Here is a 57,671-nt window from a genome sequence, read left to right as displayed (position 1 = left end):
GGAATGTTTTGGGTGTACTTTACCGGAGTTCTGGAAATTGCAGCAGGAATCGGACTGATGATTCCGTCAATTCGTGAGATGACAGCTATTTTACTCATTATTTTCTATGTATTGGTTTTTATAGCCAATATCAATTCTTCCAGGAAAAAGATTAATATTTTTAAAGCTGATTACACTGGTCCGGGAATGAAATACCTTTACACTCAAAGAATTCCCATGCAGATTATTCTGATCGTCTGGACATGGTATTTCGGAATTTATTTACATTAGATAAAAAGATAGTCATTAAGGCTGTCTTTTCTTATAATTGAAATTTTTTTAATCAAATCGTGTAACATTTTGTGGTAGTAATGTGTCTTATTGTATAAATGAATTTGTTTTTATTACCTTAAAAATTAAATACTTAAGTAAATTTAACCTTTAAAAACATAAGTTATGAATTTAAATCACAACATTTTCGGTACAGCCCTTATTGTACTATCTACCATTATGACCAACGCACAGAGCTCTACTGCTAAACTGCCGGGAGATCCTACTTTGCCATCTTCCAAGGCTAATCTTGAGAAACTGATTTCTTACGACAAAGGAAACTTTAAATATAAAGTCGAAGACTATTTTGCAAGACCAAAAGCTTCAGCCTTTAAGATCTCTCCTGACGGGAAATACCTTTCCTATAAAGAAAAAGACGAGGAGAAAAAAAATCATGTTTATGTAAAAGACCTGAGTACAGGAAAAATTACCAAAGCTATTGTGGAAAAAGATGATCTGGTAAGAGGATATGGATGGTTGAACAAAAAACGTCTTTTCTATACTCAGGATAGAGGCGGAAATGAAAATATTCATTTGTATGCGACAGACACTGATGGGGGAAATCAGAAAGATTTGACACCATTTGACGGGGTGAAAGTACAGTCCATTATTCCTATAAAAGATACTGATTTTGTAGTGGTAACGATGAATAAGAATAATAAACAAATCTTTGAACCGTTTAAAATCAATTTCGTTACAGGGGAAATGACCCAACTGTATGAAAATAAAGATGTCAACAACCCTATTGACGATTACCTTTTTGATAAAGATGGAAATCTGAGAGGTTATAGTGTTCTTGAAAACGGATTAACTACAAAAACCTATTATAAAGATCTGCAGACAGGAAAATTCAATCTGATCAAATCTACAGACTGGTCTGATACCTTCAGTATTATAGCATTTAACGATAACTCTAAAAATAAAGATGAAGCTTACGTTGTAACGAATCTGGATAGTGATAAAGCGAGGATCGTCCTGTATGATCTGAAAAAGAATGCTGTGATTAAGGAGATCTATTCAAATCCTGTATACGATGTAAGCTCAATAAGTACTGCCGGTAAAAACAGAAATTATGAACTGGACTTTATCAGTTATGAAGGAGTAAAAGGAGAAACGGTTCCGGTAAGTAAATTTTACAAGGAAATAGATGATCAATTAAAATCTCAGTTCGGAGACAAAGAATTTGGAATTGTTTCTTCTGATGATAATGATGATAAACTTCTGGTTGTGGTAGGAAGCGATAAGCTCTACGGAACTTATTATGAATATGACACCAAAACCAAGCAGACCAAACTTCTTTACAACCTGATGCCTCAGCTGAAAGAAGAAGATATGGCGGAAATGAGACCTATCGAATTTAAAAGCAGAGATGGAATGACCATCCATGGATATATCACACTGCCTAAAGCAGCGCTGGAAGGTAAAAAAGTTCCAATGATTGTGAATCCTCACGGTGGCCCGCAGGGAATCAGAGACAGCTGGGGATTCAATCCGGAAGCGCAGCTGTTTGCAAGCAGAGGATATGCTACGCTTCAGGTGAACTTCAGAATTTCAGGAGGATATGGAAAATCATTTCAGAAAGCGGGTTACAAGCAGATTGGAAGAAAAGCGATGGATGATGTGGAAGATGGTGTAAAATACGCCATTGAACAAGGATGGGTAGATAAAGATAAAGTAGCCATTTACGGAGGAAGCCACGGTGGATATGCAACATTAATGGGATTGATCAAAACTCCTGATCTGTATGCTTGTGGAGTAGATTACGTAGGCGTATCCAACATCTTTACTTTCTTTGATTCTTTCCCGGAATACTGGAAGCCATATAAAGAAATGGTAAAACAGATCTGGTATGATCTTGATAATCCTGAAGAAGCGAAAATTGCGAAAGAAGTTTCTCCAGTGTTCCAGATTGATAAGATTAAGAAACCGCTATTCGTAGTACAGGGAGCCAATGATCCAAGAGTAAACATTAACGAATCTGATCAGATTGTAAAAGCCATGCGTGCCAAAGGTTTTGAAGTTCCTTATCTGGTAAAATATGATGAAGGGCACGGATTTGGAAAAGAACCGAACAGAATTGAACTTTACAAATCGATGTTAGGATTCTTTGCAGAAAATTTTAATAAATAAACTATTAATTAAATAGCATTTGAACGGAAGACTTAGGTCTTCCGTTTTTTTATGGATAATGTCATTGCGAGCAAAGCGAAGCAATCTCATTATGTTTATACTTTGATTACTTTGATGATTGGAAAAACGCTAAGTCTTTTTATAACAAGCTGTATATTTTTAAGGCGCAAAGATTTTATCTCCGATAAAATTGAACACTGCATATTTTTAAATCCTCTCGTTGATTTTGAAAATAAAGCAGATGATCATGGAAAAAATCTGTGTAATCTGCATGATCTGCGAGAAAAATAATAGATTGCTTGCTGAAAATCATATATTGAGCGAAGCTGAAATATTCTTGAATCTTACCATTCTGTACAATGATTATAAACCCTTTGCACCCTTGCGTTATCATTCATCATTGATATCCCTAGCCCCGATAGCAGCGGTTACCCCGGAACATGAGTGGGAGAGTCGGAGGGAAAGAATGTGGGATAGTTGGGCGTGAGGAGTATGAGCGGATAGCGGGAAAAAGCTTCTGAAAAATAATTTATGCGTAAGTTGTTGAAAATTTATGAGATAAAAAACATTGATGAATAAAAGAAAAATTGAATTTTAAGAAAAATATTTTAAATTTATTAAAGTAAAACCAAAAGTTCAGCCGTCATAACCATATGGAGGTTGTCGAAAAAATAACAATGCCACAAAAGGAGAAAGAAAGCATCATCTCACAGACCGTTTCCAACTACGGAGGGAAGCTGATGTCTTATATCCGTCCGAAAGTGAAAAACACAGAGGATGCGGAAGATATTCTGCAGGAAGTGTGGTATCAGTTCAGTAGCCTTACGAATCTCTCGGAGATCGTAAACGTTGGGGGCTGGCTGTACAGGGTGACGGCAAATAAAATTACAGACCGTTACCGAAAAAAGAAAACAGAAAATCTTGAAGATTTCGTATATGAAGATGAAGACGGCAGTTTTTCTATCAAGGATATCCTTTTGATGGATGAAAGTGCGGGTCCTGAAGTGAAGATGTTTCAGGATGAGATCTGGAAAAAACTGTTTGAAGCGCTTGATGAACTTCCCGAAAAACAAAGGCTGGTCTACGTAGAAAACGAACTGAACGACAAAACCCTCCAGGAGATCGCCGATGAACAGGGAGAAAACATCAAAACCATCATCAGTAGAAAAAACTATGCTGTGAAGCACTTGAGAAACAGATTGAGAAAGTTATACGAAGATTTAAAAAGTTAGAAAAAGAAATTATGAATCATAAACACAAAAAGGGTTGGTTTTTTTTATTGCTATGCCCGCCATTAATTTTAGTTGCCGTTACATGGATTGTAATGATGCTTTGGAACTGCCTTCTTCCGGAGATTTTAGGAGCTAAAACCATTACTTTCTGGCAGGCCATGGGAATACTGATCCTAAGCAAAATTCTTTTCGGTGGTTTCCATTTCGGGAAAGGAATGAGAGATTTGAAGGAAAGAAAAATGAGAGAGAAAATGGAAGGCTTATCCCCGGAGGAAAGAGAGAAATTCAAAGAGGTTTGGAGAAATAAATGCTCGGGAGGATTCTTCAACAGAAATAACGAATAATTTGAAATTTTTAAAGAAGTAGTAAAGTAAAATCAGAATTCATTCGTCTCTATAAAAAACAAGAAGTAGTAAAATTTAAAATTTTGAAAAAATGAAAAATTCAGCATTAAAAGGAGCTCTAGGAGCATTAGCCGTTGTAGGTGTAGCCTTAATTGCTAAAAAAGCAATACAAAGAAAAAGATTTATCAAAGGTATTTTTGATGAATATGGAATTAAAGAAAAATCTCCTTTCGGACTGGCAGATAAGATCAGAGAAATGAATGAGGAAGACTATCAGGAACTGAAAGGGAAATTCAAAAAAGAATTCCATTCAAGATGCTGCAAGAAGGATAATATGTGTGAAGCATAATCCATACAGGACTAAATTGAAATTGTTTAATTCCGGCGCGGGAAGCAAAGCTTCCCGCGCCGGAATTTTTATATAAAATAGTCCCAGTAAAGGCTTTTTAATACTATATTTGTTTCTTTCTAATTAAAAGCTATTTCAGGTTATGATGAGGTTTAGAAATGTTTTTATTGTCATACTCTCGTTTTTTTCGATCATATTGTTTGGCCAAAAGTCACAACAAAAACAATACATTTTCTTTTTACATAATAAATTTTTGGAAGATCATTCTTTTGAGGAAAAACATCCCCAATATGGTGTTGCAGAATATGAAACAATACTCAACAAACTAAGGGATCAAAATATAATTGTTATTTCTGAGAAAAGAAAAGCAGGTACAGATCCATCGGTGTATGCTGAGAAGGTAAAGAAGCAGATCGATAGTCTCCTGAAAAAAGGAATTCCAGCTGGAAGAATAACAGTGGTAGGAACTTCTCAGGGAGGTTATATTGCACAATATGTATCTTATTATGAAAAGAACCCGCAATTGAAGTTTGTCTTCATTGGAGCCAGCTTCAAAGATGATTCTTTGGAAAAGGATAAAAACTTCAGGTTGTATGGAAGAATACTTTCCATTACGGAGAAATCGGATGACGGACATGTGCTGTTATCGAAGGAACAAAGGATGATCAGATCTGATATTAAAGATTTTAAGGAAATTGAACTTAATACAGGTTTATACCACGGTTTTCTATTTAAAGCACTTAACGATTGGATTACTCCCACTAAGGATTGGATTTCCCGGAAATAAAGAATGTTTTTAAGGAATATGATTTATTGAAATTATTCCCCAGTTATCTGCGTAATCTGTGAAATTTGCGGGCAGAAATTAAAGTTGAGATTCCTTGCTATGCTCGGAATGCCAAAGGGACTGTTGACCTCATTCAATTCGCAGCATTTGTTGAGAAGTGCAATTTTATCGGAGATAAAATCCTTGCGCCTTAAAAATATACAGCTTGTTGTAAAAAGACTTAGCGTCTTTGCGTTTTCCAACCAACGGATTATAAGCTATATTGAGATTGCTTCACCTTCGGTTCGCAATGACTTTTAGATTCTTTTTTCTGTCAAAATTTTACCATAAACATCAAACACAAAGAAAAATAAATCCTTATTTTTGTATTGCTCAATGAAAGATTACTACTATTTTCTCGGTATATCGCAGGATGCTTCGGAAGAAGACGTCAAAAAAGCGTATCGAAAACTGTCTTTAAAATATCATCCTGATAAAAATGACAATGACGATTTTTTTGCTGACCGTTTCCGTGAGATCCAGGAAGCCTATGAGACCTTAAGTGATCGTGCGCTTAGACGTACTTATGATCAGAATCTGGAAAATCATCAGAAAAGTTTCAGATATAATATTCCGCCAGCTATCAAAACTTTTACAGCGAATAAAATTCATGCGAAAAAAGGAGAGGAGATTATCATCAACTGGCAGACGAGCAATGCTGATGTAGTAAAGGTATTGCCTTTCGGATTGGAAAAGCCGTATGGAGAGAGGATCTTTAAGATCACAGAATTTAAAGACGGGAAATTCCAGCTATTGCTTCATGCAACGAATTCTCTTTTGCACAAAACGGTTGTTCAGGGAATTACCATTACAGAAGTTTTTGAGAACGATTCTGAAAAGTTCAAAAACTCGGTGGAGGAAATGTTTAAGCCACAACCCAGAACAAGAATTAACAAATCTGGTCAACCTAAAATTATGATGTTGGTCTGGGGAATTATTATTCTAGCGATTGCTATTTATATGCTGATAAAAAATTTCAGCTAGTTTATGCCATTTTCTTTCTTCCCGGGCATTTTTTACATCTTTTACCTTTCTTAAATTTTTTACAACAAGATTTCTTTTCACAGAACATCTCTTCGTTATTGAATGAGTAAGGTGCCAATGGCGGTACTTTAAATGGGATAATCATATTCATGTTGCAAATATATTAATTTAGAATAAATATAATTAATAAAATTTCATAAAATTCTTAAAACCTGATGTATAACGGGAGAAGTCTTTTGTATAAAGAAATAAAAGGGTTTGATTTGCTATCTCATTACTTCTTACATTCACCATAAATCAAGCTAAAGTTTGTTTTTTGAATAAAATTAAGATTTACAGCCTTTTTAAAAGATAAGTGTAACCAATAGAGTAAATGTTGTTGAATATTTATTTTGCTTTAATAAAGTTAAGGTGTTTAATTATATAAGAATTGATGTTTTTTGTTGTGTATTATGCATGGAATAGTGAATATTATTATCAAAACCAATCTGAACTTGTGTGATGCTTATGAAAAACCAACTGTGAGAAAAGTCACAAATATTTTTGTGAATTATCACCCTGGATATGCTCTTGTACAATCGTCCAAAAAATTGTAATTTTACCCATCTTTTTACAAACAAAATCTAATAAATAAAAATGAATACAGAACAGTTTGTGAGCCGTCACATTTCCCTTAATGAAGCCGATAAACAGGCGATGTTGGAAAAACTTGGCGTTTCTAGTATTGAAGAGTTAATTTCTCAAACCATCCCTTCTTCTATCCGTTTAGAGAAAGATCTTGAGATCTCGGAACCACTTTCTGAATACGAAATGTTGAACCACTCAAAAGAATTGGCATCTAAAAATACTGATTATACAAGTTATATCGGATTTGGATACCACAATACACTTTTACCTTCAGCAATCCAGAGAAATATTTTTGAAAACCCTAGCTGGTATACGGCATATACTCCATATCAGGCAGAAATTGCACAGGGAAGACTTGAAGCTCTTCTTAATTTCCAGACTGTAGTATGTGATCTTACTGGTTTTGCATTAGCCAATGCATCTTTATTGGATGAATCTACTGCTGCTGCTGAAGCAATGCATATGTTCTTCAACAACAGATCTAAAGACCAGAAAAAAGCAGTAGCTAATAAGTTCTTTATTTCTGATCTTGTACTTCCTCAAACAGTTTCTGTATTAAAAACAAAAGCTGAAGGATTAGAAATCGAAATCGTAGTTGGAGATCATAAAACACACCAGTTTGATGCTTCTTATTACGGTATTTTATTACAGTATCCTGGTAAAAACGGAATCGTTTTAGACTATACAGAAGATATCGTAGAATATAAAAAACTTGATCTTCAGGTAGCAGTTGCTTGTGATCCGATGGCTTTGGTTAAGCTAAAGTCTCCTGCAGAAATGGGTGCTGACTGTGCGGTAGGAACTACACAGAGATTTGGTATTCCATTAGGATACGGAGGTCCTCACGCAGCTTTCTTTGCTTGTAGAGAAGATTATAAAAGAGATATTCCTGGAAGAATTATCGGGGTTTCTCAGGATATGTACGGAAGACGTGCATTAAGAATGGCATTACAGACAAGAGAGCAGCACATCAAAAGAGAGAAAGCTACTTCAAACATCTGTACAGCTCAGGTTCTTTTGGCAGTAATGGCTGGTATGTATGCTGTTTACCACGGTCCGAAAGGGTTAGGTTATATTGCTGATCAGATCCACTTTAAAGCAAATGCTTTGAAAAATGGTCTTAAGGCATTAGGATATCAGGTAGTAGAAGAGCCAATCTTCGATACTGTGAAAATCACAATGGCTGAAGATGAGAAAGCAAGATTGGTAAGACTGATGCTTGATCACAGATTAAACTTAAACTATTTCACAGAAGGAGTAGTAAGCATTGCGATCAACGAAAGCACAACATTAGAGAAATTAAACTATCTGATGGCTTCTTTCGCTCAGTTTAAAGACAAGCAGACTTTCAAATTAGAAATTAAAGAAGGATACAGCATTCCGGAAGAGAATTTAAGAAAAGACGAAATTCTTACAGAATCAGTATTCAACAAATACCATACGGAAACAGAATTGATGCGTTACATCAAGCGTCTTGAGAGAAAAGACTTATCATTGACTCATTCAATGATTTCTTTAGGATCTTGTACCATGAAACTGAACGCAGCGACTCAAATGTTACCACTTTCATGGGAAAACTGGGGTGCAGTTCATCCATTTGTGCCTGTAAATCAAGCTGAAGGATATCAGGAAATGATCCGTGAACTGGAGAAAGACTTAGCAGAAATTACAGGTTTTGCAGGAACTTCTCTTCAGCCAAACTCAGGAGCACAAGGAGAATATGCAGGATTAATGGTAATCAGAGAATACCATATTTCAAGAGGAGACCACCACAGAAACGTAGTATTGATCCCTCAGTCTGCACACGGAACAAACCCGGCTTCTGCTGCAATGGCGGGAATGAAAATCGTAGTGGTGAAAAACCTTGAAAATGGTGAAATCGACTTCGAAGATCTTAAAGCTAAAACAGAACTTCATTCAGAGAACTTGTCTGCTGTAATGATCACTTATCCTTCTACTTACGGATTCTTTGATGCTAACATTAAAGAAATTACCAACCTTATCCATGAGCATGGAGGACAAGTATATATGGATGGTGCGAACATGAACGCTCAGGTAGGATTTACAAGTCCTGGAAACATCGGGGCTGACGTTTGTCACCTTAATCTTCACAAAACTTTCGCAATTCCTCACGGAGGTGGAGGTCCTGGAGTAGGTCCAATCTGTGTTGCTAAACACTTAGTACCTTTCCTTCCTTCTAACGCGAACATCAGAATCGGGTCTAAAGAAGCTATCGAAGGTATTTCTGCTGCACCGTACGGTTCAGGATTGATCCTTAACATTTCTTATTCTTATATTAAAATGTTAGGAACAGAAGGTCTTAAAAAGGCTACAGGACATGCAATCATGAATGCGAACTACCTGAAAGAAATTTTAGCAGAGCATTTCCCTATTTTATATTCAAACGAAAACGGAAGAGTAGCTCACGAATGTATCGTAGATTTCCGTCAGTTCAAATCTTTAGGAATTGAAGTAGCAGATGTGGCGAAGAGATTAATGGATTATGGTTTCCATGCTCCTACCGTTTCTTTCCCGGTTGCAGGTACATTAATGATTGAGCCTACAGAATCTGAAAGCAAGTCTGAAATTGATCGTTTTGCAGAAGCGTTGATCTCTATCAAAAAAGAAATCGATGAAATTGCAAACGGTGAAGCAGATGCTACCAACAACGTATTGAAAAACGCTCCTCACACAGAACAATTGGTAATCTCTGATTCTTGGGATAAACCATACAGTAGAGAAAAGGCTGCTTATCCATTAGAGTGGGTAAGAGACCACAAATTCTTCGCTTCTGTATCAAGAGTAGACGAAGCATACGGAGACAGAAACTTGGTATGTACTTGTGAGCCAATTGAAGCTTATATGTAATCTCAGTTTTTTAACGATAAAAAATCCCTTTCAGTAATGAGAGGGATTTTTGTTTTTTTTGTATGTCATTGCGAATAAAGCGAAGTAATCTCAAATTATCTCCAGTAATTATTGGCTGCAGCAATAGTCGCAAATTCTGTAGCGACAGTTTGTCCGATGGCAATCAACATGGATGCATCCTCTGCATACACCGGACGTAATTTTTCACGAACCGCAGCATCAGGTTGTGTTACTTTAATAATTAATCTTGCCATTTTTACGGCTAATTGTCGTCCTTCTTCAGGTGTTTTGGTTAATAAAGAATTGTTTGGGACTAGTTGAATCTGTTCACTCATTGTATTGTTTTTAATGTTCTGCTTAAATGTTGTTTTTATTGTACACTACAAATATATAAGTCAGTATTTCCGAAATGAGTATCAAAAGTCACCGATCAGCAATTTTATTTTTCTATGATCCTGTGTTAATTTTTTATCCAGTTCAATCTTTTTCATCAGCCTGGATATTACTTCCCTTGTCGTTCCCAGATCATCTGCAATGCTTTGATGTGATATAGCAAGTTCGTGAGTGCCGGAAATCTTTGCTTTTGTTTGTAAATACTCCCAAAGCCTGTCTTCAAGTTTGTAGCAGATAATCTGCTTCGTAGTATGAAGCAGGTCATTATAATGTTTTTGAAATTCAGCAATAATCAAATTATTAAAGGATGGGTAGCGGATAAGCCATTCTTTCGCTTTATCAATAGGAATCAGCAGAATAGTTGATTGACCTTCCGGAATCGCTGAAAAATCAATAGGATGTTGATTGAACAGATGTACAAAACTAAAAATACAGGACGATCCTGGCTGAATAAAATACAACAGAAACTGTATTCCATCTTCTTCACTATAGGCTTTTACATTCCCTTCTAAAACAATAGGAAGATAACGAATCAGCTGTCCCTGTTTTACAATAAAATCCTGGGTGGAAAATGTCTTGATGATTCCGAATTTTTCAATTTCTGCGATCAGTTCTTTTCCAAAATCAGGAAGGCATTTTTCAAGAATGTTTGTATGGTCCATAAATTGGGAAGCATTTTATGACGTTGAATATAACAAATCCCTCTCAATATGGAGAAGTATTTATATTTTTTATTGTCATTGCGAGCAAAGTGAACAATCTCAAAACCCGATGAAATATTTATTTTCCTTTGATTATTTCGGGAAATTATAAGAAAGCCACGTCATAAAACCAATCACGCTTACCAGTGATATCAGTGAACCATAGAAAAGACCAAAACCAAGATTTTTAAGTGATGATATTTTTTCTGACTTTGAAAAGTAAATAAGGGCTCCCAACAGAAGACAGGCAATGAAGATTCCGATGATAAGTTCAAAGCTGTCCAGCAGCTGTAATGATACAATTATAATAAACTGTATCACAATGGTGAGGATAAGGAGAATGTATTTCATGAAATTTTATGGATTAATTATGCAAGTGATATCAGATCGGATTTCTGTTTTATTATTCAAAAAGTTTATATTTCTCTGCATAATCTTCTTTTGCCTTAAAATGCCCTGACTCAGCTACGCAAAGTCTCCTGACTTTGAGTACATTATTCATCATCATAATTGCTATATTTCGAAAATTCAGAACTTCTATTTACATTAATCACCGGATTTTCTGCAATTTCAATTGAATTGATTATTCCTGTACCATTAGAATAATTAGTTGCCGAAGAATAAATGTATTGATTTGCTTTTGATACAATTCCGGCACGAACTGGGTTCAGGTGTATATAGTTTAATTTATCCCACAAGAACTTTAAGCTGAAAATTTCCTCAGCATGATTTCCATATTGCCAAACCTGAAAATTTTTATTTCTTGAATGAGTTTCAGTAGCTTTAGCCAATCGTTCTAAAATCCATTCTTTTCTGCTTTCCGGTTCTGTTTGTATTTTTTCTAATATTTGTTTCGCTGTAAATTTTTTAAAATCTCTGATTAGATCTGAAAGTTTTCCATCTCTTGACTGTACAATAAAATGTAAATGGTTACTCATGATGACATAACCATAAAGAATCATTCCTTTATTTTTTATACAGAATTCAAAGCATTCTATAATGGTATCTCGATATATTTTTCGGGTAAAAATATCTATCCATTCAATAATAGTACAGGTTAAAAAGTGAGGTCTATCCTGATCTCTGATAACATATCCTTCTTTCATCTTTGGTTTTTATCAAAGATAATAATTAATGGATCTGTAAATTAGATATTTTATGGAGATTTTTGTAGGCCTCAAAGTCAGGAGACTTTGCGGAGCGTGTGTCAGGAGACTTTGCGGAGCGTGTGACTTTGCGGAGCGTGTTTTTTTCATTGGGGTTATTAGTTACGAAAGAGAAATTTTTTGAAATTTATTATATTTTGATGAAATGCCAATCATTTAATTAAAATTTTTAAACAAAATCACCTCCCAAAAATTGAGAGGTGTCTTAGTATTTAAATTCCGGCTGTTATCTTCTTTTAAAGCTATAGGCAAGCAAAATAGCTACGCCCATAGTAACGCAGGTTATAATTGAAATGGTTTCAATGGAAATTCCACTTTTCATCTGTGTGTTTTCTTTTTCACATGAAAAAAAGAATAATAATGTCATGAACAGACATACCGATAGTAATTTTTTATCCATAAATGTATTTGTTTGGTTATGAAATATTTATAGCAAAAAGTGTACCGGATTTGTAGACTTAAAAATGTAGTGTTTCAGGGATTTTGATTACTTTTAGTTACCAACAAATAAATAGGAGAGTGGGATTATGAAAGGTAATTCAGCTTATGGACAATTTCTTCAATTAAACCTTGACTTCCAAAATAAGAGAATAAATGATTGATCAAAAGTCCGAAAACAGGAAGTAATTTTCCAAAGAAACCTTCAAAATAAATCATTGTAATGATAAGAAATACAAGGGCAACCAGATGCAATTTCCATAATTTTACTTTATAAGTCAGCACCTTGGTGTTTTGATCATAAGTAAATTTTCCATCATCTATTAAAGATAAATAATCATTATTGCTTCTTGCTCTTGGAAAGCCTTCGTTGAAATAAACAAATTCTGGTCCGTAAAGAATATTTTGAACCTTTTTCTCTCTTAACAGATCACGTACTGTATAGATGACCTCATCAGAGGTTTTATCTTTTATGATTTCTCTCTCAAAAGTATAAGTAAATGGGAACATATAGTTTTAAGCTTCGTTATTTTTTTTTCCTTCATCCCAATAATAGCTGTCCGGATAGATTCTCGTTCCAAAAACAGCAGTACCCACCCGTACAATGGTTGCGCCTTCTTCAATGGCAGTCTCCAGATCTCCGCTCATTCCCATAGAAAGTTCTTTCATTTCTACGTTGGGAATATTTTCGGTAATGATATCTTGTTGAAGTTTTTTCAGGATTTTAAAGCATACTCTTACTTTCCCGGTTTCAGCACTGAATAAACCGATCGTCATCAGTCCTTTTATTTTCAAAGTAGAGTAGTGTGAAATCTTTCGGGTAAGTTCAATGGCTTCGTCGGGATCCACACCAAATTTACTCTCTTCATTGGACGTATTCACCTGAATCAAAACATCCATCGTTCTGTTTTCAGCTAAAAGCTTTTGATGAAGTTTCTCGGCAAGTTCCAGACGATCCAGAGACTGAATACAGGTAACACCGTACTTTAGAATATCTTTGATTTTATTGGTCTGAAGATGGCCTATAAAATGATTTTCATGGGGAATATCCTTTAGCTCCTCATATTTCTCTTTCAGTTCCTGGACTTTATTTTCCGCGATTAACGTCTGCCCATTTTCCAAAGCAATTTTGATGCGCTCTGCAGAAACCGTTTTTGTTGCCAGTAATAACCTGACTTCATTTCTGTTTCTTTCGGATTGCTCACAGGCCTTTTTTATCCGATCATTGATCAAAGTGAGATTATGGAGGATATCTTCTTTCATGATGAGATGGTTTCTTTGGCTTCCAGCTTTTTAATTAATGCAGCTTTAACGGCTGTTAAGGCATAATCTTTAGCTTCAGCAAAGGAAATGGAATACTTTCTTTCAATAGTTCTCATATCTTCCGGAAACTGAGCTAATAACTGATCGTAGAATGTATCCAGGATCTCAGTAGAAGGCATTTCGTAATTAATTTTTAATTGGAAACGTCTTAAAAGGGCAGTATCAATAATCTCAGGATGATTGGTAGCACAGATTAAAAGAGCATTCTCAGGGTAATAGTCAATCAGCTGAATCAAAGTATTAACCAGTCTTCTCATTTCGCCTACATCTTTGTCATCGCTGCCTCTTGCTTTCCCGATCTGATCCAGTTCATCAAGGAATAATACTGATCTTTCTCTGGCAGCTTTATCAAAAATCATTTTAATGTTCTGTGACGTTTCTCCGATACGGGATGAAACAATATTACTAAGATTTAAAATAATAATATTTTTTCCAAGGGCATTGGCAATTGCTTTTGCTGTCATTGTCTTTCCACATCCGGAGCTTCCTTCAAGTAAGATTTTATGGTTAACCGGCAGGCCATACTCCTGGAGTTCTTTAACGTAAGTGTGCTCTTTAATAAGCTGTACAAGCTGTTCTCTGTTGTTGGTACTGAGAAATACTTCGTTAAGGTTTACCTGTTCTTTATCTTGAATAATGAGGTTGTACAGATTCATGATGACAATTAAAAAAGAATTATTGAATAAACAAAGATAAAGCTTTATTGAATGTCCAAAAGAATCCTGAATCATAATAAACGTCTGGTCCAGTGAAAATGAAGGATGAATTATAAGTTATGAATGATAAATGAGAATGGCCGTTAACGAACAAAGCGTCATATTCTGTAAAATATTCCTAAACATCTGCGAAAATCAGCGAAATCTGTGGGAAATAAATAATGACGTGTTTACAAAAAGCTTCCAATAAAAAAAGAAAAGCCAGACTTGCGACTGGCTTTTCTCATTTGGATATTAAAATTTGTTATGAAACTAAGATCTTTCTGCTTATGTTTTTGGGCCCTTTTACCCGATGGTAAAAGAGCAATCCGATCTCTCAGACTAAAAACATAAAACAATATAATTAGTATAGATATTCTATAGGCTTATTTATTTTGAGATTAGTTTCTTTCTCTTCTTACTGTTGCGAAATATGAAGTGATTACGACTAAACCTGTTACGATACCGATATAAGTTACCATTTTGTATTATTTTTAATTATTTGACTTTTTTTTATCAATCTTTCAATTGCAATATTACTACTTTCAAATCATGTGCCAAAGTAAAATACTATGATGTATATCAGTGTATTACAGTGGTTGGTGTTCATGTATTAGTGAATTTTTGTTTACAATAAATTAATGTGTTATTTGAAAATTATTAATACTTTTATTATTCTATCTGTAAAATTATGTGAATGTGTTAATCGTTTATTGACTTCTATATTGGAGTTGATAAAACAAATAATAAATAATGCGTAGCATAATATTGTTTCAAAGTATATTTTTCAGCCACTTATTTTTCACTTCAAATAGACTTTTATGTTAATAAAATTTATTCTTGGCGCTAATTTTTAATGCTGGAATTTTTGTCAGCTGTCACATTTCATGTCATAGAGAAACATTGATTTTGTGTCAGAACTGCAAATAAGATCATCTGGTGACCGATTTCTTTCGGAGTCAGGAATGTTACTCAAAGAAAATAAATGAGCTTGATAAGATGATTCTTATTGGTGAATGAGTTCCTGTAAAAACTATTATAAATTCAAAAGAGCTGACCTTTCATGGATAATATATACATTTCTTGTCCCGAGAATAGGGAGGGTGAGAGAATTCTCTTTTTGAATTCCCCGGAGGCTTTTACTACTTTTGTAGAAAGAATGAATTTATGGGACGCAGTTATATTTTTCTTGCTCTGGCAATTGTATTTGAGATTATTGCCACAACTTTCCTGAAAAAGTCTGAAGAATTTTCTAAACTATGGCCATCGGTAGTGACGGTTATCGGATATGCCTGTGCGTTTTATTTTCTGAGTCTTACCCTTCGTCATATTCCTGTGGGAATTACCTACGCCATCTGGTCCGGAGTAGGTATTATTTTTATAACGATGATCGGGGTGATAGCATTCAAACAGGTTCCTGACCTGCCTGCCATTATTGGGATTGCTCTGATTGTGATTGGTGTGATTATTATTAATGTATTCTCAAAAATGGGTACTCATTAAAAAATAATCTCCTGCTGCTTTTCCATCTTTTTCCAGTGCTGAGATCTTGTTTTGTATAAAAAGAACTTTCCCAGTTTATATTTGAACTTTAAATATCCTCGGAACTCAATGCCGTTGAATAATGTAAAAGGAATTGCTGGATTTTCCTTTAATGATTCTCTTATTCCTTTGCTGAATACAGTAGGACCGGTTGTGGCATGTATATTATGCGGATAGCGGTGAGTATCTATATTATCAATCATCAGTTCTAATGTTTTCTTGAGAAAAGGATGGTTTTTATTGAAAATAAGGGCCCATTGAACATATAGGTTTTCGTGTCTTTCTACACTGATCACAGCTTCATCATCTTCCTGAATAAGTTTTTCAAACGGTTTTATAGTACTGCTGTCTATATCCAGGTATATTCCACCTTTTTTATATAAAATAGCATACCTGAAGAAATCTGCTTTTGCTGCTCCAATGGTAAGTTTACGATAACTTTTAATATATTCAGGAGGAAATTCTTCGGTGATAAACTTCTCTATATCCTGATCATCATAGAAAAAATAGCGGTATCCCGGATTTTTCCTTTTCATATTCCAGATGTGATATTTTGTAATCAAAGGAAGTTTTTTAGTTATGAAAGTTTGAAATATTTGTTTAGGTACTGCCATTTTCTATTTTTTAGAGCTTCTTCTTATATAAAACCAAATCATTTTTCATCAGGAATGTGTAGCAGTAATAAGGTTTTTCATGAAATAGAGAAATATCTACCTTTGAAATAGCTTATGCTTAGCTGAAGTTTTGATTCTATTTTAGACGAATGGTTAAATAGTGTGGAGAAAAATTTTAATTTTTTTTTAATCTTCCGATAGAAGAACTTTAGGAATAAGGTCCGATATTGTAAAAATTGATTGTCTCTAGAATTTATTTTGTTCGCTGTCTTTCAAAAGGGTTATAAGAAATTCCAATATTGAAATAGAGTGAAGGTTTGTAAGTTGCTTTCCATATATAATCATTAAAAGAATCCTGCTTATTAAATGCTCTCGAATTGATATTGGCTCTGATTCCTGTTTTGAAAGTGCCTATGAAATTTCCGCCAAGATTGTGTTCATAGATAGCTCCTGAATTAAGTGCAACCTGCCTGAATTCATAAGTGTTGTCATTATGATAGGTATAAAATGAGGTGTTATCCATTTCCGTTCCCAGAGAAATTCTGCCGCTGGAAAAAATATCTTTTCTTAACAATACTTTTTTTGGAAGAAGGACGTCCATTACCCATCCATTATTGAATTTGTTTTCATAAGTGAAAATAGGGAGCACGGGAATTTGGGAACTCGGGTCAATAATACCAGCCAATCCGAGACTCATTTTTGTTTTTGGAGTTGTCTTTAAAATCAATGAAGCAGTTACCAATCCTCTGATCCGTTCAAAATGCTGGTCACTTCCATCTGTAGAAATACTGGCGGAATATATTGCTGTCTTTTTAAATAACCTTGAAAAGTAGCTCAGATTAATAGCTTCCGAATGATAATGAAAGTTTTCCTCACTCTGAGTTCCGGGGATGACAGGATTTTCGTTCCTGATAGAGGTGTAGCGGTAGCCAAGGGCGGTGCTCAAAAGCCAGCTTCTGTTTTTGATAAAATAAATATTGGCATCCGCCTTCATTTGCTGAAAGCTCTTTACCTTATTATCCGGCAGATCCTGGCCTTGAAGCTGTGAAGAAAAAGAAGATGGGGTTACCAAAGTATATTCAATATTGAAGTTTCGTGACTGAGGTATTTTATCTGCAAAGAAAGCACGGACCTTCAAAGGAATACTGTCCTTTTTCTGAGCATAAATAATGTTTTTAAAAGGAAGTATTGCCAAAGGGACAAGTACTCTTCTCAATGTTTTCATGGGTAGTTTATTTTAATGGCTGAATAATAGATTGGAAAAAACTGAAGGTAAAAATCCTTTCATAGAAGATATCCAGACTGTTTTCAATAATGGCATCCGTATAACATGCAGTATCCTGAACAAAGGTTTCCTCTACAAAAACAAACCAGAGTTCTGAGAGTCCGTATCTTCTTCTAAACTCTTCAGAGGCATTGCTGTCAGGAACGGCAGAATGTTTAAGGTCACAAAACAGAATTCCTTTTTTCTCTCCTTCATGTTCTACAATATTAATAGAATGGTGCAGATAACTAAGAATCTTCATTTCCGGATCGAAACATTCTACAAAATGATGCAGATCAATAAGCTGTATTACTTTTTCTTCCTGTTGAGATTCTGTCATAAAAAAGCATTCTAGTGATATTTCCTGAGTGAGTTCGTGAAAAACTGTTAATTCCATATGTGTCATTTTACGGTACAAAGGAATAGAGAAAAGAAGTGTGTCAATTTGTTTTTATACAAAATGGCTGGTATTTTATACAAAATCCCCGAGCATGATAGTTGGTATAATAAAATACAGGTTTTGTATAATAAAATAGTTGTAATTTACGTTATTGACTATTTTTGTTAATCATAAAATGAGCCTATCGTATGAAATACAGTCCGTGGAAATTTGAAGAAACCTTTGTAATGGATTTTCTGGTGGAAGCGAAATATGGGTTCCTAAGACATCTGCTGTTTCTGATTTTCTTTTTCATTTTGATCTACAGTGCAAGGTTCTGGCATTGGTATTCAGGGATGTATCAGTACTATGTTTTATTCTTTGTATATACGATTCTGATCACGATGGTATACATTAATATATATGTATTGGTTCCCAGATTTTTCTTTAAAACAAAATATGTCACTTATCTGGCATTGCTTGTTCTGATGGGAGTTGTAGGGCTCAATTTTATCGGATATGGCTTTAAAATGTTCTTTGAAGAATTCAGGGTAAAAAATATTCTCAGAGAAAATGAGAAAGGGGGAATTTATGAAGGTGTTCTGATGTGCATACCGATTATTATGACAACAACTACGATTAAGCTTCTGCAGAAATGGATCAGTGATAATAAAAGGATCAATGAATTGAGCAACCTTACCCTGAATATGGAACTGAATGAACTGAGAAATCAGATCAATCCGCATTTTCTGTTCAATATGCTGAATAATGTGAAAGCGCTCATCAGGACTGATCCGGCAAAAGCTTCCGTTGTGATTGTAAAGCTGTCCGAATTTCTCAGATACCAGCTCTATGAAAACAGTGAAGAAAAAACACTACTGACTTCAGAGATTGATTTTCTGTCCAATTTTTTAAATCTTGAAAAAATTAGACGTGACAATTTCACTTTTGATATTCAGGTGAATCTTGACAGAAGAGTTGTTAACAGTACTTTTATCCCTCCCAATCTGTTTACCACTTTTGTGGAAAATGCGGTGAAGCACAGTGTAGATCTTAGTGGAGGAGAATCTTATGTAGAAATAGAAATCAATATTGAGAATAAACAGCTTTATTTCAGGTGTATTAATTCAAGAAGTACAGGCTATACCGTTTCAGACAAAAAAAATAGTGGACTTGGACTTGCCAATATCACCAGAAGACTGGAGCTTCTTTACGGTGATACCTTTGATCTGAAGATAGAATCCGGTGATAAAGAATATGTTGTAAATTTAAAAATTCCCGTGTGATGAATTGTATTATTGTTGATGATGAACCGCTGGCAAGATCCGAAATGAGATCGCTGATCGCTGAAATTTCCAGTATGGATGTTCTGGGCGAATTTTCCAATGCTCCGTCTGCTCTGGAATTTCTTAAGGATAATGATGTAGATCTTATTTTCCTCGATATAGAAATGCCCATGGTAACAGGCCTCGAATTTGCAGAAATGCTTCCAAAAAAATCCCTTATAATCTTTACCACTGCCTATTCCCAGTATGCACTGAAAAGTTACGAACTGGAAGCCGTTGATTATCTTTTGAAACCCATTGATCCCCAAAGGTTAGAAAAAGCAATTGATAAAGCGGTACTTTACACTGAGCTTTTGTCTAAGGATACCGTGAAAAATACGGTAGAATCCAATACTGCAGATTTTTTATTCATCAAAGCAGAGCGAAGGTTCTATAAAATCAGTTTTTCAGACATTAAGTTTATTGAAGGACTCAAAGATTATGTGGTTATTCATACTAAGCAGCAAAAGCTCATCACGGCAATGAATTTAAAAACTATTCATCAGAAGATTTCCGGGGAAACCTTTATCAGAGTCAGCAAATCCTACGTGGTGAATATGAATTTTATAGATTCATTTGATAATCATAATATATACATCGAAGATTCCGAAATTCCTCTTGGAGAAGTATACAGAGCTGAGTTCTTTACAAAATTTGCCGGAGGACTTCTTAACTCAGACTGATGGATGAGTAATGGGTAATGAGCAATGAGTAATAATAAATATGACTCAAATGATCAAAAAATCTGTGAAAATCTGTGTAATCAGTGGGAGGAGATATACTCAATAGAAAAGGGCTTCAGCCTGTTTAAATAAATCAAATCTTTCAACGGCTTTAGCCCAAACTTAAAAATTACATCAATTTTTGCCCCACAAAACGAATTACAGAACCCGTCCCGTTGTGGAATAATCCCTCGCTGAGCTCAATTTCCGTTTCTTCTAATTCAATAATGTTATAATCCGGAAAATCGGCTTTGATTTCTTCAATAGAGAATAAAGATTCAATATCCTTTGGACCACCTACTTTTTCGTTCTTTGCAATATATTCAAGATGATTTTTACTGAAAGCTTCGAAAATGATAAAACCACCTTTACGCAGATATTGATTTAACATCTGATGAATAGAAGATTTGATAGCGCCTGGAAAATGTGCGTAGATAAGCACAATAGCATCAAACTGCTCTTTCTGATAATTTAAAGTGGAAAGTTCTCCCACCTGATAATCAATTGTCGTTTGTTGGTGCTCGGCCAACTGTAACGCTTTACTTTTTCCATTGGCACTGATATCGAAAGCAGAAACCTGCCATCCTTTTGTAGCCGCAAAAACGGCATTTCTCCCTTCGCCTTCTGCAGGGAAAAGTATTTTACCGGGAGTTAATTGTGATAATTGTTCTCTTAGATAATTGTTGGGTTCCGTTCCATACGCAAACTCTTCGCTGCTATACCTTTCGTCCCATCTGCTGAGCCATGTGTTGTCTGTCATAGTTTTAATTTAAAATTTGAAAGAAGAATTATAGGGATTCTTCAACTGTAATGGTTGTATCAAATGTAAAATATTTCTTCAAGCTTTCCGGTCCTTAAAAAACGTTTACTATAATAGATTTTTTGAATGAAAGATCTGTTTAATAAAAATCTAAATACTATTCCGTACAATTAAAATTTGGAGTAATTTTGAAAAATGATGAATTTAAACCAGATTTTCACCAATCAACGTACAGGAAACAATCCACAGACCAAAGCTTCACGAACTGATTTTCAAAGAGATTTCGATAGAATTATCTTCTCTTCAGCCTTCAGAAGACTGCAGAATAAAACGCAGGTTTTTCCTCTTCCCGGAAGTGTTTTTGTACACAACAGACTTACGCATTCTTTAGAAGTATCATCTGTAGGAAGAAGCTTAGGAAGTATTATCGGTGAATTTATTGCTGAAGATTTTAAAAATGAACTGACTGAAGATTCAAAGAATTTCTATCTCTATAATTTAGGAAATGTCATTGCGGCAGCATGTTTGTGCCATGATGTGGGAAATCCTGCCTTCGGACATTCCGGTGAAGATGCTATTGCAAGCTATTTTGAAAGAAATGAAAAAGATCTGAAATCAAAGTTCAATGAAAAGGAGTGGGCGGATCTGGTTAATTTTGAAGGAAATGCAAACGCTATCAGAGTACTGGCACAGCAGCAGCAAGGAAAAGATGCAGGAGGTATTCAGCTGACGTTCTCTACACTGGCAAGTATTGCAAAATATCCTTGTGAAGCGGTTGCAAAGAAAAAAGGAATTATTCACAGAAAGAAATTCGGATTTTTCCAGAATGAGAAAGATATATTCCTGGAAATTGCCAAAGGAACCCAGCTTATTTCTGAAAGTGAGGAACCTCATATTTTCAAAAGACACCCTTTTGTATGGCTGGTAGAAGCGGCTGACGATATCTGCTACAATATCATTGATATGGAAGATGCCCACAGATTGGGAATTGTTTCCACAGCAGACTGTAAAAACTTATTTTTTGAACTCGTAAAATCGGAAACAGATGATGTTCAGAGAATTGAAACAAAGCTTAGTTCTATCTCTAATGAAAATGAACAGATTTCTTATTTAAGAGCAAAAGTAATCAATGCATTAATCAACAAATCGATTGAGATGTATAAGCATAACTTTGAAACGATTCTTGAAGGAAATCTTAGCAATGGTTTACTTGATATCTATAAAAAAGAAAATAAAGCATTGCAGGATATTGAAAGTTTCTCAGTAGAAAAAATCTACAATCACAAAGCTGTTGTTGAGATTGAAAATGCCGGGTATAATGTAATGTATGAATTGCTGGATCATTTTATTCCTTCCATTCTAAAGCCTGATGACCAAAGAAAATCCTATGATGTAAAAGCTTTGAAATTAATTCCAAAGCAATTTATTTACAATGACGGAACGGATTATCAGAAGGTTCTTGGAGTCATTGATTTTGTTTCCGGGATGACGGATAATTACGCTACCGATTTATATAGAAAAATTAAAGGAATAGACATCGGAATGACCGTGTAAATTCTATTTATTGTAATAATTCAGAAGCCTCTTCTATTAATGACTGCATTAAAGTGGAGGCTTTTTTATGCTTTAAAAGTGGTGCAATCTGACCAGACCAGAAGAACACCAGATCATTCTTTTGCTGTTCCAAAGCTGCTTTTCTTAACGCACCCATAAAATGCGTCTGCAAAGGAAAAGGAAGTGTCTTGTCCGTTGCGGCCAATAGATCTCTTGTTATTTTTGTAGTAATTCCACGTCCTAATCTTCCGGTATAGGCTCTGGAAAGCGTAGTGGATTTAGCCGCGTCAGAAAATAAAAACTCTTTGTGTATCGGTAATGCTCCGGATTCTTCAGTTGCCAGAAAAGCAGTTCCGATTTGTACAGCATCAGCTCCCAGTTTGAAAGCACCAGCAATTCCACGGCCGTTGGCAATTCCTCCGGCAGCCACTACAGGGATTTTTACACGGTCTTTAATTAATTGAATCAAAGCAAAAGTTCCCGTTGTAGAAAGTTCTGCCTGATCCAGAAACGAAGGTCTGTGTCCTCCGCTTTCAAAACCGGAAGCAACTATAACATCCACGCCTGTTTTTTCCAGAGCAATTGCCTCATCAAGCGTCGTTGCATTTCCCAACACAACAGTTCCCTGACGATGAAGATCTTCGATGAGGTTTTCACCAAGCAGTCCAAACATAAAGCTGAAAACTTTAGGTTTAATATCCAAAACAACATCCAGCTGATTTTGAAATCTTGATTCAAAAGAGAGTGGCGGTGCAGGAATATCCGTTTGCAAAAGATCAAAATAAGGTTGGAAAGTCTCAACCGCCTTTTGATATTGCTCTTTTGTATGTTCTTCGTCAATGATATCGTGATCACTTACCCAGAGATTAAGATTGTAAGGTTTGCCCGTTTTGGATTGTATAGCTTTGTGAACATCATAGATTTCCTGCGGTGATAACGTATACGCTCCAAAACCTCCCAATCCGCCAAAATTGCTCACCGTAGTTGTCAGTTCAACAGTAGAAAGACCTCCGCCAAAAGGTCCTTGCAGGATAGGATATTCAATTCCTAATAATTCCGTAATTCTATTTTTATTCCACATGATGGTATTGGTTTTTATTAAAAATCTGAATTAAGGTTGTACATGGGTCAATGTCTTGTTGATAATCAGCCATTTTCCATCTATATGATTGAAAGTTATGAAATTATAATAATTAAAATCATACATTCTGACGTTTAATTTTGCGACAGCAATTGAATTAATGATGTCAATGGAAATAATTTCACTTTTAAAACCCTTTCCTGATTTCTCTGGGCTTACACGGTTTCCAACACCTTCAATATACTGTTCTGCTGTTTTGAAATACGGAACTCCGTTAACGTCTCCGAAAAGCAAAGCGCCTTTATAAAAAGCTTTGGTAAGAAGTTCCGTATTTCCTTCATAAATTCCTTTGAAATAATAATTCTCTATGACATTTCTTATTTCAGTCTCTGAGGTCTGATTGGTTTTCATATCCTTTAGATTTTGTGCAAGGCCGCTCAACGGAAAGCTGAGCAGCCATGCTATAATTAATGATAGTTTCATGATAAATGATGCCCTGCACCCATTCCTCCGTCTACATTGATGATGGCTCCGGAAATTAATTTGTTTTTGGCAATCGCATGAATCATCTGAGCAACTTCTTCCGGCTCTCCGATACGATTGATCAGATGAATTCCTGAATTGTTGTCAAGATCTGCACCATGCATCGGAGTTCTGATCAATCCCGGCGCAACGGTATTGACTCTGATATTATCTTTTCCAAACTCTGCAGCCAGTTGTAAAGTTAGTGCATGAATTGCTCCTTTGCTGGAAATCGGTGCAGTAGAAGGAGATTCTGCAATTGCGTGATACACCAATGGCGTTCCTACATTGATTACCACACCGTCTTTTTGTTTGATCATCTGAGGAATAACAGCCTGTGTAGTAAAGAATGTTCCTTTTAAATTGGTGGTTAAAAAACGGTCCAGATAGTCTTCTGTAACGTCCAGAAATGGTTTGTTTTCATAGATTCCTGCATTATTGATAAGAACATCAACAGATCCGAATCTTTCTAAAGCTGTTTGAACCAGCGTTTCTCCGGTTGCTTTATCTGAAACATTTCCGGCAACCATCGCCAGATTTTCTCCGGCTCCCAATTCATGGTACACTTCTTCTAATTTGGTGGCAGTTTGTGAATTAATGATGACATTATCGCCTCTGTCTAAGAAATAACGGGCGGTTTCCAATCCTATTCCTGAAGAAGCTCCTGTTATAATTATGATTTGTTTTTTCATTATTGATTTATTTTTTTTTCTGTTGAAAATCCCTGTTCTTTTAACACTGAAACCTGTTCTCCGGCATATCCCCAGTTATCATCTTCAATTTCATTGATGACAATATGCGTTAAATGAGGATCTTTATTCAAAACTGAAGTTACAGCTTCACTTATTTTTCTGATTAATTGTTGTTTCGTTTCGCGGGTAAGATCTTCGCGAAGCACCTCTACTTTGATGAATGGCATGATGGTAAATTTTTAAAATTATTTGAATTAATAAGCTTCCGCAACAAGATGGATGTTGAGGTCAAAATTGTTGTAGATCAATGTGTCACCAAGATTGGTAAAGAAATTAGACGATCTGAATTTGATATTGAACTTTGTCCTGTCAATTACAATCTTGCTTTTAAGAACAGCTGTATTATCTGTTTTTGTAATCTCCAGGCTGGTATCGATAGGATGTGTAATTCCTTTTATGGTAAGGTCTCCTTTTACATAATAAAGATTTTCAGCACCCGGTTCTGCATGTGTAATTTCGAAATAAGCTTCAGGAAACTGTTCAGAATTAAAGAAATCATCAGAAGCCAGATGATTGGCAAACTGTGTGTTGGTTTCAGCATCCTCAATGTCAAGGATTTTGATGGCTCGGGTATCAATGATAAACTTTCCGGAAACCGGTTTTCCTTCTCCGAATGTAAAGTTGCCTTCTTTTACATCAATTGTTCCGTTGTGAGCGCCGGTTACTTTTCTCCCGATCCATTCTATAGTACTATTTTCTTTATTGACTTTAAAATTTTTTGTGTCCATTTTTATTGGGTTTAAATATTGACACAAAGTTCAGCCGATCGAAAGAAAAAGTTACGTGATGTACCTCACAAAATAGAGGAGGAGCTCAATCGTTTTTAAAGAGGTTGATTATTGATGCAGTCTGCTCAATGTTTCTCTGGTTACTCCCAGATAAGAAGCAATCAGATGCTTTGGAACCAGGTTGTACAACTGAGGGTACATGGATAGAAGTTCTTCATACCGGAATTTGGCGTCATTATTCATGAAAGAAAGCAAACGTTTTTGTGTAGCTACGTATCCTTTATTGGTTCTCCATCGGAAGAAATGTTCAACCTCATGAATTTCATTACAAATTTTTTCCCTGTCTTCGTTGGAAATAGAAAGGATTGTGGCATTGGTGATGCAGTCTACATTGATGGTGGCTCTTGTTTTACTGTAAAGCGCATCAAAATCGGTCACCCACCACGTAGGCATCGCAAACTGGAGGATAAACATTTTCATGCTGTCATTAAGATAAAAGGCTTTCAAACAGCCTTCCAGAACAAAATATTCATGATTCACAAAATCACCTTCCGAGATGAGATTTTGCCCTTTCTTTAAACTAATCAGATTAAAATGCCCAAAAACATAATCCAGCTGCTCTTCCGTGAGAGAAGTAAATTTTGAAATGTGATCCTTTAATATTTCTTTAGAATTAACCATGATGTGTAATGAATATTCAAAAATAAGTCTTTTTCAGAATAATTTTAATCTTTAAAAAAATATACTGGCTTATGCTTGACTCCCTGTGAATTATATTCTAAATCTTACATTTATTTTTCCTATATTTAAACAGACACCCACAAATTGTTTTTAACAAAACAGGATTTGTAACGACATATTAATAAAAATTAAAACTATGGGTATATATTTAGCGCCCGTTATTTTCTTCGGGCTTATCATTTTATTCGCTTCGTTTTTTGTGGTTAAGCAGGAAACAGCGGCGATTATTGAACGTTTCGGGAAATTCAGGGCTGTAAAACATTCCGGTCTTCATCTTAAATTGCCAATCATAGATCAGATTGCAAAAAGACTGAATTTGAGAATTCAGCAACTGGATGTAATGATTGACACAAAAACATTGGACAACGTTTTCATCAAAATGAAAATCTCTGTTCAGTATCAGGTTATCAGAAGTCAGGTGGGAGATGCTTATTATCGTTTGGAAAATCCTGAGAATCAAATTACTTCATTTGTTTTTGATGTCGTAAGAGCAGAAGTTCCAAAGCTGAAACTGGATGATGTTTTTGTAAGAAAAGACGATGTGGCAATTGCTGTGAAAGGTGAACTTCAGGAAGCGATGAACAGTTATGGATATGATATTATCAAAGCTTTGGTAACGGATATTGATCCGGATGAACAGGTGAAACATGCGATGAACAGAATCAATGCTGCAGAAAGAGAAAAAACAGCTGCAGAATATGAGTCTGAAGCACAAAGAATCCGTATTGTAGCCGTTGCAAAAGCAGAAGCTGAATCTAAAAAGTTACAAGGTCAGGGGATTGCCGATCAAAGAAGAGAAATTGCAAAAGGACTTGAAGAGTCTGTAAGAATGCTGAATAATGTGGATATCAACTCTCATGAAGCCTCTGCACTTATCGTGGTGACACAGCATTATGATACTTTACATTCGGTGGGAGCAAGTAACAGAAGTAATCTTGTCCTTCTTCCGAATTCACCTACCGCAGCAAGCGGAATGCTGAACGATCTTGTTGTTGCTATGACAACAGCAAACACGGTAGGAGAAGCTACTAAAGGAAAATATCCCGATCCTCCACAAAAAGAAACCGGATTTTAAGATAGAAAGGAAAATGAAGATATAATGGTTAACTTTTCCGGATTGACCAAAAGTAACTTCTGACTTCATTCTTCCAGCTTCCAACATAAAAAAAGTTCCTGAAATTTTCAGGAACTTTTTTTATTAATTATTTCTTCGTTTTAGAAACCTGTTCTACCAATGTATATTTGATTGAAGAAGCATCTGCCGGAGGATTTTCAATTTTTTCTGTTTTTACTTTTAAAACATATTCGTAACCCGGCTCATAAGTAAAGCCTTCAATGTGGCTGTAGAAATTTGTCCAGTCTGCAGAAGCACTTTCTTTTACCTGCATGCATTGCATACGGCCAGCTCCAGCAGAACACTCTACGGTTTGTGGTCCTACGATAATTGTTTTTTCATTGGCTGCCAGTTCTTTCTTTTTTGTCTTAGAAACCTGCTTTACCAAGGTGTATTTTATGGAAGATGCATCAGCTGGCGGATTGGCAATTTTTTCCGTTTTTACCTTTAAAACATATTCATACCCCGGTTCATAAGTAAATCCTTCGATATTGCTGTAGAAATTCGTCCAGTTTCCGGAACCATTTTCTTTTACCTGCAGACATTTCATAGGTGCTACTCCTGTACAATCTGCTGTTTGTGGTCCTACGATGAAAGTTTTTTCATCTCCTGCGGATGCATTGGCTGTGGTTGTACATTGCGTCATTGCGAATAATGCTAATGCGGGAGCTGCCCCTTTTAGAATTGTTGCTATACTTTTCATAAACTTGATTTTCCCCTTACCTCGCAATTACCATGCCGAAGTTCGCTTTCCTGAATTGTAGTACTTCTGCTATTGCTTTTTACTTTTTTAATCATTTAATTTGAATTTCTTAAACACTAACCACAAAACATAATTCTTATAATAAATATGGAAAATCAAATGCAAGTTGAAAATTACAGGATTCAAAAACCTGAAATGTGGGCAGGAAATATCGGGGATGAGGAAATAAAAAGCCGAATCAAAGACTCCGAATTTGCCAAAAGACAAATTGATGAAGGTCGTGATTACTGCTACTTTTTGGATAAAAAATACTACACAAGCAACACTGAAAACAGTGAGTATGTTTGCATGGCCTATACTCTGAACGAACCGGGAAACCTGGAAAGGGCTTCTGCTTCTGATGTGATTGTAGAGGAGAATGAAGTTTACCAGATTCACAGAATCAGTGTGTTGAGAGACGGAGTACTGATTGATAAAATTCCGGATACGAAAATTAAGGTTCTTGACAGTGAGAACCAAAGCAGTGGTGGAGTCTTGAGCAGTAATAAAAAAATCAATATTACTATTAAAGATCTCAGACTGTATGATGTGTTGATTTTAGAAGATTCAAGAATCAAAGAATTTACAGACCGCGATTTTCTGAGAAAGGAATTCTCAAAATATGTCTGGGTAAGTCCTGATAATTATTGGGCTTATGGTAGCTTTAAATTCACGTTTATCAATGAGCGTGAACAAACTATTGCTTACAAAAAAACATTTTTCAGAGATGAACAGAGCAATGTTCTTGAACCGGAAATCAATCATCTGAAAAAAGGAGAACGGTTCGTCATTGAAGAAGAAAATTACATCAATCCTGTAGATTCAGGACGTGAAATTTTCCCTTATATAGATTTTGCTACCGAAAGTAACTGGAAAGACCTTTCTAACTATATTGTACCGATCTATGAGGAGATTTTCAATAAATCTTCTTTACAGGATTTTGCTCCGAACCTGATTGAAAAACTGGATGCCATTCCTGATCAGGACGAAAAACTGCAGTTTGCCATAGAATATGTTCAGAACCATATCTATTACATCTTCAATGCAGATGAAATGAATGGACATAAACCACAGGAACCGTCAGTAACTTATGAAAATAAACAGGGAGATTGTAAGGCAAAATCCGTTTTGTTAAAAGTAATCCTTGATTATATTGGAGTGGATGCATCTGTAGTGCTGGTGAATTTTAATACAGATTATTATATTAAATACTACCTTCCTTCATTATTAAACTTTAATCACGTGGTGGTAAAAGTAAATTATAAAGGCGGAGAATATTTCATTGATGCTACTATCCGTGATGAATTCGGATTGATTGAAAACAGAGGATTCATCTATTTTATGCATTATCTGGAAGTGAAAAGAGATCAGGAACTTCAGGTGAGAAAATCGTATAAATTCCCTTATTTCTGCATTAATGAAAGAGTTGATTTAACTGCTCAGGGCAATACCGGAAAACTTACTTTGTCAACCACTTACAAAGGAAACAGAGCTAATGCTATGAGAAGGTATTTTAAAAGTACCAATAAAAGAGAAATCATAGACAGCTGGAACAGTTTCCTTTTCTATGCACTCAATTATTCAGGTGACCGTAATGGTACAGATGTCCGAAATGTATTCAAAGATGCTGCTATTGACGTAGTAAGTGATGATAAGAAACTGAATGAAGTAAAGATTCAGTATACCGCTGCCATTGATAATCCTTATTTTGTAGATCCACAGAAAAACCGTTTTCTGATGTATTTTGACCGAAATGTGGTCAAGGCAAGTGCAAGAGATTTCATCCATAAAGATTTACCGTTCTGGCATAATTTCGACAGTGAGAAATATGAAATTAACCTGCATACAGATCAGAAAATTGATACTGAAGAAAAATATACGGTTCAGGAAAGTACAATAGCGAATCCGTATTTTGATTATAAAAGCCGTAAAAAAGTGAACAAGAACGGGGCAAGTGTGAATATTGAATATAATCCTCTGATCAATCTTGAAATTCCGCAAAGTGAGTTTGAACAATTCAGAACAGATCATCATACTGTTGCCGACAGTAATTTCGGACTGGGAATAGACATCATTGAACCAGGACTGATGAATATGCTTAAGTTCAGCTTTAAAAAGAAATTTAAATAGAGCATTAAATTCAAAGTTCAAAGTTTAATGTTTAAAGTTTAATGTTTCGGGGGGGGGGGGGGGCGCCCCCCCCCCCATTTTTTTTTTTTTTTTTTTATTTTTTTTTGGGGGGGGGGCCCCCCCCCCCCCCCCCCCGAAACATTTTATTCTAATAATATTCATTGATAATCAATTTAAAAGTACAATTTTATATATGAACAGGATAATGGTTGTGGGATTTTGTGTTGCAGTTTCCTCATTTGTTAAAGCGCAGAGTTTAACCAAAGAAAATGTTACAGGATTCTGGAAACTGAAGGAAGCCGGGTTTTATGAAGGGAAAAAGAAAGTGGTAAAAGAATTTGATAACTGCCGTTTGATGAGAAATTATGCGATCAGGGAAGATGGTTTTGCCATTTACAACTATGTAGAAGGAAAAACAGGAGATTGCAGTCCTTCCGAACCAAGACTTTCTTTTTGGAGGATTATAGAAAACAGAATCCAGTTTTATGTGGATGACCAAAACATTCTGGAAGAAGTAGAAGTGACTTTGAATAATGATAAAACGATAACATTTTCAAGTTATATCCCTAAAAAGACAAAAGTGAATGGTGATGCTCTTGCTGAAAAAATAGTAAACACCGTTCACTATGATATCCTTGAGAAACAATATTGATTATAAATAGTAAATTTTTTGATGTATGAATTATGTAACGCTAATCTATCTTCTGAATATTGTACTCTATGCCATGTATTTCTTTGGAAGAACCGGAAGTGAGGTTGAGACGTCCGGCATTGATTATATGGTTTCCGGAATTTTATCCCTCTTTCTGATCTTTGCAGGATACCTGAATGCCAAAAAAGGAATGATTTACAGAACTGTGCTGTGGGTGTTTTTTGTGAATGTACTGTTATTTGCTTGTTCCGGTTTGTTTGACCAGTTTGGAAGTCATTTCAATATCCTTTCTACCAGCAACAGTGATAGTTTTCTTTTTTCACTGGCTCTTCTTGCTTATAATGGATATCTTTTTCCTTTAACGGTTATTCTTGACGGCTCAGGCCTGGCTTTGATAGTTCCGGTTGTATTATCATTTATTCTGCCTTCATTGGGATATCTGATAGGGAAGAAACTTCATCAGAATAAACAGAATTCTACCGACGTGTAGTCATTGCGAACCGAAGGTGAAGCAATCTCAATCGAAAAGTAAAGATTGGAAAACGTAAAGGCGCAAGTATTATTAGAGGGAATGCTTTTAAGGCGCAAAGATTTTATCTCCGATAAAATTTCAAAAGTCTGTTTTGTCATTCCGGGCAGAGCAAGGAATCTAAAGTTTAAAATTCTTTCGCAGATTGAGCAAATTAAGCAGATGATAGTGAAAAATCTGCGAAATCTCCACAATCTGCGAGAAAAATAATATCGTCATTTGCAGAAATCTCATATTGTGCGAAGTCGAAATGCTCTTACTCCTTCAAAACTAAAAAAAGAAAAGAAACACAAGGCTATTCCTGTTTCTGAGGCTGATTATTAGAGGTGAAGAATTTCTGTTTACCGATTAAAAGTTCAAAAAACAGTCTGAAATCTGAAATGAGAGACCACAAAGGATATTTAAAAGTAGCCGGTTTATTCTTCTCAATCACCGCATGACTGAACCAGGCAAATCCATAGCCTACGATCGGAATGTACCATAGAAATCTTTCTTTTCCGGAACTGATGACATACCATATAACGAAAAACACGAGAAATGTTCCGATAAAATGGAATATGCGTGTGCCTGTTTTACTATGTTCAGTAAGATAGAACTGGTAAAACTCTCTGTATGTTTTGATTCTTTCGGCCATGGTAATCTAGTTTGTTGATTCTATTGAAGTTAAAGCAATAATGCTGCCGATTTTTAAGAGAGGTTGAAAAAGAAAAAGGCAAAACAGCGAATCAGTCTCTCCATCGGGATTAACCTCTTTGCTATTTTGCCTTTCCGCAATGGTATTGATTGCTTATTTAGCTGTCTTTTAATTCTTTTCCAAGCTTACTGTTTTTGTATCCGTAGCAGAAATAAATAACCATACCGATCAGGAACCACATTCCGAACCAGAACCAGTTCTCATGGCTCATTCCTGTAAGAAGGTATAGACATGAACTTAATCCAATCAGTGGAATTAATGATAAATTCTTGATAAAAGCTACAACGCATAGGATCAGGTTGATGATAATAAAGAAGAAAATAGAAGCTCTGAATTCTCCTTCATTAGGATCTGACCAGTTCATCAGATTGTCAAAAAACTCCGGCTGCCATTTGTAGAAAGCCAGCAAACCACCAATGAAAATAACAGGGAAAATGATTTTTCCGTTCACGTAAGGAAGGTGGAATCTTCCTTTTATTTTCTCTTTAGCCGGAAGCATAAGCACTCCTGCACACACCAGTACAAAGGCGAAAATAGTTCCGATACTTGTAAAATCAAGGATGAAAGTTTTATCTGTAAACAGGATAGGAATACCTACTACAATTCCTGTAACAATAGTGGCGTATGATGGTGTTTTATACTTAGGATGTACTTTTTGGAATCTCTGAGGCATCAGTCCGTCACGGCTCATAGCATACCAGATTCTCGGCTGTCCCATCTGGAAAACCAATAATACAGTAGTAATGGCAACAATCGCTACGAAGGAAACCACAAGCTCCATCCAGGCTACATTAGCATTTGTTTTTTCAAAGATGAAGGAAAGCGGATCTCCAACACCGTCAAATTTCTTGTAATCTACCATTCCTGTCAATACAAGCGTTAATGCAATATAGATCACAGTACACAATACAAGAGAGATAATCATTCCTTTTGGTAAGGTCTTCTGCGGATCTTTAGTCTCTTCAGAAAGAACACTTAAAGCATCAAATCCGATATAAGCAAAGAATACTCCTGATACGGCACTCATTACTCCTGCAAAACCATTCGGCATGAAGGATGGTGTTCCCGTTGTAGGGCTTACTGGAGTCCAGTTTTCAGTATTGATATAAGAGAAACCCACCAGAATAACTAATAGAATTACTCCCAGTTTTAAGATAACCAAAGAGTTGTTGAAGTTTTTACTTTCTTTTACTCCTACATAACAAAGCCATGTAATCAAACCGTTAATAACCAATGCCGGAATATCTACAATGAATTTCAAACTTCCGATTAATGGAGCTGTTTTCCAGGCATTTAATAATTCCTTGTTTTCAGAACCATATTGAACAGCTTTTCTCGCTTCAGTATAACTGCAGGTCAGATAATCAGGGATATGCATTCCGAGACGGCCTAGGAAACTGGTGAAATAATCCGACCAGGAGAAGGCTACGTAAATATTCCCGAAAGAATACTCCATGATCAGAGCCCAGCCAATTACCCAGGCAATAAGTTCTCCGAAACTGGCGTAGGCATATGTGTAAGCAGAACCTGCGGTAGGAATTCTGCTGGCAAATTCAGCGTAGCATAAAGCGGTAAACCCGCAGGCAAACCCGCAAATCAAATATAGTAGAATAACACCGGGACCACCTCTGAAAACGGCTTCTCCTAAACTGCTGAAACTTCCAGCTCCTATAATGGCCGCAATACCAAAAAATACAATGTCCCATACACCTAAGACTCTTAAAAGTCCTGTTGAAGTATCTGTATCTGAATAGATTTTTCTTCTAAAAAGTTGACTCATTCAATAACTATATTTGATTTGAAAAAAAGCAAATGTAATGATTTTTTATTTTGATGTTAACAGTTGTTAAGAACATTTGGGTAAAAATGCTCAAACAAAAGGCTTTAGTCTTTATAAACAGGGATTTCCACGTAGCTGTCGTTGTACCATTTTATCTCTAAAGGTTCCCCGGAATCCTTAATCGTTTCATCACTTACATCTTTACCGGAACCATAATTGATCTGCCAGTTGGGACTTTTATTCACTCCGACCAATAACAGGAGTTTACTTCCTTTTTCTATCTTTTTACTCATGAAATAGGAATTGTTAATCGGAATCTGTTCCGTTTTATTGGGTTCAAGAAGCTGTCTTTGTTCATTGTTTTTCGCATAGCTGGCTCTCACAATATGAGTGGATAGAAGAGAGGATTTTCCATCCGGTTGAATCTGATACAGGTAAGTATCCGTGTCAAAATCTTTTTTATTGATGGAAACATTGAAGACTCCGGAAAGATTTCCACTCATGATGATATCCTTGTCAAGAACTTCACTTTCAAAAGCGACAGAATTTGTCATTTTTATGCTGTCTTTTTTACTGACTTTGTAATAAGTGTCTTTCTGATCTCTGTTTTTAAGATCAACAATTTGTGTTGTGAAGGTCTTGTTTTCAGGTTTATTAAATACAGAAGATGTATTTTTTTTGTCCTGAAGGTAAAATTTCAAAGAAGAATTATGCATTTTATCAAGATCAGCCACATGTTTCCATGTATTCGTATTCATTACCTGAAAATTGATTCTGTCTTTTAAAATTTCCGGTTTTTGACCTCCTTTAAGAATATAGTCAAACCATGAGAAAGCAAGATCATCAATACTGATTCTTGCCGCAGGATCAATAGGATTTCCATTCACGTAAGTAAAACCGAAACTTTGGGCTCCTCCATGATTATACGGGCCTATAACCAGATAATGATCTGCATTTTTATTGTACAGATGATGTTGTTTAAAATAATACAGCGCGCCAATCTGATCATCATCATAATATCCCGTTGTCGTCAGGATAGGAATATTGATTTTAGAAAAATCCTCTTTGTAAGGAACCATTTTCTGCCAATACTGATCATATCCCGGATGATCCAGCCATCGCTGGAATATTTTGCTTGGTTTACCGCTTATTGTATCTAAAGACCTGAACGCTTTTCCGCTTTTGTACCATTTTGTATAGATAGAATCCCATTTTACAGCATTGGCGAAATCAGCCTCGTCCGTAAGTTTGTTATTGGTCACATACTGTATCCACTGAAGCATGTAGCTCATGAAGATATTATTCTGAGCCGGATAATCGACCCCGATACCAACGGCAACCTGAGGAACGATCGTCTTTAATGCGGGATGCAGTTTTTTTACCGCTCCCCATTGGCTGAAACCTAAGTAACTTCCGCCAATCATTCCTACTTTTCCATTGCACCAGGGTTGTTTGCTTACCCAGTCTATGACATCATAAAGATCTTCAGATTCATGTTCAAAAGGATTATTCACATTATTGCTGTTTCTCTTACCTCTCGTATTGACAACAGCTCCTACATAATTATAAATAGCGGCTCTCTTTCCGAAGAATTCATCAAAAGGACCTGCGTAGATATTATTGGTAAGAATAACGGGAAGCGGAGTAGTGTCTCCTTTTTTTCTGACAATGGTAATTGTTAAAGTATTTCCGTTTTTTAATTTAAGATCTCTGGTTTCAATAATGAATTTTTCTCTGTCTTTTGAAGCCAGGAGCTGCATCACCTGAGGTTTTATACCGGAATAGGTTTTATAACTTAAATAGCTTTTGCATAGAGCAAGGGCTGTCCTGTAATCAATACTGTCTTTGTCTTTTTGTTTGTCCAGTACTTTCTTCAATTGCTTTTTAGATTCTCGTACATCCCCGTCAAGAGCAATTCCTAGTCTGGGAATCGTTTTTTCCAAAAGGCTTTCATATTTTTTATTAAATACTTTTTGAAGGGCATTGGAAAATGAGGTGTTGTTTTCTTTTTGCTCCATTTTCGCAAATGTATACAGTTCAAATCCGATATATCTGTAGTCTCCCATATTGTTATCGGCAAAGAGCTTCCGGTTTTCGGAAAGGGAAATCAGCGAATTTTTATAATCCTGAGCCACGATCTGCAGACGGAAAAGATTGTCCATAAGATCAACGGTGTTTTCCGGTTTGTATTTCGCTGATTGAAGATGAGGAATCACTTGTTGTGCAAGTCCTGGAATCTGTTTTTCCAATATAACAGAGTCATTTACAGCTGTCTTTGGAAAATAAAACTTTTGTGCCTGCAGGAGGTTGACAAAAATTAATGCTAAAAGAATCTTAAATTTCATGAGATGGTGTGTTTATGGTATGTTTTTAGCTGCTGTTGAAAAAGTATCAAATTAAAATGTGTTTTTGATAACTGTTTATTAAAATTGTTTACATTTTATCAAACGAAAGTAGTAAATTTTATCATTGTATGGTGAGAAAATTTAGATTGTTATGAAATAAGAATTAACAGCCATTAACACTGTTAAAACTTGCTTAAACAATAAGTTTTTAATATTTTCGTTAACTTATTTAGACTAATTTTCTTATATCAAGAAGAATGAAATCAAAAAAAATACTTTTAGCGGCTGCTGTAATTTATTTCGGAATCTCCGATGCTCAACAGTCTCAATATTTTACCCAGAAAGAAAATTACAGGTTCAATCTAGCCGAAAATCTTTATCAGACTAAAATATACAATGCTTCTCAATACGAATACGCAAGACAATACTTCTACAATCAGAATTTGTCCCGTTCGAAAAAAGAAGCTGCGCAGTTTTTTGATAATGTAATTGGTGTGATTCTTCAGAAAAATCATGCTGAAGATGGGTTAACGGCTTTTATGAAAGAATATCCTAATTCTGCTTATTTTGCGCAGGCTAATCTTCCGTTGGCAGATTACTATTTAGCAAAAAAAGATTTCGACAAAGCACTGGAAACTTTGAAAAAAGTGAATCAGTATCAGCTTTCGAAGGAGGAAAATACCCAGTATATTCTTAAGCTTGGATATGCCAAATTCATGACGGGCGATTCTAAAGGAGCAACTGATGCCCTTGAAGAGGCTTATAAAACAGCAGATCAGTCTCAAAAAGGAGATATTGCTTATATGCTTGGGCATTTGTATTATAGCAACAGACAAAGTGATAAAGCTTTCCAGTATTTTGATTCGATAAAGGATCAGGATAAGTTCTCCAAGTTGGTACGTCCTTATTATGTGCAGATGTATTATAATGATAAGAACTACGATCAGGCGATCACGGAAGGAAATGCTCTGTTAAACGAAAATATTTCAGATTCTTATAAAGCAGAAGTTCATAAGATCATTGGGGAGAGTTATTTCATGAAGAATGATTATACTTCTGCCTACCCACATTTAAAAGATTATCTGAGTGTACAGCAAAATCCATCAGAAAACGATTTGTATGAGATGGGATTTGTGGCTGCACAGCTTAAAAAATATGATGAAGCGGTTTCTTATTACAACCAGCTTTTGAACAGCAATTCTGCTTTGGCTCAAAATGCTTACTATCAGTTAGGAAATGCTTATCTGGCTGTAGATAAAAAACAGGAAGCTCTTTCTGCATTCCGTTCTTCTTATCAGATGGATTATGATGCGAAAGTGAAAAAGCTGGCCCATGAGCAGTACGCTAAATTAAGTTATGATATCGGTAACCCGTTTGAAAGTCCTTCTGCGGTCATCCAAAGTTATATCAACGAAAATCAGAATGGAGCCAATGCCACAGAAATGAGGTCATTATTGGTGAAATCTTATCTGTATTCCGGAAACTATAAAGAAACGCTGAATGCGATTGACAGATTGCAGAGCTCGACTCCTGAGATCAACAAAGTAGATCAGGAGGTTTCTTATTTATTGGGGACTGAAGAATTCAATAAAGGAAATTATGATGAAGCGGAGAAATATTTCTTAAGAAGTCTTGGTTTCAATATCAATAAAGAATTCAACAGCAGAGCTTTATACTGGCTGGCACAGGTGTATTACCAGAAAGGAAATTATCCTTCTGCCATTGTACGTTATGAAAAGCTTCTTACTGAAAACTTCCCTGAAAAACAGCAGCTGCCTTATGATTTAGGATATGCTTATTTTAAATCCAAGAAATTTGATCAGGCTGCTACGTATTTCAAACAATATCTTGCCAATCCGAAACCGGAATTTAAAAATGATGCAGAACTTCGTCTTGCAGATATTCATTATGCAAACAATGACCTGAACGAAGCGATTGCCATTTATGATAAAAATGAAGATGCTACGGATTATACTTTGTACCAAAAAGCAATGGCTTTAGGATTCAAAGGAGATACACAGGCAAAGATTACCAACCTTAAAAACCTATTATCAAAATATCCGGATTCCGAATATTACGATGATGCTCAATACGAAATAGGAACGGCTTATGCTGCTCAGGATGATTTTGCAAACTCTAATGATTATTTCGGAAAAGTAATCAAAGGTTCTTCTGACAAGGATCTGATTGCAAACGCATCTATCTACAGAGCACAGAATTATATCGACCAGAATCAGAATGATAAAGCGCTTTCTGAACTGAAATCTCTGGGTGAGCAGTATAAAAATACAGCGTATGCTCAGAAAGTTGTTCAGGCTGCTAAACCTATCTTCACGAAAAACGGTGATGTTTCAGGATATGAAACTTTCGCGAGAAATATTGGGGTGAATGTAGATGCTGCTGAAATTGATGAAATCAACTTATCTACAGGAAAGCAGTTGTTCGCGAAGAAAGATTATAAGAATGCAATTTCTTACTACGAAAAGTATCTGACACAGAATCCGACAGGTGAAGGATTGTACCAGGCTAAGTACGAATTAGGAGAAAGTTATTATCAGACTAATAATTCAACTAAAGCTTTACTTGTGCTTCAGGAAGTTGCTGGAATTCAGAACGATTACCAGGATGATGCACAAACTCGTTTAGTTCAAATCTTTATTGCACAGGGGAATACTGCAGAAGCTAAAAAGTACCTTGAAGGCATTAAAAACTCTTCCAATATCAGCATTAAAAACTATGCGAATGTAGAGTTGATGAAACTATATGCGGAAGAAAATAATTTCTCTGAAGCGGAAAAATTAGCCAATGCTGTCATTGCTAATTCTAAAAACTCAGCAGCCGTTATTGAAACTGCGAAAGTAATCAAGGCAAGAAGTCTGATGAACTCCGGAAAAGATAAAGAGGCACAAGCTGCTTATGTTTCCCTTGAAAAATCATCCAATACTTCGGTAGCTGCAGAAGCTTTATATGCTAAAGCGTATTATCAGAACAAAGGGAAAGCTTTCAAGTCATCTAATGAAACAATCTTTAAGCTTGCCAACAACTATGCTTCGGAAGAGTTCTGGGGAGCAAAAGCGTTGGTATTGATGGCGAAAAACTATATCGGTCTGAAAGACAACTATCAGGCAAGTTATACCTGTGATCAGATCATTGCGAACTACAAGGATTTCCCTGAGATCGTAGCAGAAGCTAAAGAAGTTAAAAAGCAGATTAAGAAATAAGAAATGAAGGTGTTTAAAGTTGCCATATATTCTTTTTTAATTTCAGGTTCTCTCTGGAGCTGCATTCCTTCATACAGTGCATATCCAAAGGAATATAACCATGCAAAAGCTGATTTCAAAAAGCAAAAAGCTTTTGTGGTGAATAAGGATCTTGGGGAAGAATTTAAAATTTTAAAACATTCTGATATTTATGAAATTGTAGAAGACAGTACTAATGCAGCTAAGATCACGCTGCATCCCATGACGACGCGTACTCCTCCCTGCGGAAAACCAATGATTGGAAGTATGCTCACCGTTGGATTATTGCCTTCAGGATTTCCGTATGATATTTCTTATAGCTATGATGTAGCTGAGAACAGTACAACGAAAAATTATCAATACAAATTACAAGTTTATCAAAGCCTTTGGCTGTTTAATATATTCAGACTGGGGAGAACTTTTACAAAACAGTCAGGGAAAGCTTTATTAGGCAACTACATTGCTTCCAATAAATAAAAGCCCGTTATATATTTTTTTCAAATAAAGAAAATATGAACAAGAAAATTCAATTATTATCCATATTATTTTTAGGGTTCTCGTCGGTGGCGTTTTCCCAGATCAAGGAGGAAAAACTGGTTCTTAACAAAAAGAGAGAGCCGGAAGTGAAGAAGATTGAGAAGAAGAAAACTTCTGTGGAAACCATCAAGAATTATCCGCCGGAAGAGAAATCGCAGACTCCTGTGAAGTATAACATCACGGATGTTCCTGCTGTTTCAGACTTCAAAACTTCAACCATTCAGGGGGAAGATGTGGCTCCAAAATTTGACGGAACGGCTCAGAATAACTATTTCCAGTTTGGAATGGGTAATTACGGGAAAGTTCTGGTAGACGGAAACGTTTCAAAAACTCTTGAAAATAAGCTTGAAGTAGGTGCAGATGTTCATGTTCTTTCCACGAATGGTCTTAAAAAAGATTACGACTGGAAATCCGGGCAGACTTCGGCTAATATCGGAGCTTTCTTAAACTCTTATGGTGAAAAGGGGAAATTTAACCTTAATGCTGAATATGGTTTAGACAGCTATAATTATTATGGAATCTACGCTATGCAGCCTACCGGTGAACTTGATCTGAAACAAAAAGTAAATCAGTTTAAAGTAAACGGATACTATGATTTTTATTCCAATGAAATCTTAAATGATGTAAGGGTAAAATCATCATTCCTGAAAGATCATTTTGATGCTTCAGAAAACCAGGTTTCCATCCTTGCCAATTTCTCTAAACATGCGGTTGAATTAGGAAAATCAGGAATCAACCTGAATGCAGATCTTGGAGTAGGTTTAGATGCGGTGAAGACAGATTTTGCGATCAGAGATAAAAATTCTTCCAATTTCTTCAATACCAGCCTGACTCCGAAAGTGACGTTCAGAAAAGGAGATTCTTACTTGACATTAGGATCTTCATTCTCTTTCCTGAATGCTAAAAACTCCAATGATCAATTAGAACAGCAAAAAAACAATAAAACATATTGGTTCCCGCAGGCGGAGTTCCAGTTTGCTGCGGCAAAAGAATTTAAATTCTACGGAGGGGTAGACGGAGGTCTGAAGCTGAATACTTATGGAGATATGCTGCAGACGAATCCATTCATCCTTTCTGACCAGTTTTTAAAGCCAACAGAGACGAAATATCATTTTTATGTAGGATTGAGAGGAGATATCGATGAAACGTTGAAATACGACTTCTCTGCAGGTTATGGAAAGATGAGAGATATTATGTTCTTTAAAGCCAATGGCCTTTTTGATAATACATCTGTTAACCGTTCCGCATATAATTTTGCTAATACATTCTCTGCTGTTTATGATGACGGAAATGTAAGCGATATTAAAGGTAGTGTACAGTATTTCCCATTGGCTAATCTGATTATTGATGGGGAGCTAAGGTTTACGAAGTATGATCTTAAGAACTACGACAACATTTATAACGTTCCTTTATTCAATGCGAGCATCGGGGCAAAATATACAATGCTTGACAAGAAGTTATTGCTAGGATTCAAAGGGATCTTTGCAAGTGACAGAACGACAAACTCTTATGCGATTGAAGGAGTAGGTGCTCCGAATGTAATCTTCCAATCTACGGAGAATACGAATGATAAAGTGGGTGGTTATGCTGATTTAAATCTTTCTGCAGAGTATAAAATTCACAAAAATTTCAGTATTTTCGCACTCGGAAATAATCTTCTGAGCTCAAAATACCAGACGTACAAAGGATATAAAGTCCTGGGTGCACAGATTCTGGGAGGTGTGAAAATTACTTTCTAAAAGGTAGAATATAGGATAGAATTAAAAGGCTCAACACCTATTATCTAATTCCTATCATCTGCTACCTGGAATAGGCTGCATAGTTTAATGGATAGAACTTCGGATTTCGGCTCCGACAGTGAGGGTTCGAATCCTTCTGCGGTCACAAATCGCCTTATTAATAGGGCGATTTTTTTATTTCACCCCCAAAAATAGCCCCAATTCATAATAATGGCTCATGCCTTATTGATAATTATAATCTTTATTTTTTATTGTCATTCTTCTGTCGTTATCTGTAATTCCTTTCTCTTTCATAGATTTACTATCTCAACAACACCTAGGAACATCAAACAATATTGAGAAATATTACAAACAAAATTTACACAACTATAATTTATATCTACAGAAATGTTTTGTTATTGTTAATGTATCATTATAAATTGCACCATACAACAGACTCATTTTTTATTTGAGTTTTCATGGTTATTAGTTTTTTTTATCCTCGGAGAGATCTGGGGATTTTTTTATGGATTATTTTTCAATATAGAATTAGACGTTTCTATAATATATTGCCAGGTCAATGTAGAAATCAACAAGAGAACTTCTGTTGTTGATATCATCTTTAAGAGTGTATCATAGGTTCAGAATGAAAATATATTTTATCACTATAATTATATCAAAATCAATATTTTAAAATAATTATGTCCATTTTGATGGTATCTATGTCGTATGCTGCAGCGTATTGATAAGGTATCTGTAGCGTATATTATTTCTTTATTTCAGCTTAAAATAAGATCAATTTTACCACTCAATTCCGATGAGGTGAAAATGTATTTTAAGAACAGTAGTTATAAGTTGAAAAAGGCATCAGGTATGCTTCTTTTGCTATGTTCTTTTTGTAATATGTATGCTCAATTATACATTGGAAAAGACTGCGATCTCAATATCAAAGACAGTATTCTTTTTCTGAAAGAAAGAAAAGACAGTCTGGTTTCATTATATATTAAAGACTTCACTACAGTATATCATCCGGAACAAATTTCCAATATCAAAGTGGTTGAGCTTTCTTCTTTATCAAAATCACAACAGACCTTTTTTGCTAAAACAGTAAAGAAAGCTGACAGCAAAAAAGCAGCAAAAAAAGCACTGAAATCGACTTCTGAACAGAAAATTTATATAACAGAAAATAACAGCTCCAATATCATTTCTTATGATAAATCAGAAGATATTGCTATTATCATAACTAACACTTTTAAAGAAAAAAAAGGGGTATTACAGACTAAATATAAGATGTTTGCCCTATACAAAAATCAGGTTTTTCCAGAACAGGCTCTCAAAAGAGTGGTATACAAAAGGGCTTTTCTAACGGGAATACAGATTCGGCCTCCTCCTTTTTTTAAATCTATTTTATACTAAAATAACAGAAACACAAATTCAAAATATAGTAACTCAGGAAAAGAGTTACAAGACTCTTTTCCTTTTTCCAAAAATATCAAACAAAATGAAAAATAAATTTTATACAATCCTTGCCTTGGCAATTGGCTCATCAACTTTCGCTCAAGTAGGCGTCAATACGCAAAATCCACAAGGGGTTTTCAATATTGATGGTGGTAAAAACAATGCAGTCACAGGAACTCCTACAGCAGCACAACTAGCAAATGATTTTATCGTAACCTCATCAGGGGCTACAGGTATTGGTGCAGTTCCCGACGCATCTGCTATTTTGGAGCTTAATGTAAGCCAGCTTGCATCAGGGAGTCAAAAAGGATTTTTAGGTCCAAGAGTAGCTTTAACAGCGTATGACGATGCGGCTACAATTAATAGTCCTGCAGTTGGTTTATTGGTATACAACTTAGGAACAGCTGCCCTTACCTTTAAAGGATATGTCTATTGGGACGGAGCTCAATGGAAACCCTTGGATGGACGCTCATTACAGCAGGGTACAATAGGTACTTTGAATTGCACAAATGCTACTCTTGAGCCGCTTACCTATACCAGTGGTGTTCCTTTTGCAGGTACAATGTCAGTTCCCTATAAAGGAGGAAATGGAGGAATATACGCTGCACAAACTATAGGACCTGTAAATGGACTTACTGCAACTCTTCAACAGGGTAATTTTGCACAAGGCTCTGGTACTTTAAACTATACTATTTCCGGGACACCAACGGTTTCCAGTCCAAATACAACAACATTTCCTCTTTCAATCGGAGGACAAAGCTGTAGTGCAACAGTTGGTCTTGGAAAAGTACTTGCTCCCGGAGAATACCAGTTCTTTACCTATACATTACCAGCGACGTATGTAGGATTATTGAGTACATATATTGGCGGTACTTACGATGCTATTTTAGGACAAAAGATAAGATTGGATCTTAGTTTTACCAGTAGTTCCAATGTAGGTTCCGGAGGAGTTACCTACGTTCCTCGTTTGGTAAATGTTTTTGCTTCTAATATTAAAGTTTGGTATTCTGCCTTATCGAGTGTAAATAATTATCGCCGTGCTAATGTTTTACTCGCTCCGGGCGGTTACCTGCAAACAGATGACGGACTTTATCTTAACTGGGGAGACAATATGAATAGTACTTCAACAGCGATTACTGCAACCTCTGGTGATAGGACTGGATCTGATAATTCTCAGGAGATAGAAACAGTAGATTTACTTGTAGACGGAATTTGGTACAGAATAATAGTGTTTGTTTCTGTAGATAATTTAAATGATACTGATCCCAGTAATAACATCCGACGTGTCTTCATGACTGCGCAAAGAATGTCTGCCTATTGATTTGATATGAAAGTATAAAAATAGAACAGATTAAAGCACCTTAAGTTCATTGTATCCGGCAGATGAATTTCCGTCTGCCGGTTTATAAAATACCCTCAATTAAACGATTGTAAAAACACAGACTAATGAATTTTAAAGAGATTCCAATAGGACCATTGATTGAAAAAGAAGTTGCAGACTGCGGTATAGAACTATCCCGTATCTGTAGTTTTATGAAATGTACAGAGCAGGAAATAAGAATAATGTACAAGGCTACAAGCATAGAAATAGAAAATCTGTTGAAATGGAGTAAACTATTAGAATATGATTTTTTCAGGCTGTATTCACAACATCTGATATTATATGCTCCTGCAATAGCAGGTAAAAACACGGAACATAAACAGAATAAAAAAACGGGTTTACCCCAGTTCCGTAAAAATATTTACACAAAGGAAATCATCGATTTTATTCTGAGACAAATAGAGTCGGGAGAAATGTCAAAAACAGAAGTAATAGAACATTATAAAATTCCGAAAACAACGCTGTATAAATGGATATGGAAGTATAAAGGCGAAGAAAATTAAATATAAACATCTTATGGAAAAATTAATCCCCGATTATAAAAGAATTTATAATGACATCATAGTAAAAGAGTTTCCGGAAAAAAGAGATTCCTGCCAACGGTTATTACAGAAAGAAAACTTATCTGTTGTGGATATTATGGAACTTAACGAAAAAATTTTTGGAACTCCGGACAAAGAAACTTTTGCTGCCAGTCAGAGACATCGTTCATTCAGAAAAAAAGATATACTTAGTATACTTGATTATCAGAAAAAAAATAAACTCAACAATATCCAACTTGCCTTCCATTTTAAACTAAGTCGTAATACAGTAACCAAATGGAGAAAAAAATTTTTAATCTAGAAATGTGTCATAACAATAGATGAGCCTAAAATATGTTAGCTTTTTAGCTATGAGAGATACCAAAGATAATAGTAGGAGGCCTGAAAAGAAGCTCGTTTTCTGTATGCCTAAAAACTTATTGTTTTTTGTTTGTGTTGTTTTTAGAAATAATTAGAAAGTATTAGTTTTTATATGAATAATTATTATCTTTTAAGCAATTGTTTATTAGTAATGTCACGTAAAATATTTAATTATATAAAAAACCTGCATATTGATCCTGACACGGATATGCTTAAGCGTATCGATGCTCAGCGATTAAATTTGTTTGCATTTTCTATCGGGGTTGTTTTGCTTTTGAACGGATTGAGAGACTTACTTTTTGGATTTAGTAACTTTTTTTGGGGATTGTTTGTGCTGGGAGGAATTTTCCTTTTTCTTTTCTTTTTTACAAGGGCCCGTCAAAATATTTTGGTATGCCTTATCGTTATGGAGATTTCTATGCTGCTGGTTTTCTATTTTTCATCCACATCAGGTTTTGGAAACGGCTTGTCATTGTACTATTTTTTGATTCTTAATACATCATTATTTATTTTTAATACAAAGGAAACTTCGAGGTATATTATCATTGTTTTTGCTACTGCATTTATTCTTTTTCTAATAAGCCATTATTATGATTTTAGGATATTCAGGGTTGCGGGAGTGGAAAATTTAGAATTTTCAAAAAATCAGAGATTCTTTGCTTTTATCAATGTGTTTATATGGTTTGGGATTCTTGGCTATTTTATCCTGTCAAAGCATTTTATGATTTTAAAACTATACAAAGAGGTTCTTCGTGGTGAAAAAATAATGGCGAGTATGCGTGAAAAGCTCAACAGAAAAGATGATATGGATCTGGAAAATCTAGTGAAATTTGCCATGAATGATGATATTGCTTTTATACCCAAAATGAAATCTTCATTTCCCAATTTATATGACAATCTTACTGAGATAAATCCGGAGATTACAGCAGAGGAGTTTAAACTTTGTGCTCTTCTCAAGCTTGGTTTCACCACAAAAGATATAGCAGAATACAACTGTATTTCGGTGCGTACCGTTCAGACGAGAAAAAGCAGACTTAGAAAATCATTCAGAATATCTTCTGATACAGATCTATATAAATGGATAGATACTTTATAATGGGGACTAAAGATTTGCTCTTCCTCCTGTGTGTTTCCTTGTTTTTATAATTAAACACTAATGTAAATGTAGTGTGCCTGTTTAAAAGGCTTTATGATATTACGATCATAAATAGAAAATTTTGGTGGTAATTTTTTTCTAATTTATTTAAAAGTATTTTTCCTAAAAAATAAAAGAATACTATTATCATATTAAAAAAGTAGGTGCTGAAAATTTTCAGCGCTTTTTTTATATCTAAGATTTTAAAGCTTTCTTATAGTATTTATTTATTTCTGCAATTAATATTTACAGTATTATAGTGTAATGTCTACGAGCTAAATTATTCAATGCATCAGTTTTTAAATAGTTTTGACACCTAATTCAAAGAAAGTAATACTATTTAAATAAGAATGATGACAAAAGAAATTATTGGAATTCTCTTAGGTGGTTTTAGCCTATTTCCAGCACAAACAACTACAGCAATTACTAAAGCATTTAACGATCCAATCATAGGAGATGTAGTGAATAACTATACAGCCAATGGAGTGCCAGATCATTCTGCAATTGGAAATAATGCAACTTTCAATAATGCAAATTTAACACAAGGGCCCTTAAGTATTACCTCATATGCAGCAGTAACACCTGCAGAACTTATAACTTATCCTGGATCAACTATAAAAATGAATAGTTTGGGAAATACTGTATTTTATAAGTCAACGGCTTCAAAACTTGAAATAACTGGAATAGTAACTTCACAGGCGACATTAAATTTTAATTCTGATAGCGGAACCTTTATAACATATCCTGTTGCTTATCAATCTACAATCACAGATGCTGCAACAGATACCGCTGCCGGAACATTCTCTTCATCCTTAGCATCCGGACTTTTTAAAGGAACAATTACAACTTCTGGTGATGCTTACGGAACATTAATGATAGGATCACAAGTGTATAATAATGTTTTGAGAGTCAGATCAGTGCAAAGTTTCATTTTATATTCTTCTTTTGATACTTCTTATTTAGCACCCCTTGGAGTCATTACAAATATTACCTATTCTTATTATGATGGTAGCCATAAGTTTCCTTTATTAAACTCTACCAGTGGAGTTGTTCAGATTCCCCTGTTTAATATTAACCAGTCAGTTGACTATACGCAGGTGCTAGGTGAAGTTTATTTATCTACTGCCAATTTTACGCCAAAGGAAGATTTTAAAATCTATCCTAATCCAGCACATGATGTTATTCATTTGGCTGGAAAAACAAGAACACAATCTTCTGTGAACATTTATACAGCTGAGGGAAAATTAGTGAAAAGGTTTAATAATACTCCTGATAAAATTGATATATCAGCGCTTCCAAGAGCCTGCTATTTTATTGAAGTTTCCAATAAAGATGGGAAATCAGAAAAGTTAAAGTTGATCAAAGAATAAGACTTTACAATAGTATAAAATAATAACAGTTTTAAAAATAAAGCAATTATGACAATTAAATTAGGTGATATTGCCCCAAATTTTCAGGCTGATTCGTCTGTTGGTAAAATAGATTTCTATAATTACCTTGGGGATTCATGGGGGATTTTGTTTTCTCACCCTGCAGATTATACTCCTGTATGTACTACAGAGCTGGGAATGACAGCTAAGTTGCAATCGGAATTTACTAAACGAAATACCAAAATGATTGCACTAAGTGTTGATAGAGTAGAGGAACATCAGAATTGGATAAAAGACATTAATGAAACGCAAATGACTTGTGTTCAGTTTCCCATCATTGCTGACAATAATCTTACTGTTTCAAAGCTTTATGATTTTATTCATCCCAAAGCATCCACAACAGCAACAGTTCGTTCTTTGTTGATACTTGATCCCAATAAGATTATTCGTTTAATTATTACTTACCCAGCATCTACAGGACGGAATTTTGATGAAATAATGCGTGTTTTAGATTCTTTACAGTTAGTGGATAGATATACGATTGCAACTCCTGTTAATTGGAAAGATGGTGATGATGTAATTATTCCTCCCACCATTTCTACAGAGGATGCCCGAAAATTATATCCAAAAGGAGTTAGAGAAATTAAGCCTTATTTAAGATATACGCCACATCCTGATAAATAATAGACTATTGCTGAGGTAGCTGGATGTAAAGATCAATTAAAAAACACATCTGATTATGAATAGAAAAAAAATACTTTTATTAAGTCTGCTATGTGGATTGGCAGTTTCATGTAAGAAATCAGAAAATAAAGAGGTTCAATCAAAGATTTCTTCTCATGTAATGACAAAAGAGCAACAGAATAAGTTAACCGGTGAAGAGGTTCTGAAAGATTTCATTGAAGGAAATAAAAGATTCCAAGATGGAACTGTAACGATGAGAGATCATACGAGGCAAACAAGGATGCTTGTGACAGGTCAGTATCCGAAAGCAGTAGTTATAAGTTGCTTAGATAGCCGTGTGCCCGTGGAAGATATTTTTGATCAGGGGTTAGGAGATGTTTTTGTGGGAAGAGTAGCTGGAAATTTTGTGGATGAAGATTTATTGGGAAGTATCGAGTTTGCCTGTAAAGTAGCAGGAGCCAAACTTGTCCTTGTAATGGGGCATCAACATTGTGGAGCTATAAAAGGCGCAATTGACGATGTTAAGTTGGGTAATATGACAGCGATGCTTTCAAAAATAAAACCAGCAGTGAATATAAGTCAAAACTATACGGGAAAGAAAAGCTCAAAAAATGATGATTTTGTAAAATTCGTTTCTGAAAATAATGTCAGAATAGCACTCAGAGATATAAGAACAAGAAGTCCAATCCTTAAGGAAATGGAAGATAAAGGACAGATAAAAATTGTGGGAGCGTTTTATAGGATTACTGATGGAACATTGGAGTTTATAAAATAATTCAGTCTGCTAATTTGTTAAATTAGATTGTAAGTGGTTTTTTCTTTCTTATCTATTTGAAGAGATTATGAATGAGGTATTTTGTCCTAAAATAGTTTGACATAAAATTAGGCAATATTTAATCCGGAGAATCATTTAGTTTCTTCGGATTTTTTATTTTTTTAATTAAACTTTTATGACAATTTAATATTTACAAAGTGAACCTTTATTAGCTACAATTAAGTAGTATTATTTTGTTGACCCAACGATTTATATCTACAGAATATTTTTTTTGAAGATAATTGAATATCATACTTTTACAAAATAAGAATTCATCTTTATAATTTTTATACCAAGATAAAAACAAGATAATTGTTGGTATATTGAAAATACAGATTAATTCTCACTTTGTATCTAAAAAAGCACTAGTAGTACTCACAGCATGTATGCAATAGAGCTTTAGATATAAAACCCAATAAATACAAATACATGATGAAAAATAAGTCAATTATTTCTATTAATGTGCAGGCAAATGGAGATGAAAAAATATAAAGCATCAATGGATGCCAACACCCACTTTTCTTTATTTTGAAGAAGAAAAATCATAAATCTTATTTCCCCTTTCTTTATCGGCCTCAGATACCTCCCTCTATTCGTGTTTTAAGAACATATCTGAGGCAAGGGGATAAGAGAGTGGGATGAGATGAAAAAAATAAAATAGTATTTGGTTTTAGGGAGAACTGGCTATGTAAACTCAGTATTGAATCAACATAGCCAGCTTCATCAATATACTGAGATATCATCCCAATTTTTGTTCGTAATAATAGGATAATCAAATAAACGATACAGAAGAAATCAATCTTGATACTGAAAATCAAAAGTTCTAAAGATGGTTATGTCTTTTCAAGTGCTGTTCAGTGTTTGGGGTTATTTTTTATGTTTTCGGGTATTAATATATAAGAAGCAATAATGCTACATAATTTTTAAAATTTAAATAATGAAAAAACCAGCAATTTTATTAGGAGCTCTGACTTTGGGAGCATTTACATTAGGAACCAACACTACTTTTGCTAGTGTGAAATCAATGGAAACACATTCTACAGAGGCGGCCTGTGGAGGTAAAACAGAAAAAAGTGCTGAAGCGAAATGTGGAGGTAAAAAAACTTCTGAAGGAAAATGTGGAGGTAAAAAAACAGAAGCCAAAACTAAAGAAGGGAAATGTGGAGAAGGAAAGTGTGGTGAAGGGAAATGTGGAGGTAAAAAAACTAAGAATGAAACCAAAAAAACTAAAAAAACAACATCATCTAAATAATTTTTTGGAATCGGCAGACTTGTACAATAGGTCTGTCGATTTTTTTAAGTAGATAGACTTAAGTAAAATATAAAATTATGGTAGGAATTGGATATAGAAAAGAATTCTCGAAAGCATTTTTGAATACGGATGTTTTGCGACCTGATTTTGTAGAAGTAGCACCTGAAAACTGGTTAGGAGTCGGAGGATATTGGAAACAGGAATTAAAGCAGGTCCTGGAAAAATACCCGCTTTATTGTCATGGACTATCTCTTTCTATAGGCAGTCCGGAAGGAGTAGATAAGGATTTTGTGAAAAAGGTAAAGCAGTTTTTGGAAGACACTCAGGCTGTACTTTATTCCGAACATCTTACCTTCTCTAAAGTGGATAATGCCCATTTGTACGATTTATTGCCCATCCCTTTTACCCAAGAAGCAATAGAGCGGGTTTCTGAAAACATTCTTCAGGTTCAGGATATTTTGAAAAGGCCATTGATTTTGGAAAATGGAAGCTATTATACTGTTTTAGAAGCTGAAATGTCAGAAGAAGATTTCATCAATGAAATTGTAAACAGAACTGGCTGCGAATTGTTACTGGATGTAAATAATGTATATGTTAATGCATTCAATCATACGTATGATGCGAAGAAATTTATCCAGAAAATGCCCTTAGATAAGGTGAAATATATCCATATGGCGGGCCACTATCAAGTGAATGAATATTTAATTATAGATACTCACGGAGGAGATATCATTGATCCTGTGTATGACTTATTTGGATGGGCTATAGGGCAAATAAATAAAGATGTGCCTGTTCTTTTGGAAAGAGATTTTAATATTCCGGAACTGGAAAATTTACAACATGAAATTGATACGCTGAGAGTGATCAAAAATGACATCCTAAAACCTCAATATACTGCTGTAAATGCACAATAAAACATTTTCCCTTCAAACGGATCTTGCCTTGTATTGCAGGACCGGCTTAGATGAACCACAAACCAGTATTCAGGCGCATACATTTCATTACAGAAGGCTGGTATATAATGTGGTAAAAGATACATTGAAAAGAGCATTTCCTATGACAAGGAAATTAATCGGTAAAAGAAGATGGAAAAAAATGGTATCATATTTTTTTGAACACCACAAATGTCAAACTCCTCAGGTGTGGAAACTTCCACAGGAGTTTTCAGATTATTATCAGCAGCACAATTTCCCTTTTAAGAAAAAATTTCCTTTCCTTGTTACGCTTCTACAGTATGAATGGCTGGAGATTGAAGTTTTTATGATGGAGGATTTGCCCATTGATGAATTCAGCATAGAAAAAAAATTGCAGGAAGATGAAATTATTCCCAATCCGGAAATTAAGATTTTATCTACAGAATATCCTATTCATTTAAAAAATGTGAAAGAAATTACAGAAGAAGACAGAGGCCAGTATTTTGTATCTGTCCATCGGGACTTTTATACCAAACAAATACATTTCAACAATCTCTCTTATCCTTTTGTGGAAATTATTTTAAAAGCTAACGAAGGCTGTTTTAGCAGAAAAGATTTCATAGAATTGCTTGCCAAGTACGATAACGACGGAGAAAAAGTGATGAAATTATATCATGATTTTGAACAGTTTGCATTACAGAATACACTTTTTTTAGGATATCGGAATAAGTAGCATTTAATTTAATAAAGAAGTGTTGCCATCTTCTTTTCTAAACATTATTATATCAAATCTATGAAAAAAATACAAGAAATAATTAACAGGTCTTATAAAATACAAGATTTTGTTTTATTGGCTTTACGTTTAGTACTGGCATACGGTTTTTTTAATCCGGCAATGATGAAGGTTAAGGATATTGATAGTATTGCAGCCTGGTTTGAGAGTATCAATATCCCCTTACCTTTATTTAATGCTTATTTAGCAACTGGCACAGAAATTTTGGGCGTCATTCTATTGACCTTAGGTCTGCTTACCAGATGGATTTCAATTCCCTTGATTATTACGATGATTGTTGCCATTGTTACTGTACATTGGGAGAATGGTTTTGAAGCTGGTGATAATGGTTTTGAAATTCCTTTATATTATATTCTGATGCTCCTTACGCTTTTATCTTTTGGTGCTGGAAAATACAGCTTAGATCAATTTTTAAAATTAAACAGGATTAAAAATTAAATTTATTTTCTTCAGATTTCTTAAAAGTTCAATTGAAAAATTTGTAGAGCTAAAAAATAAAGTTAGCTGATAAGTCTATATCCTCTGCCTCTTACATTGATGATCTGAATAGATGGATCATGCGATAGTTTTTTTCTGATTCTGGAAATGAAAACATCTAAACTGCGACCATTAAAAAAGTCATCTTTACCCCATATTTGTTGTAAAGTAAATGATTTATCAACAATCTCATTCTTATGTTCCAAAAGTAGTCTTAAAACCTCAGCTTCTCTGTAGGTAAGATTAAAAATAAGATCATCGTATTGTAAGGTTTGTTTGGTATAGTTGAAGCAGTAAATTCCAATATTGAATTTACTTTCATCCATTTTTTGAGGAATGCGGTTTAAAAGCCCATGAATACGCACAATAAGTTCTTCCATACTGAATGGTTTCTTCAAATAATCGTTTCCTCCACACTGAAAGCCATTCAAGACATCCTGTACCTGAGATTTGGAGGTTAAAAAAATAATAGGTGTAGTTTTATCTGTTTTTCGAATTTCAGCTGCCAGTGAAAACCCATCTTTCTTAGGCATCATAACATCCAGAACAATAGCGTCTGGCTTTTTACTGATATAATGATCATAGGCTTGTTGGCCATCCTGACAGTGTGTGACAGAGAAATTCCTGGTTTCCAGGCTTTCTTTTATAATCATGCCTAAAGTAGCTTCATCTTCAGCCAATAATAGATCTATTTTGTTATCCATTTGGGATAGAAATTTTGAAAGTTGTTAATTCTTTTGCTATAAGTTCAAGGGTTCCGTTATGCTTTGAAATAATGTTTTTAGCATAATATAATCCAATACCGAATCCCTTCTCATTATGAATATTGTTTTGTGGGATACGATAAAATTTATCGAAAATTTTCTGCTGATGGAGTTTCTCTATCGGATTGCCATTATCTGAAATTTCAATATTTAAACTTTTATCATCCTGTTCAATATTAATTATTATTTCATTGCCACCATATTTAATAGCGTTGTCGATAAGATTGGAAATTACATTCTCAAAATGAAAACGGTCAATAAGAATATAGATATAGGACTGTAAAGAGTTCATTGTGATCTTTTTCTTAGTGTGGATACTAAATTTTTCAATAATATGGGTAACTAAATCTATAACTTCAGTATTTGACTTTTGTAAGTGAAGTTCATTACTTTCCAGTGCAGATGTTTCCAGAATTCTTTCAATCAATTGATGCAGTTTGGATAAATGCAGCTTGGAAATAGTCACATATTTTTTTGTTTTTTCCGGTTCATTGTCAGTATTAAATTTTTCTATTCCCTCCAAGGCACTACTTACTACCGAAATGGGTGTTTTTAACTCGTGTGATATATTGCTGATAAAGTCATTTTTTATGATGGCTAACTGCTTTTGTTTTTGGATAATTGAAAGCAAATAAAAAAGACACAAAATAATGCTTAAAGAAAATATAGAAGAAATTAAAATTCCGGTTAGCCCCACTTTTAGTGTTTTAAAGAATATATCAGGGAAAAGAATTTTGAGTTCACTTTGAGGAGGCAAATAAGACGATTTGGACAATACTGAAAAAACAAAGTCTCTATTTCCCGGGTTATTGTATTTAGAAGCTATTTGTCCTTTCCTTTGATAAAGAAGTGCATAGTCAAAGTCAAGATTTTTATTTTTGAATTCACTGTTAAGATATCTGGATAGCTTTTTGAGATCTATGTTGATCTCTCTAATGGACATAAGTGTTTTTTCTGCCAAAAACTTTATTTTTTTACTGTCTAAAAGAGAATCTCTGCTGGGATTGATGGAATCATTAAATATAAGATATTTTTCTTTTTCCGGTTTTTCATACAGTAAAATGGTGTCTGAATTGCTGTTAGGCTGGATTTCGTTGGAAATACGCTGTGCTTTAATTACAATATGAGGGTTCATATTTGATCTTGCCTTATCATTATAATAGTTGTTGATACTATTTTCTAATGCATTCTGTACCGTATTCAAAATTTGCTGCTTATTCGTCTTATAGTTTTGAATGTTCCAGTAAACCTGAATACTTATGGTAACTAAAACCATAAGACTTATATACAGGGCAATATTGTTTCGGAAAAGTAATTTCATATATCAAAAATAACATCTATAGGGATACTATTTACTGCGTTAACACACGTTAACACTAGTTATCACTAGGTTAAAACTTGCGTATTTACCTTTGAACTATCAAATAATAGATTTACAAATTAAGCAACATGACATTTTTTAAAATTAATAAAAAAACAAATATTATGACAAAAAGAAATTGGATCATTACAATTGTACTCATTCTAATTGTAAGCACTAATACTATTACCGCACAAATGGGTGAGGTAAAAAAAGAAAATGCTGCCGTAAAAAATACAGACCCATTAAAAGGCTTGAAAAAGGCTTCCTTTAAAGATATTAAGTCTAATGGACCAATCATGATCAATCCTAAAACCACACCTACTTATTCTGAAGACCATGTGTTGCTTAATGAACAAGATTTTGGGGAGAAAATGAGCTCTGGTGATTATGAGCTTGATCCTTATGCTGATGATCGTATGGAATTAAAAGCTTTTGTATTAAGAAAAGCAACTGAAGAAGAAAAAGAAATGTTTAAACAAAGAAAAAAGAAAAGAGAAGAGGCCAGGATAGCTAGCGAGGCATTAATAGGTAAAGAAGCAATGCCGTTTTCAGTTACTGATATATTCGGAAAAAAATATTCTCTGGCTGATCTTAAAGGGAAAGTGATAGTGATGAACTTTTGGTTTGTTGAATGCAAGCCATGTCTGATGGAAATCCCTGAACTCAATGAATTGGTTGAAAAATATAAAAATAAAGAGGTTGTTTTTCTTGGTTTTTCAACAAATCCAAAATCAAAAATTGATGAGTTCTTAAAAACAAAGACATTTAAATACAATATCATTGCGGAAAGTAAAAATAAAGCAGATTTATATCATGTTAATTCTTTTCCAACGCATTTCATTATTGATAAAGAGTCAAAAATTGCCCATTACGCAAGTGGATTCGGGCCAACAACCATAGAGGATTTGGATAAAGTGATTGAAAAATTATTAAACAAATAATATTTGTTAGATTACCATAGGAATGCTAGTTCTCTGTTGAGCTGGCATTCCCTTGTTGATGAGATAGAGATGGATGTTGGGGTTGAATTGTAGGGAGATTCATCTATATTAAAATACATGGTAAAAGGAGCTCCATTTTCTGAAACCTGTATGGCATCAAAAATAAAAATGTTATTAAACCCAGGTAATCTTTAGTAGATCATCCTAAAAGCCTCAATCAAAAACTCATTAAATATTTTCGAAATAAAAACCAAAGCATTGCTTTGGGACTTTTATTGATGAAGTATACAGATCAGTTTTAATAGGCCTTTGGGTTCTTTTTTATCTGAGACATATAACCATACTTAATAAGATGAGTTTCATGTATAGATTTTTTGAAGATTGTGTTAGACTATTTTTGAACCCAAAGTGACTATCTGATGTGAAAAAAAATATCTATAAAATTATTCTTTTATTAATACAAAAGTGATTTTTTACAGCTGTAAATTTAGTTGAATAGTTATGATTGTAAAGTGAAAAATCAGTAGTTATAAAACTACACATGTGGCGTTTTTTATTGTGGCTCTGCGAGATGCTTATTGGCTTTGCAGTCTGTTCTTCATCGCCAGTGAAAATGATGGTAATTTCTTATATTATAAGTAAAAGTATTATAAAATTACAGATCAGTTTTTTTTACTTATTAATATAAAAGGATAAGCTTGTGCTTATCCTTTTTCCATGTGTATGTATGAATTTGTATAATAAAAAATGATTTATACTTAATGTTGATCCTAATTTTTAACAAATCTCTTAGAAGATTCTCCAATCTGAATCATATAAGCACCCTTGATAAGGTTGCTTACGTTCACGGACCCTCTTTGTAGTTTTCCTGAATCGATTAGTTTTCCACCCATATCGAAGATTTTGTAATCTTCAGAAGTTGTATTGGAAATATAAAGTATATCTCTTGCAGGGTTTGGATAAAGCTTTACATCGGTGATCAGATCTTTCGTACTATGAAGATCTCCTTTTCCGGAAGAAACAATATTGAGGGTATAATCTTCTACCTGTCCGAAATTGACTGCCTCACATGAAGAAGTAGGAATTGAATTGTACTTCATCATTATTCTCATTCTTGTGGATCCCACTGTAGCAGTAGCCGGGATTGTAATAGATCCTGTAACCGGACTTGTTTTAGACCCTGCTTTTGTCCATGCCAGTTCTCCGCTGTCTGTAAAGTCTCCGTCTCCGTTGTAATCAATATAAACCGCGTAAGCTTCGCTGTATTTTGTAGAAGTCCAAACCGGAGTAATGGAAATGGTATAAGCACTTCCTCTTGTAACATTGGTAGAAACTGAAGTGAAGTTTTCATATCCTGCAGTTCCTGTAGACGTATTATTGATAGATCCAAATGTTACATTTCCGATTCTTTCATCTGCTGTATTTGAGGCCGAAGAAGAACAATAAGTAACAGTTCCTCCAGAAAGAGTTGTCACACTCACTGTATTACTTGACACCGAAGCATTTCCAGCTGCATCTTTTGCTTTCACAGAGAAAGAATACGTAGTTGCTGGTGAAAGTCCTGTTACAGTATA

56 protein-coding genes and 1 tRNA gene (1 of these 57 running past the window's edge) are annotated in these 57,671 nt (G+C 34.9%); 33 read left to right on the top strand and 24 right to left on the bottom strand.

The genetic code is table 11. The features are described from left to right. The 8 genes from NK356_RS09155 to gcvP form a co-directional block, all read left to right on the top strand. On the top strand, positions 1–270 hold the 3' portion of the coding sequence (locus NK356_RS09155) for a hypothetical protein (RefSeq protein ID WP_253316797.1). 189 nt of this gene lie to the left of the window's left edge; 270 of the gene's 459 nt are visible here — the last part of the coding sequence; the start codon falls outside the window, past its left edge; its stop codon occupies positions 268–270. Positions 271–435: 165 nt separating this feature from the next. Further along, positions 436–2,439 (top strand): S9 family peptidase, encoded by a 2,004-nt coding sequence (locus tag NK356_RS09150; protein WP_253316796.1) that lies wholly within the window; start codon positions 436–438, stop codon positions 2,437–2,439. 677 nt (positions 2,440–3,116) lie between these two features. Further along, positions 3,117–3,671: an RNA polymerase sigma factor gene (locus NK356_RS09145; RefSeq protein ID WP_228406519.1), complete on the top strand. Its 555-nt coding sequence runs from the start codon at positions 3,117–3,119 to the stop codon at positions 3,669–3,671. A gap of 11 nt (positions 3,672–3,682) precedes the next feature. Continuing rightward, complete coding sequence (locus NK356_RS09140) at positions 3,683–4,015, top strand: hypothetical protein (RefSeq protein ID WP_034697054.1); 333 nt, start codon at positions 3,683–3,685, stop codon at positions 4,013–4,015. A gap of 91 nt (positions 4,016–4,106) precedes the next feature. Then, positions 4,107–4,364: a hypothetical protein gene (locus tag NK356_RS09135; protein WP_034697056.1), complete on the top strand. Its 258-nt coding sequence runs from the start codon at positions 4,107–4,109 to the stop codon at positions 4,362–4,364. A 253-nt stretch (positions 4,365–4,617) separates the two neighbouring features. Further along, positions 4,618–5,151, top strand: a complete 534-nt coding sequence (locus tag NK356_RS09130; protein ID WP_253316795.1) for an alpha/beta hydrolase — start codon at positions 4,618–4,620, stop codon at positions 5,149–5,151. A 375-nt stretch (positions 5,152–5,526) separates the two neighbouring features. Then, complete coding sequence (locus tag NK356_RS09125) at positions 5,527–6,174, top strand: J domain-containing protein (protein ID WP_034697058.1); 648 nt, start codon at positions 5,527–5,529, stop codon at positions 6,172–6,174. 636 nt (positions 6,175–6,810) lie between these two features. Next, positions 6,811–9,669, top strand: coding sequence for an aminomethyl-transferring glycine dehydrogenase (gene gcvP / locus NK356_RS09120; RefSeq protein ID WP_253316794.1), 2,859 nt, complete (start codon positions 6,811–6,813; stop codon positions 9,667–9,669). 95 nt (positions 9,670–9,764) lie between these two features. Here gcvP and NK356_RS09115 read toward each other — a convergent pair whose 3' ends face one another. From NK356_RS09115 to NK356_RS09085, 7 genes are all read right to left on the bottom strand, one after another. Further along, on the bottom strand, positions 9,765–10,004 hold the full coding sequence (locus NK356_RS09115) for a hexameric tyrosine-coordinated heme protein (protein ID WP_034697060.1): 240 nt from the start codon (positions 10,002–10,004) through the stop codon (positions 9,765–9,767). 81 nt (positions 10,005–10,085) lie between these two features. Next, positions 10,086–10,724 (bottom strand): Crp/Fnr family transcriptional regulator, encoded by a 639-nt coding sequence (locus NK356_RS09110; RefSeq protein WP_051934423.1) that lies wholly within the window; start codon positions 10,722–10,724, stop codon positions 10,086–10,088. A 132-nt stretch (positions 10,725–10,856) separates the two neighbouring features. Next, on the bottom strand, positions 10,857–11,114 hold the full coding sequence (locus NK356_RS09105) for a hypothetical protein (RefSeq protein WP_034697061.1): 258 nt from the start codon (positions 11,112–11,114) through the stop codon (positions 10,857–10,859). Positions 11,115–11,257: 143 nt separating this feature from the next. After that, positions 11,258–11,869: a transposase gene (locus NK356_RS09100; RefSeq protein WP_034697062.1), complete on the bottom strand. Its 612-nt coding sequence runs from the start codon at positions 11,867–11,869 to the stop codon at positions 11,258–11,260. Between the two features lie 585 nt (positions 11,870–12,454). Continuing rightward, positions 12,455–12,877 carry a hypothetical protein gene (locus tag NK356_RS09095; protein ID WP_034697064.1) on the bottom strand — a complete coding sequence of 141 codons (423 nt, stop codon included), beginning with the start codon at positions 12,875–12,877 and terminating at the stop codon, positions 12,455–12,457. 6 nt (positions 12,878–12,883) lie between these two features. Then, positions 12,884–13,630 carry a YggS family pyridoxal phosphate-dependent enzyme gene (locus NK356_RS09090; protein WP_253316793.1) on the bottom strand — a complete coding sequence of 249 codons (747 nt, stop codon included), beginning with the start codon at positions 13,628–13,630 and terminating at the stop codon, positions 12,884–12,886. After that, positions 13,627–14,346: an AAA family ATPase gene (locus NK356_RS09085; protein ID WP_253316792.1), complete on the bottom strand. Its 720-nt coding sequence runs from the start codon at positions 14,344–14,346 to the stop codon at positions 13,627–13,629. The genes NK356_RS09090 and NK356_RS09085 overlap by 4 nt, the downstream gene beginning before the upstream one ends. A 1,206-nt stretch (positions 14,347–15,552) precedes the next feature. Here NK356_RS09085 and NK356_RS09080 point away from each other — a divergent pair. Further along, entirely contained in the window at positions 15,553–15,888 is a 336-nt protein-coding gene (locus NK356_RS09080; protein WP_034697067.1) for a multidrug efflux SMR transporter, read from the top strand. On the opposite strand, the gene NK356_RS09075 is transcribed toward NK356_RS09080, so the two are convergent. From NK356_RS09075 to NK356_RS09065, 3 genes are all read right to left on the bottom strand, one after another. Continuing rightward, positions 15,885–16,541, bottom strand: a complete 657-nt coding sequence (locus NK356_RS09075) for a glycosyltransferase family 32 protein (RefSeq protein WP_253316791.1) — start codon at positions 16,539–16,541, stop codon at positions 15,885–15,887. The two genes, NK356_RS09080 and NK356_RS09075, sit on opposite strands and share 4 nt — an antisense overlap. A gap of 253 nt (positions 16,542–16,794) precedes the next feature. Beyond that, positions 16,795–17,766: a hypothetical protein gene (locus tag NK356_RS09070; RefSeq protein ID WP_253316790.1), complete on the bottom strand. Its 972-nt coding sequence runs from the start codon at positions 17,764–17,766 to the stop codon at positions 16,795–16,797. 7 nt (positions 17,767–17,773) lie between these two features. Continuing rightward, positions 17,774–18,202, bottom strand: a complete 429-nt coding sequence (locus tag NK356_RS09065) for a hypothetical protein (RefSeq protein WP_034697072.1) — start codon at positions 18,200–18,202, stop codon at positions 17,774–17,776. 191 nt (positions 18,203–18,393) lie between these two features. On the opposite strand from NK356_RS09065, the gene NK356_RS09060 reads away from it, so the two are divergent. Together NK356_RS09060 and NK356_RS09055 are read left to right on the top strand one after the other, a co-directional pair. Then, positions 18,394–19,470, top strand: a complete 1,077-nt coding sequence (locus NK356_RS09060) for a sensor histidine kinase (protein WP_051934426.1) — start codon at positions 18,394–18,396, stop codon at positions 19,468–19,470. Then, the gene (locus tag NK356_RS09055) at positions 19,470–20,192 is read left to right on the top strand and encodes a LytTR family DNA-binding domain-containing protein (protein WP_034697073.1); all 723 of its coding nucleotides are present in this window, start codon (positions 19,470–19,472) and stop codon (positions 20,190–20,192) included. Before NK356_RS09060 ends, NK356_RS09055 begins: the two co-directional genes overlap by 1 nt. A 169-nt stretch (positions 20,193–20,361) precedes the next feature. Here NK356_RS09055 and NK356_RS09050 read toward each other — a convergent pair whose 3' ends face one another. Beyond that, the gene (locus NK356_RS09050) at positions 20,362–20,991 is read right to left on the bottom strand and encodes a bifunctional 2-polyprenyl-6-hydroxyphenol methylase/3-demethylubiquinol 3-O-methyltransferase UbiG (RefSeq protein WP_253316789.1); all 630 of its coding nucleotides are present in this window, start codon (positions 20,989–20,991) and stop codon (positions 20,362–20,364) included. 198 nt (positions 20,992–21,189) lie between these two features. Here NK356_RS09050 and NK356_RS09045 point away from each other — a divergent pair, with 198 nt between their 5' ends. Further along, positions 21,190–22,545, top strand: a complete 1,356-nt coding sequence (locus NK356_RS09045) for a deoxyguanosinetriphosphate triphosphohydrolase (protein ID WP_123277818.1) — start codon at positions 21,190–21,192, stop codon at positions 22,543–22,545. Between the two features lie 7 nt (positions 22,546–22,552). Here the strand turns inward: NK356_RS09045 and NK356_RS09040 are convergent, their stop codons facing one another. The 6 genes from NK356_RS09040 to NK356_RS09015 all read right to left on the bottom strand — a co-directional run bounded on the left by NK356_RS09040 (position 22,553) and on the right by NK356_RS09015 (position 26,309). Continuing rightward, complete coding sequence (locus NK356_RS09040) at positions 22,553–23,626, bottom strand: nitronate monooxygenase family protein (protein ID WP_253316788.1); 1,074 nt, start codon at positions 23,624–23,626, stop codon at positions 22,553–22,555. Between the two features lie 30 nt (positions 23,627–23,656). Next, positions 23,657–24,109 (bottom strand): nuclear transport factor 2 family protein, encoded by a 453-nt coding sequence (locus NK356_RS09035; RefSeq protein WP_034697077.1) that lies wholly within the window; start codon positions 24,107–24,109, stop codon positions 23,657–23,659. Next, positions 24,106–24,840, bottom strand: a complete 735-nt coding sequence (locus NK356_RS09030) for an SDR family NAD(P)-dependent oxidoreductase (protein ID WP_253316787.1) — start codon at positions 24,838–24,840, stop codon at positions 24,106–24,108. Before NK356_RS09030 ends, NK356_RS09035 begins: the two co-directional genes overlap by 4 nt. Further along, on the bottom strand, positions 24,840–25,067 hold the full coding sequence (locus tag NK356_RS09025) for a 4-oxalocrotonate tautomerase family protein (protein WP_034697079.1): 228 nt from the start codon (positions 25,065–25,067) through the stop codon (positions 24,840–24,842). Before NK356_RS09025 ends, NK356_RS09030 begins: the two co-directional genes overlap by 1 nt. Before the next feature lie 27 nt (positions 25,068–25,094). After that, positions 25,095–25,628: a YceI family protein gene (locus NK356_RS09020; RefSeq protein WP_253316786.1), complete on the bottom strand. Its 534-nt coding sequence runs from the start codon at positions 25,626–25,628 to the stop codon at positions 25,095–25,097. Positions 25,629–25,736: 108 nt separating this feature from the next. Continuing rightward, on the bottom strand, positions 25,737–26,309 hold the full coding sequence (locus tag NK356_RS09015) for a Crp/Fnr family transcriptional regulator (protein ID WP_253316785.1): 573 nt from the start codon (positions 26,307–26,309) through the stop codon (positions 25,737–25,739). A gap of 196 nt (positions 26,310–26,505) precedes the next feature. Here NK356_RS09015 and NK356_RS09010 point away from each other — a divergent pair, with 196 nt between their 5' ends. Beyond that, positions 26,506–27,444: an SPFH domain-containing protein gene (locus NK356_RS09010; protein ID WP_034697083.1), complete on the top strand. Its 939-nt coding sequence runs from the start codon at positions 26,506–26,508 to the stop codon at positions 27,442–27,444. A 127-nt stretch (positions 27,445–27,571) separates the two neighbouring features. On the opposite strand, the gene NK356_RS09005 is transcribed toward NK356_RS09010, so the two are convergent. Then, complete coding sequence (locus NK356_RS09005; RefSeq protein WP_253316784.1) at positions 27,572–28,186, bottom strand: DUF4377 domain-containing protein; 615 nt, start codon at positions 28,184–28,186, stop codon at positions 27,572–27,574. A gap of 147 nt (positions 28,187–28,333) precedes the next feature. On the opposite strand from NK356_RS09005, the gene NK356_RS09000 reads away from it, so the two are divergent. The 3 genes from NK356_RS09000 to NK356_RS08990 all read left to right on the top strand — a co-directional run bounded on the left by NK356_RS09000 (position 28,334) and on the right by NK356_RS08990 (position 31,497). Then, on the top strand, positions 28,334–30,355 hold the full coding sequence (locus NK356_RS09000; RefSeq protein ID WP_253316783.1) for a DUF3857 domain-containing protein: 2,022 nt from the start codon (positions 28,334–28,336) through the stop codon (positions 30,353–30,355). A 193-nt stretch (positions 30,356–30,548) separates the two neighbouring features. Further along, the gene (locus tag NK356_RS08995; protein WP_253316782.1) at positions 30,549–31,007 is read left to right on the top strand and encodes a lipocalin family protein; all 459 of its coding nucleotides are present in this window, start codon (positions 30,549–30,551) and stop codon (positions 31,005–31,007) included. Positions 31,008–31,032: 25 nt separating this feature from the next. After that, positions 31,033–31,497, top strand: a complete 465-nt coding sequence (locus tag NK356_RS08990) for a hypothetical protein (RefSeq protein ID WP_253316781.1) — start codon at positions 31,033–31,035, stop codon at positions 31,495–31,497. Positions 31,498–31,831: 334 nt separating this feature from the next. Here the strand turns inward: NK356_RS08990 and NK356_RS08985 are convergent, their stop codons facing one another. From NK356_RS08985 to NK356_RS08975, 3 genes are all read right to left on the bottom strand, one after another. Next, positions 31,832–32,170: a DUF962 domain-containing protein gene (locus tag NK356_RS08985; protein WP_034697086.1), complete on the bottom strand. Its 339-nt coding sequence runs from the start codon at positions 32,168–32,170 to the stop codon at positions 31,832–31,834. A 157-nt stretch (positions 32,171–32,327) separates the two neighbouring features. Further along, positions 32,328–34,010 (bottom strand): APC family permease, encoded by a 1,683-nt coding sequence (locus tag NK356_RS08980; protein WP_034697088.1) that lies wholly within the window; start codon positions 34,008–34,010, stop codon positions 32,328–32,330. Between the two features lie 104 nt (positions 34,011–34,114). Continuing rightward, entirely contained in the window at positions 34,115–36,355 is a 2,241-nt protein-coding gene (locus tag NK356_RS08975) for a CocE/NonD family hydrolase (RefSeq protein ID WP_253316780.1), read from the bottom strand. Positions 36,356–36,612: 257 nt separating this feature from the next. Between NK356_RS08975 and NK356_RS08970 the strand changes: the two genes are divergently transcribed. From NK356_RS08970 to NK356_RS08895, 16 genes are all read left to right on the top strand, one after another. Further along, a complete protein-coding gene (locus NK356_RS08970; RefSeq protein ID WP_253316779.1) occupies positions 36,613–39,576 on the top strand; it encodes a tetratricopeptide repeat protein in 2,964 nt (987 codons plus the stop codon). Between the two features lie 3 nt (positions 39,577–39,579). Then, entirely contained in the window at positions 39,580–40,071 is a 492-nt protein-coding gene (locus tag NK356_RS08965) for a hypothetical protein (protein WP_253316778.1), read from the top strand. 35 nt (positions 40,072–40,106) lie between these two features. Then, the gene (locus NK356_RS08960) at positions 40,107–41,870 is read left to right on the top strand and encodes a TonB-dependent receptor (protein WP_253316777.1); all 1,764 of its coding nucleotides are present in this window, start codon (positions 40,107–40,109) and stop codon (positions 41,868–41,870) included. 73 nt (positions 41,871–41,943) lie between these two features. Then, a tRNA-Arg gene (locus NK356_RS08955) sits at positions 41,944–42,015 on the top strand. A 563-nt stretch (positions 42,016–42,578) separates the two neighbouring features. Then, positions 42,579–43,265: a hypothetical protein gene (locus tag NK356_RS08950; protein WP_253316776.1), complete on the top strand. Its 687-nt coding sequence runs from the start codon at positions 42,579–42,581 to the stop codon at positions 43,263–43,265. A gap of 85 nt (positions 43,266–43,350) precedes the next feature. Continuing rightward, on the top strand, positions 43,351–44,628 hold the full coding sequence (locus tag NK356_RS08945) for a hypothetical protein (protein WP_253316775.1): 1,278 nt from the start codon (positions 43,351–43,353) through the stop codon (positions 44,626–44,628). A gap of 125 nt (positions 44,629–44,753) precedes the next feature. After that, positions 44,754–45,191, top strand: coding sequence for a transposase (locus tag NK356_RS08940; RefSeq protein WP_034697095.1), 438 nt, complete (start codon positions 44,754–44,756; stop codon positions 45,189–45,191). A gap of 13 nt (positions 45,192–45,204) precedes the next feature. Further along, positions 45,205–45,531 carry a hypothetical protein gene (locus NK356_RS08935; RefSeq protein WP_034697096.1) on the top strand — a complete coding sequence of 109 codons (327 nt, stop codon included), beginning with the start codon at positions 45,205–45,207 and terminating at the stop codon, positions 45,529–45,531. 210 nt (positions 45,532–45,741) lie between these two features. Continuing rightward, positions 45,742–46,686 carry a hypothetical protein gene (locus NK356_RS08930; protein WP_034697097.1) on the top strand — a complete coding sequence of 315 codons (945 nt, stop codon included), beginning with the start codon at positions 45,742–45,744 and terminating at the stop codon, positions 46,684–46,686. Between the two features lie 389 nt (positions 46,687–47,075). Then, a complete protein-coding gene (locus tag NK356_RS08925) occupies positions 47,076–48,095 on the top strand; it encodes a T9SS type A sorting domain-containing protein (protein ID WP_253316774.1) in 1,020 nt (339 codons plus the stop codon). Between the two features lie 48 nt (positions 48,096–48,143). Continuing rightward, positions 48,144–48,779, top strand: a complete 636-nt coding sequence (locus NK356_RS08920) for a peroxiredoxin (RefSeq protein WP_034697098.1) — start codon at positions 48,144–48,146, stop codon at positions 48,777–48,779. 55 nt (positions 48,780–48,834) lie between these two features. Beyond that, positions 48,835–49,554 carry a carbonic anhydrase family protein gene (locus NK356_RS08915; protein WP_034697100.1) on the top strand — a complete coding sequence of 240 codons (720 nt, stop codon included), beginning with the start codon at positions 48,835–48,837 and terminating at the stop codon, positions 49,552–49,554. Between the two features lie 976 nt (positions 49,555–50,530). Further along, a complete protein-coding gene (locus NK356_RS08910; RefSeq protein WP_253316773.1) occupies positions 50,531–50,845 on the top strand; it encodes a hypothetical protein in 315 nt (104 codons plus the stop codon). Between the two features lie 77 nt (positions 50,846–50,922). After that, positions 50,923–51,759, top strand: a complete 837-nt coding sequence (locus NK356_RS08905; protein WP_253316772.1) for a DUF692 domain-containing protein — start codon at positions 50,923–50,925, stop codon at positions 51,757–51,759. Then, entirely contained in the window at positions 51,749–52,492 is a 744-nt protein-coding gene (locus tag NK356_RS08900) for a DUF2063 domain-containing protein (RefSeq protein ID WP_253316771.1), read from the top strand. Before NK356_RS08905 ends, NK356_RS08900 begins: the two co-directional genes overlap by 11 nt. A gap of 60 nt (positions 52,493–52,552) precedes the next feature. Continuing rightward, positions 52,553–52,990, top strand: a complete 438-nt coding sequence (locus NK356_RS08895) for a DoxX family protein (protein WP_253316770.1) — start codon at positions 52,553–52,555, stop codon at positions 52,988–52,990. A gap of 62 nt (positions 52,991–53,052) precedes the next feature. Here NK356_RS08895 and NK356_RS08890 read toward each other — a convergent pair whose 3' ends face one another. Together NK356_RS08890 and NK356_RS08885 are read right to left on the bottom strand one after the other, a co-directional pair. After that, complete coding sequence (locus NK356_RS08890; protein ID WP_253316769.1) at positions 53,053–53,733, bottom strand: response regulator transcription factor; 681 nt, start codon at positions 53,731–53,733, stop codon at positions 53,053–53,055. Beyond that, positions 53,726–55,114 carry a sensor histidine kinase KdpD gene (locus NK356_RS08885; protein ID WP_253316768.1) on the bottom strand — a complete coding sequence of 463 codons (1,389 nt, stop codon included), beginning with the start codon at positions 55,112–55,114 and terminating at the stop codon, positions 53,726–53,728. The genes NK356_RS08890 and NK356_RS08885 overlap by 8 nt, the downstream gene beginning before the upstream one ends. A 164-nt stretch (positions 55,115–55,278) precedes the next feature. Between NK356_RS08885 and NK356_RS08880 the strand changes: the two genes are divergently transcribed. After that, a complete protein-coding gene (locus NK356_RS08880) occupies positions 55,279–56,097 on the top strand; it encodes a redoxin domain-containing protein (protein WP_253316767.1) in 819 nt (272 codons plus the stop codon). Positions 56,098–56,867: 770 nt separating this feature from the next. Here the strand turns inward: NK356_RS08880 and NK356_RS08875 are convergent. Then, positions 56,868–57,671 (bottom strand): GEVED domain-containing protein (locus NK356_RS08875; protein WP_253316766.1); only part of this gene is annotated, 804 nt, incomplete at its 5' end.

This window comes from Chryseobacterium sp. S0630, assembly GCF_024158915.1.
In the GTDB taxonomy this organism is placed as follows: Bacteria; Bacteroidota; Bacteroidia; order Flavobacteriales; family Weeksellaceae; genus Chryseobacterium.
Note: the sequence above shows the minus strand (reverse complement) of the source record. Positions and strands in the feature narration are given on the sequence as shown.

What these genes read in the sequence shown, in the direction of transcription:
- NK356_RS09150 (WP_253316796.1), top strand. Translation starts at nt 436, where the DNA reads ATGAATTTAAATCACAACATTTTCGGTACAGCCCTTATTGTACTATCT.
- NK356_RS09115 (WP_034697060.1), bottom strand. Translation starts at nt 10,004, where the DNA reads ATGAGTGAACAGATTCAACTAGTCCCAAACAATTCTTTATTAACCAAA.
- NK356_RS08910 (WP_253316773.1), top strand. Translation starts at nt 50,531, where the DNA reads ATGAAAAAACCAGCAATTTTATTAGGAGCTCTGACTTTGGGAGCATTT.
- NK356_RS09075 (WP_253316791.1), bottom strand. Translation starts at nt 16,541, where the DNA reads ATGGCAGTACCTAAACAAATATTTCAAACTTTCATAACTAAAAAACTT.
- NK356_RS09025 (WP_034697079.1), bottom strand. Translation starts at nt 25,067, where the DNA reads ATGCCATTCATCAAAGTAGAGGTGCTTCGCGAAGATCTTACCCGCGAA.
- NK356_RS09055 (WP_034697073.1), top strand. Translation starts at nt 19,470, where the DNA reads ATGAATTGTATTATTGTTGATGATGAACCGCTGGCAAGATCCGAAATG.
- NK356_RS09110 (WP_051934423.1), bottom strand. Translation starts at nt 10,724, where the DNA reads ATGGACCATACAAACATTCTTGAAAAATGCCTTCCTGATTTTGGAAAA.
- NK356_RS08975 (WP_253316780.1), bottom strand. Translation starts at nt 36,355, where the DNA reads ATGAAATTTAAGATTCTTTTAGCATTAATTTTTGTCAACCTCCTGCAG.
- NK356_RS09065 (WP_034697072.1), bottom strand. Translation starts at nt 18,202, where the DNA reads ATGGAATTAACAGTTTTTCACGAACTCACTCAGGAAATATCACTAGAA.
- gcvP (WP_253316794.1), top strand. Translation starts at nt 6,811, where the DNA reads ATGAATACAGAACAGTTTGTGAGCCGTCACATTTCCCTTAATGAAGCC.
- NK356_RS08990 (WP_253316781.1), top strand. Translation starts at nt 31,033, where the DNA reads ATGAATTATGTAACGCTAATCTATCTTCTGAATATTGTACTCTATGCC.
- NK356_RS09030 (WP_253316787.1), bottom strand. Translation starts at nt 24,840, where the DNA reads ATGAAAAAACAAATCATAATTATAACAGGAGCTTCTTCAGGAATAGGA.
- NK356_RS09085 (WP_253316792.1), bottom strand. Translation starts at nt 14,346, where the DNA reads ATGAATCTGTACAACCTCATTATTCAAGATAAAGAACAGGTAAACCTT.
- NK356_RS09015 (WP_253316785.1), bottom strand. Translation starts at nt 26,309, where the DNA reads ATGGTTAATTCTAAAGAAATATTAAAGGATCACATTTCAAAATTTACT.
- NK356_RS08880 (WP_253316767.1), top strand. Translation starts at nt 55,279, where the DNA reads ATGACAAAAAGAAATTGGATCATTACAATTGTACTCATTCTAATTGTA.
- NK356_RS09140 (WP_034697054.1), top strand. Translation starts at nt 3,683, where the DNA reads ATGAATCATAAACACAAAAAGGGTTGGTTTTTTTTATTGCTATGCCCG.
- NK356_RS09005 (WP_253316784.1), bottom strand. Translation starts at nt 28,186, where the DNA reads ATGAAAAGTATAGCAACAATTCTAAAAGGGGCAGCTCCCGCATTAGCA.
- NK356_RS08940 (WP_034697095.1), top strand. Translation starts at nt 44,754, where the DNA reads ATGAATTTTAAAGAGATTCCAATAGGACCATTGATTGAAAAAGAAGTT.
- NK356_RS09070 (WP_253316790.1), bottom strand. Translation starts at nt 17,766, where the DNA reads ATGAAAACATTGAGAAGAGTACTTGTCCCTTTGGCAATACTTCCTTTT.
- NK356_RS09080 (WP_034697067.1), top strand. Translation starts at nt 15,553, where the DNA reads ATGGGACGCAGTTATATTTTTCTTGCTCTGGCAATTGTATTTGAGATT.
- NK356_RS09035 (WP_034697077.1), bottom strand. Translation starts at nt 24,109, where the DNA reads ATGAAACTATCATTAATTATAGCATGGCTGCTCAGCTTTCCGTTGAGC.
- NK356_RS08885 (WP_253316768.1), bottom strand. Translation starts at nt 55,114, where the DNA reads ATGAAATTACTTTTCCGAAACAATATTGCCCTGTATATAAGTCTTATG.
- NK356_RS09095 (WP_034697064.1), bottom strand. Translation starts at nt 12,877, where the DNA reads ATGTTCCCATTTACTTATACTTTTGAGAGAGAAATCATAAAAGATAAA.
- NK356_RS08915 (WP_034697100.1), top strand. Translation starts at nt 48,835, where the DNA reads ATGAATAGAAAAAAAATACTTTTATTAAGTCTGCTATGTGGATTGGCA.
- NK356_RS08995 (WP_253316782.1), top strand. Translation starts at nt 30,549, where the DNA reads ATGAACAGGATAATGGTTGTGGGATTTTGTGTTGCAGTTTCCTCATTT.
- NK356_RS08930 (WP_034697097.1), top strand. Translation starts at nt 45,742, where the DNA reads ATGTCACGTAAAATATTTAATTATATAAAAAACCTGCATATTGATCCT.
- NK356_RS08905 (WP_253316772.1), top strand. Translation starts at nt 50,923, where the DNA reads ATGGTAGGAATTGGATATAGAAAAGAATTCTCGAAAGCATTTTTGAAT.
- NK356_RS08890 (WP_253316769.1), bottom strand. Translation starts at nt 53,733, where the DNA reads ATGGATAACAAAATAGATCTATTATTGGCTGAAGATGAAGCTACTTTA.
- NK356_RS08960 (WP_253316777.1), top strand. Translation starts at nt 40,107, where the DNA reads ATGAACAAGAAAATTCAATTATTATCCATATTATTTTTAGGGTTCTCG.
- NK356_RS08950 (WP_253316776.1), top strand. Translation starts at nt 42,579, where the DNA reads ATGCTGCAGCGTATTGATAAGGTATCTGTAGCGTATATTATTTCTTTA.
- NK356_RS09000 (WP_253316783.1), top strand. Translation starts at nt 28,334, where the DNA reads ATGGAAAATCAAATGCAAGTTGAAAATTACAGGATTCAAAAACCTGAA.
- NK356_RS09045 (WP_123277818.1), top strand. Translation starts at nt 21,190, where the DNA reads ATGAATTTAAACCAGATTTTCACCAATCAACGTACAGGAAACAATCCA.
- NK356_RS09125 (WP_034697058.1), top strand. Translation starts at nt 5,527, where the DNA reads ATGAAAGATTACTACTATTTTCTCGGTATATCGCAGGATGCTTCGGAA.
- NK356_RS08965 (WP_253316778.1), top strand. Translation starts at nt 39,580, where the DNA reads ATGAAGGTGTTTAAAGTTGCCATATATTCTTTTTTAATTTCAGGTTCT.
- NK356_RS09100 (WP_034697062.1), bottom strand. Translation starts at nt 11,869, where the DNA reads ATGAAAGAAGGATATGTTATCAGAGATCAGGATAGACCTCACTTTTTA.
- NK356_RS08925 (WP_253316774.1), top strand. Translation starts at nt 47,076, where the DNA reads ATGATGACAAAAGAAATTATTGGAATTCTCTTAGGTGGTTTTAGCCTA.
- NK356_RS08920 (WP_034697098.1), top strand. Translation starts at nt 48,144, where the DNA reads ATGACAATTAAATTAGGTGATATTGCCCCAAATTTTCAGGCTGATTCG.
- NK356_RS08935 (WP_034697096.1), top strand. Translation starts at nt 45,205, where the DNA reads ATGGAAAAATTAATCCCCGATTATAAAAGAATTTATAATGACATCATA.
- NK356_RS09090 (WP_253316793.1), bottom strand. Translation starts at nt 13,630, where the DNA reads ATGAAAGAAGATATCCTCCATAATCTCACTTTGATCAATGATCGGATA.
- NK356_RS09060 (WP_051934426.1), top strand. Translation starts at nt 18,394, where the DNA reads ATGAAATACAGTCCGTGGAAATTTGAAGAAACCTTTGTAATGGATTTT.
- NK356_RS09010 (WP_034697083.1), top strand. Translation starts at nt 26,506, where the DNA reads ATGGGTATATATTTAGCGCCCGTTATTTTCTTCGGGCTTATCATTTTA.
- NK356_RS09105 (WP_034697061.1), bottom strand. Translation starts at nt 11,114, where the DNA reads ATGAAATACATTCTCCTTATCCTCACCATTGTGATACAGTTTATTATA.
- NK356_RS09135 (WP_034697056.1), top strand. Translation starts at nt 4,107, where the DNA reads ATGAAAAATTCAGCATTAAAAGGAGCTCTAGGAGCATTAGCCGTTGTA.
- NK356_RS09020 (WP_253316786.1), bottom strand. Translation starts at nt 25,628, where the DNA reads ATGGACACAAAAAATTTTAAAGTCAATAAAGAAAATAGTACTATAGAA.
- NK356_RS08895 (WP_253316770.1), top strand. Translation starts at nt 52,553, where the DNA reads ATGAAAAAAATACAAGAAATAATTAACAGGTCTTATAAAATACAAGAT.
- NK356_RS08945 (WP_253316775.1), top strand. Translation starts at nt 43,351, where the DNA reads ATGAAAAATAAATTTTATACAATCCTTGCCTTGGCAATTGGCTCATCA.
- NK356_RS09050 (WP_253316789.1), bottom strand. Translation starts at nt 20,991, where the DNA reads ATGACAGACAACACATGGCTCAGCAGATGGGACGAAAGGTATAGCAGC.
- NK356_RS08980 (WP_034697088.1), bottom strand. Translation starts at nt 34,010, where the DNA reads ATGAGTCAACTTTTTAGAAGAAAAATCTATTCAGATACAGATACTTCA.
- NK356_RS08970 (WP_253316779.1), top strand. Translation starts at nt 36,613, where the DNA reads ATGAAATCAAAAAAAATACTTTTAGCGGCTGCTGTAATTTATTTCGGA.
- NK356_RS08900 (WP_253316771.1), top strand. Translation starts at nt 51,749, where the DNA reads ATGCACAATAAAACATTTTCCCTTCAAACGGATCTTGCCTTGTATTGC.
- NK356_RS09145 (WP_228406519.1), top strand. Translation starts at nt 3,117, where the DNA reads ATGCCACAAAAGGAGAAAGAAAGCATCATCTCACAGACCGTTTCCAAC.
- NK356_RS08985 (WP_034697086.1), bottom strand. Translation starts at nt 32,170, where the DNA reads ATGGCCGAAAGAATCAAAACATACAGAGAGTTTTACCAGTTCTATCTT.
- NK356_RS09040 (WP_253316788.1), bottom strand. Translation starts at nt 23,626, where the DNA reads ATGTGGAATAAAAATAGAATTACGGAATTATTAGGAATTGAATATCCT.